At 70.1% G+C, this 54,857-nt stretch carries 54 protein-coding genes (2 of these 54 cut by a window edge); 34 read left to right on the forward strand and 20 right to left on the reverse strand.

The genetic code is table 11. The features are described from left to right. A protein-coding gene (locus VZQ01_RS28725; RefSeq protein WP_426745240.1) for an endo alpha-1,4 polygalactosaminidase crosses the window boundary here: on the reverse strand, positions 1–84 show its start. 1,401 nt of this gene lie to the left of the window's left edge; 84 of the gene's 1,485 nt are visible here — the first part of the coding sequence; its start codon is at positions 82–84; its stop codon lies off the left edge, out of view. Positions 85–248: 164 nt separating this feature from the next. Then, entirely contained in the window at positions 249–1,097 is an 849-nt protein-coding gene (locus VZQ01_RS28730) for a hypothetical protein (RefSeq protein ID WP_426745241.1), read from the reverse strand. A 93-nt stretch (positions 1,098–1,190) separates the two neighbouring features. Here VZQ01_RS28730 and VZQ01_RS28735 point away from each other — a divergent pair, with 93 nt between their 5' ends. Both VZQ01_RS28735 and VZQ01_RS28740 read left to right on the forward strand, forming a co-directional pair. Beyond that, positions 1,191–2,078: an MTAP family purine nucleoside phosphorylase gene (locus VZQ01_RS28735; protein ID WP_426745242.1), complete on the forward strand. Its 888-nt coding sequence runs from the start codon at positions 1,191–1,193 to the stop codon at positions 2,076–2,078. A 90-nt stretch (positions 2,079–2,168) separates the two neighbouring features. Next, positions 2,169–3,215, forward strand: coding sequence for a YihY/virulence factor BrkB family protein (locus VZQ01_RS28740; RefSeq protein WP_426745243.1), 1,047 nt, complete (start codon positions 2,169–2,171; stop codon positions 3,213–3,215). Positions 3,216–3,227: 12 nt separating this feature from the next. Here VZQ01_RS28740 and VZQ01_RS28745 read toward each other — a convergent pair whose 3' ends face one another. After that, on the reverse strand, positions 3,228–4,052 hold the full coding sequence (locus VZQ01_RS28745) for a M48 family metallopeptidase (RefSeq protein ID WP_223748481.1): 825 nt from the start codon (positions 4,050–4,052) through the stop codon (positions 3,228–3,230). A 249-nt stretch (positions 4,053–4,301) separates the two neighbouring features. On the opposite strand from VZQ01_RS28745, the gene ku reads away from it, so the two are divergent. From ku to VZQ01_RS28795, 10 genes are all read left to right on the forward strand, one after another. Further along, positions 4,302–5,279, forward strand: a complete 978-nt coding sequence (ku, locus tag VZQ01_RS28750) for a non-homologous end joining protein Ku (protein WP_267699713.1) — start codon at positions 4,302–4,304, stop codon at positions 5,277–5,279. Between the two features lie 68 nt (positions 5,280–5,347). Beyond that, positions 5,348–6,169, forward strand: coding sequence for a bifunctional DNA-formamidopyrimidine glycosylase/DNA-(apurinic or apyrimidinic site) lyase (mutM, locus tag VZQ01_RS28755; RefSeq protein WP_223781662.1), 822 nt, complete (start codon positions 5,348–5,350; stop codon positions 6,167–6,169). A 128-nt stretch (positions 6,170–6,297) separates the two neighbouring features. Next, entirely contained in the window at positions 6,298–8,133 is a 1,836-nt protein-coding gene (locus VZQ01_RS28760) for a TIGR04551 family protein (protein WP_223748484.1), read from the forward strand. Positions 8,134–8,135: 2 nt separating this feature from the next. Next, entirely contained in the window at positions 8,136–8,381 is a 246-nt protein-coding gene (locus tag VZQ01_RS28765) for a hypothetical protein (RefSeq protein WP_223748485.1), read from the forward strand. Continuing rightward, positions 8,378–9,619, forward strand: a complete 1,242-nt coding sequence (gene lysA / locus VZQ01_RS28770) for a diaminopimelate decarboxylase (RefSeq protein WP_426745244.1) — start codon at positions 8,378–8,380, stop codon at positions 9,617–9,619. The genes VZQ01_RS28765 and lysA overlap by 4 nt, the downstream gene beginning before the upstream one ends. Positions 9,620–9,635: 16 nt before the next feature. After that, on the forward strand, positions 9,636–10,523 hold the full coding sequence (gene dapA, locus VZQ01_RS28775) for a 4-hydroxy-tetrahydrodipicolinate synthase (protein WP_426745245.1): 888 nt from the start codon (positions 9,636–9,638) through the stop codon (positions 10,521–10,523). A 52-nt stretch (positions 10,524–10,575) separates the two neighbouring features. Further along, entirely contained in the window at positions 10,576–11,391 is an 816-nt protein-coding gene (gene dapB / locus VZQ01_RS28780) for a 4-hydroxy-tetrahydrodipicolinate reductase (protein WP_223748488.1), read from the forward strand. Further along, positions 11,388–12,161, forward strand: coding sequence for a fumarylacetoacetate hydrolase family protein (locus tag VZQ01_RS28785; protein WP_223748489.1), 774 nt, complete (start codon positions 11,388–11,390; stop codon positions 12,159–12,161). Before dapB ends, VZQ01_RS28785 begins: the two co-directional genes overlap by 4 nt. After that, the gene (gene folK, locus VZQ01_RS28790; protein ID WP_046715810.1) at positions 12,158–12,682 is read left to right on the forward strand and encodes a 2-amino-4-hydroxy-6-hydroxymethyldihydropteridine diphosphokinase; all 525 of its coding nucleotides are present in this window, start codon (positions 12,158–12,160) and stop codon (positions 12,680–12,682) included. The genes VZQ01_RS28785 and folK overlap by 4 nt, the downstream gene beginning before the upstream one ends. Further along, on the forward strand, positions 12,679–14,034 hold the full coding sequence (locus VZQ01_RS28795) for a tetratricopeptide repeat protein (RefSeq protein ID WP_426745246.1): 1,356 nt from the start codon (positions 12,679–12,681) through the stop codon (positions 14,032–14,034). Before folK ends, VZQ01_RS28795 begins: the two co-directional genes overlap by 4 nt. A gap of 397 nt (positions 14,035–14,431) precedes the next feature. Here the strand turns inward: VZQ01_RS28795 and VZQ01_RS28800 are convergent, their stop codons facing one another. Beyond that, complete coding sequence (locus VZQ01_RS28800) at positions 14,432–15,490, reverse strand: KpsF/GutQ family sugar-phosphate isomerase (protein WP_223748491.1); 1,059 nt, start codon at positions 15,488–15,490, stop codon at positions 14,432–14,434. Between the two features lie 150 nt (positions 15,491–15,640). Here VZQ01_RS28800 and fsa point away from each other — a divergent pair, with 150 nt between their 5' ends. From fsa to VZQ01_RS28820, 4 genes are all read left to right on the forward strand, one after another. Next, positions 15,641–16,294, forward strand: a complete 654-nt coding sequence (fsa, locus tag VZQ01_RS28805; RefSeq protein WP_141327363.1) for a fructose-6-phosphate aldolase — start codon at positions 15,641–15,643, stop codon at positions 16,292–16,294. Positions 16,295–16,456: 162 nt separating this feature from the next. Next, complete coding sequence (locus VZQ01_RS28810) at positions 16,457–17,593, forward strand: acyl-CoA dehydrogenase family protein (RefSeq protein WP_223748492.1); 1,137 nt, start codon at positions 16,457–16,459, stop codon at positions 17,591–17,593. Positions 17,594–17,742: 149 nt separating this feature from the next. Beyond that, the gene (locus VZQ01_RS28815) at positions 17,743–18,540 is read left to right on the forward strand and encodes an electron transfer flavoprotein subunit beta/FixA family protein (protein ID WP_046715805.1); all 798 of its coding nucleotides are present in this window, start codon (positions 17,743–17,745) and stop codon (positions 18,538–18,540) included. Between the two features lie 28 nt (positions 18,541–18,568). Continuing rightward, on the forward strand, positions 18,569–19,534 hold the full coding sequence (locus VZQ01_RS28820; protein WP_223781668.1) for an electron transfer flavoprotein subunit alpha/FixB family protein: 966 nt from the start codon (positions 18,569–18,571) through the stop codon (positions 19,532–19,534). Between the two features lie 244 nt (positions 19,535–19,778). Here the strand turns inward: VZQ01_RS28820 and VZQ01_RS28825 are convergent, their stop codons facing one another. Further along, positions 19,779–20,345: a cytochrome c oxidase assembly factor Coa1 family protein gene (locus VZQ01_RS28825; protein ID WP_426745247.1), complete on the reverse strand. Its 567-nt coding sequence runs from the start codon at positions 20,343–20,345 to the stop codon at positions 19,779–19,781. A gap of 177 nt (positions 20,346–20,522) precedes the next feature. Between VZQ01_RS28825 and VZQ01_RS28830 the strand changes: the two genes are divergently transcribed. The 4 genes from VZQ01_RS28830 to VZQ01_RS28845 all read left to right on the forward strand — a co-directional run bounded on the left by VZQ01_RS28830 (position 20,523) and on the right by VZQ01_RS28845 (position 24,172). Further along, complete coding sequence (locus VZQ01_RS28830) at positions 20,523–21,506, forward strand: GNAT family N-acetyltransferase (protein WP_426745248.1); 984 nt, start codon at positions 20,523–20,525, stop codon at positions 21,504–21,506. Between the two features lie 51 nt (positions 21,507–21,557). Continuing rightward, a complete protein-coding gene (locus VZQ01_RS28835) occupies positions 21,558–22,505 on the forward strand; it encodes a DMT family transporter (protein ID WP_426745249.1) in 948 nt (315 codons plus the stop codon). An 80-nt stretch (positions 22,506–22,585) separates the two neighbouring features. Then, positions 22,586–23,563, forward strand: coding sequence for an MBL fold metallo-hydrolase (locus tag VZQ01_RS28840; RefSeq protein WP_141327351.1), 978 nt, complete (start codon positions 22,586–22,588; stop codon positions 23,561–23,563). A 30-nt stretch (positions 23,564–23,593) separates the two neighbouring features. Beyond that, positions 23,594–24,172 (forward strand): MOSC domain-containing protein, encoded by a 579-nt coding sequence (locus tag VZQ01_RS28845; RefSeq protein ID WP_046715801.1) that lies wholly within the window; start codon positions 23,594–23,596, stop codon positions 24,170–24,172. 3 nt (positions 24,173–24,175) lie between these two features. Here VZQ01_RS28845 and VZQ01_RS28850 read toward each other — a convergent pair whose 3' ends face one another. From VZQ01_RS28850 to VZQ01_RS28860, 3 genes are all read right to left on the reverse strand, one after another. After that, positions 24,176–24,784 (reverse strand): hypothetical protein, encoded by a 609-nt coding sequence (locus tag VZQ01_RS28850; RefSeq protein WP_223748497.1) that lies wholly within the window; start codon positions 24,782–24,784, stop codon positions 24,176–24,178. Positions 24,785–24,971: 187 nt separating this feature from the next. Beyond that, the gene (locus tag VZQ01_RS28855) at positions 24,972–25,868 is read right to left on the reverse strand and encodes an alpha/beta fold hydrolase (protein ID WP_223748498.1); all 897 of its coding nucleotides are present in this window, start codon (positions 25,866–25,868) and stop codon (positions 24,972–24,974) included. A 119-nt stretch (positions 25,869–25,987) separates the two neighbouring features. After that, positions 25,988–26,623: a hypothetical protein gene (locus tag VZQ01_RS28860; RefSeq protein WP_223748499.1), complete on the reverse strand. Its 636-nt coding sequence runs from the start codon at positions 26,621–26,623 to the stop codon at positions 25,988–25,990. A 131-nt stretch (positions 26,624–26,754) separates the two neighbouring features. On the opposite strand from VZQ01_RS28860, the gene VZQ01_RS28865 reads away from it, so the two are divergent. Then, positions 26,755–28,101, forward strand: a complete 1,347-nt coding sequence (locus VZQ01_RS28865; RefSeq protein WP_223748500.1) for an AHH domain-containing protein — start codon at positions 26,755–26,757, stop codon at positions 28,099–28,101. Positions 28,102–28,120: 19 nt separating this feature from the next. Beyond that, positions 28,121–28,696, forward strand: a complete 576-nt coding sequence (locus tag VZQ01_RS28870) for an imm11 family protein (RefSeq protein WP_223748501.1) — start codon at positions 28,121–28,123, stop codon at positions 28,694–28,696. A gap of 85 nt (positions 28,697–28,781) precedes the next feature. Here the strand turns inward: VZQ01_RS28870 and VZQ01_RS28875 are convergent, their stop codons facing one another. Next, the gene (locus VZQ01_RS28875; protein WP_426745250.1) at positions 28,782–30,248 is read right to left on the reverse strand and encodes a pentapeptide repeat-containing protein; all 1,467 of its coding nucleotides are present in this window, start codon (positions 30,246–30,248) and stop codon (positions 28,782–28,784) included. A gap of 44 nt (positions 30,249–30,292) precedes the next feature. Here VZQ01_RS28875 and VZQ01_RS28880 point away from each other — a divergent pair, with 44 nt between their 5' ends. Further along, positions 30,293–31,249: an RluA family pseudouridine synthase gene (locus tag VZQ01_RS28880; protein ID WP_074950880.1), complete on the forward strand. Its 957-nt coding sequence runs from the start codon at positions 30,293–30,295 to the stop codon at positions 31,247–31,249. Between the two features lie 33 nt (positions 31,250–31,282). Further along, on the forward strand, positions 31,283–33,853 hold the full coding sequence (locus VZQ01_RS28885) for a penicillin-binding protein 1A (RefSeq protein WP_426745251.1): 2,571 nt from the start codon (positions 31,283–31,285) through the stop codon (positions 33,851–33,853). A 71-nt stretch (positions 33,854–33,924) separates the two neighbouring features. On the opposite strand, the gene pyrF is transcribed toward VZQ01_RS28885, so the two are convergent. Further along, the gene (gene pyrF, locus VZQ01_RS28890) at positions 33,925–34,785 is read right to left on the reverse strand and encodes an orotidine-5'-phosphate decarboxylase (RefSeq protein WP_267699726.1); all 861 of its coding nucleotides are present in this window, start codon (positions 34,783–34,785) and stop codon (positions 33,925–33,927) included. 6 nt (positions 34,786–34,791) lie between these two features. Further along, entirely contained in the window at positions 34,792–35,553 is a 762-nt protein-coding gene (locus tag VZQ01_RS28895) for an SDR family NAD(P)-dependent oxidoreductase (protein WP_426745252.1), read from the reverse strand. Between the two features lie 256 nt (positions 35,554–35,809). On the opposite strand from VZQ01_RS28895, the gene VZQ01_RS28900 reads away from it, so the two are divergent. Continuing rightward, positions 35,810–36,199, forward strand: a complete 390-nt coding sequence (locus VZQ01_RS28900) for a response regulator (RefSeq protein ID WP_223748506.1) — start codon at positions 35,810–35,812, stop codon at positions 36,197–36,199. An 88-nt stretch (positions 36,200–36,287) separates the two neighbouring features. On the opposite strand, the gene VZQ01_RS28905 is transcribed toward VZQ01_RS28900, so the two are convergent. Next, positions 36,288–36,584, reverse strand: coding sequence for a hypothetical protein (locus VZQ01_RS28905; RefSeq protein WP_223748507.1), 297 nt, complete (start codon positions 36,582–36,584; stop codon positions 36,288–36,290). A gap of 118 nt (positions 36,585–36,702) precedes the next feature. Here VZQ01_RS28905 and VZQ01_RS28910 point away from each other — a divergent pair, with 118 nt between their 5' ends. Further along, positions 36,703–38,040: a threonine/serine exporter family protein gene (locus tag VZQ01_RS28910; RefSeq protein ID WP_223781677.1), complete on the forward strand. Its 1,338-nt coding sequence runs from the start codon at positions 36,703–36,705 to the stop codon at positions 38,038–38,040. Here VZQ01_RS28910 and VZQ01_RS28915 read toward each other — a convergent pair. After that, positions 38,037–39,065 (reverse strand): histone deacetylase family protein, encoded by a 1,029-nt coding sequence (locus tag VZQ01_RS28915; RefSeq protein WP_223781678.1) that lies wholly within the window; start codon positions 39,063–39,065, stop codon positions 38,037–38,039. The genes VZQ01_RS28910 and VZQ01_RS28915 overlap by 4 nt on opposite strands. 122 nt (positions 39,066–39,187) lie before the next feature. On the opposite strand from VZQ01_RS28915, the gene VZQ01_RS28920 reads away from it, so the two are divergent. The 5 genes from VZQ01_RS28920 to VZQ01_RS28940 all read left to right on the forward strand — a co-directional run bounded on the left by VZQ01_RS28920 (position 39,188) and on the right by VZQ01_RS28940 (position 45,597). Continuing rightward, a complete protein-coding gene (locus VZQ01_RS28920; protein ID WP_223781679.1) occupies positions 39,188–41,242 on the forward strand; it encodes a methyl-accepting chemotaxis protein in 2,055 nt (684 codons plus the stop codon). Positions 41,243–41,282: 40 nt separating this feature from the next. After that, entirely contained in the window at positions 41,283–42,566 is a 1,284-nt protein-coding gene (locus VZQ01_RS28925) for an MFS transporter (protein ID WP_223748511.1), read from the forward strand. 132 nt (positions 42,567–42,698) lie between these two features. After that, positions 42,699–43,244 carry a Sec-independent protein translocase protein TatB gene (tatB, locus tag VZQ01_RS28930; protein WP_426745253.1) on the forward strand — a complete coding sequence of 182 codons (546 nt, stop codon included), beginning with the start codon at positions 42,699–42,701 and terminating at the stop codon, positions 43,242–43,244. A 39-nt stretch (positions 43,245–43,283) separates the two neighbouring features. Then, positions 43,284–44,489: a twin-arginine translocase subunit TatC gene (gene tatC, locus VZQ01_RS28935; RefSeq protein WP_223748513.1), complete on the forward strand. Its 1,206-nt coding sequence runs from the start codon at positions 43,284–43,286 to the stop codon at positions 44,487–44,489. A gap of 16 nt (positions 44,490–44,505) precedes the next feature. Then, on the forward strand, positions 44,506–45,597 hold the full coding sequence (locus VZQ01_RS28940; RefSeq protein WP_223748514.1) for a potassium channel family protein: 1,092 nt from the start codon (positions 44,506–44,508) through the stop codon (positions 45,595–45,597). Positions 45,598–45,665: 68 nt separating this feature from the next. Here the strand turns inward: VZQ01_RS28940 and VZQ01_RS28945 are convergent, their stop codons facing one another. Continuing rightward, positions 45,666–46,982, reverse strand: a complete 1,317-nt coding sequence (locus tag VZQ01_RS28945; RefSeq protein ID WP_426745254.1) for an alpha/beta fold hydrolase — start codon at positions 46,980–46,982, stop codon at positions 45,666–45,668. 405 nt (positions 46,983–47,387) lie between these two features. Beyond that, the gene (locus tag VZQ01_RS28950; RefSeq protein ID WP_267699732.1) at positions 47,388–48,023 is read right to left on the reverse strand and encodes a glutathione S-transferase family protein; all 636 of its coding nucleotides are present in this window, start codon (positions 48,021–48,023) and stop codon (positions 47,388–47,390) included. Between the two features lie 142 nt (positions 48,024–48,165). Here VZQ01_RS28950 and VZQ01_RS28955 point away from each other — a divergent pair, with 142 nt between their 5' ends. Beyond that, positions 48,166–49,050, forward strand: a complete 885-nt coding sequence (locus VZQ01_RS28955; RefSeq protein WP_223748517.1) for a bifunctional transcriptional activator/DNA repair enzyme AdaA — start codon at positions 48,166–48,168, stop codon at positions 49,048–49,050. Positions 49,051–49,056: 6 nt separating this feature from the next. Here the strand turns inward: VZQ01_RS28955 and VZQ01_RS28960 are convergent, their stop codons facing one another. Together VZQ01_RS28960 and VZQ01_RS28965 are read right to left on the reverse strand one after the other, a co-directional pair. After that, positions 49,057–50,637 carry a hypothetical protein gene (locus VZQ01_RS28960; RefSeq protein ID WP_426745255.1) on the reverse strand — a complete coding sequence of 527 codons (1,581 nt, stop codon included), beginning with the start codon at positions 50,635–50,637 and terminating at the stop codon, positions 49,057–49,059. 6 nt (positions 50,638–50,643) lie between these two features. Continuing rightward, positions 50,644–51,018 carry a hypothetical protein gene (locus tag VZQ01_RS28965; protein ID WP_223748519.1) on the reverse strand — a complete coding sequence of 125 codons (375 nt, stop codon included), beginning with the start codon at positions 51,016–51,018 and terminating at the stop codon, positions 50,644–50,646. 179 nt (positions 51,019–51,197) lie between these two features. On the opposite strand from VZQ01_RS28965, the gene VZQ01_RS28970 reads away from it, so the two are divergent. Continuing rightward, entirely contained in the window at positions 51,198–52,013 is an 816-nt protein-coding gene (locus VZQ01_RS28970) for a helix-turn-helix domain-containing protein (protein WP_426745256.1), read from the forward strand. Between the two features lie 241 nt (positions 52,014–52,254). Beyond that, positions 52,255–53,010: a dienelactone hydrolase family protein gene (locus VZQ01_RS28975; RefSeq protein ID WP_426745257.1), complete on the forward strand. Its 756-nt coding sequence runs from the start codon at positions 52,255–52,257 to the stop codon at positions 53,008–53,010. A 15-nt stretch (positions 53,011–53,025) separates the two neighbouring features. On the opposite strand, the gene VZQ01_RS28980 is transcribed toward VZQ01_RS28975, so the two are convergent. The 3 genes in view from VZQ01_RS28980 to VZQ01_RS28990 are tightly spaced (at most 12 nt apart) and all read right to left on the reverse strand, a layout consistent with a single transcriptional unit that may run on beyond the window. Continuing rightward, entirely contained in the window at positions 53,026–53,772 is a 747-nt protein-coding gene (locus tag VZQ01_RS28980) for an SDR family oxidoreductase (protein ID WP_426745258.1), read from the reverse strand. A 12-nt stretch (positions 53,773–53,784) separates the two neighbouring features. Then, positions 53,785–54,477, reverse strand: a complete 693-nt coding sequence (locus tag VZQ01_RS28985; protein WP_426745259.1) for a histidine phosphatase family protein — start codon at positions 54,475–54,477, stop codon at positions 53,785–53,787. Next, a protein-coding gene (locus VZQ01_RS28990; RefSeq protein WP_141323568.1) for a phosphotransferase family protein crosses the window boundary here: on the reverse strand, positions 54,477–54,857 show its end. It continues 705 nt past the right edge of the window; the window shows 381 of its 1,086 coding nt (coding positions 706–1,086); the start codon falls outside the window, past its right edge; its stop codon occupies positions 54,477–54,479. The genes VZQ01_RS28985 and VZQ01_RS28990 overlap by 1 nt, the downstream gene beginning before the upstream one ends.

The raw sequence follows: 54,857 nt of genomic DNA on the forward strand, positions 1-54,857 counted from the left end.
ATCATCGTGCGCGGCCTTGTCGCCACACGCGGCCAGCAGGGCCAGCCAGCTCCAAGCCAACAACCACTTCATCGCGACTCGCATGCAACGGCTCCTCAGGGGTGTGGAGTAGCGAGCCGGCCTTAACGCCGCGCGACGTGTGCGAGCAACGTGAAGTCTGTGCGCACGTCGTCGCTGCGCACGGACTCCCCTTCATCGCTGGAACATTCGTCCGAGCCTGGACGCGGACACGAACCCCGAGGCGCGAATCAGTCCCCGTTCGGGTCCCACTCGGAGATGTCGTACTTGGGATCCGGCGGCGGCTTGGGGCGCGGAGGCGCCGCGGGCGCGGGAGGCGGCGCCTTCTTCGCGGTGGGCGCGGGCGTCGGCGCGGGCTCGTCGTCGAGCAGCGGGTCCTTCTTCTCCTCGGTCCGTGGGGCGGCGGGGGCCTCGGTCCGGGCGGGCTCCGAGCGCGGCGACGGCTTCGTCGCGGCGGTGGGCGTGGGCGCGGGCGGCGCGTCCAGCGGCTCCAGGTCATCGGGGATGTCCGCCGAGGGCTCCGGCGCGGGCTTCGGCTCGGAGTCCGACGCGCGATAGACGCCCTGCCGCGACACCGGCGGCGGAGGCGGCGACGTGTCGAGCGGCGCGGGCGTCGGCTCCTTCGGCGGGCTCGTGTCCTCGGCGGGAATCTCGTCGGGCGAGCGGTACGCGCCTCGCGGCCCGGGCGGACGCTCCGGACGCGCGTCGCCGAACGGGTCCTCCTCGCGGTTGGTGGTGCGCCGGGGCTCCGAGCTGGAGTTGGCGTCACCGAACGGGTCCTCCTCTCGGTTCACCGGCTTGCCCGGACGGCGCGACGGGCGACGCGGCTCGTCCGCCACCACGCCCGACGGCAGCCCTCGAATCGCCGAGTGCCGGTCGCTGCACTCCTCGCGGTTCTCCGTGCAGATGGAGAGGCACTGGGTGAGCTTCTTGAGCGTGCGGCCGCTGCCGCCGTACTCGATGGAGCAGTCCTCCTTGCAGGTGGCGTAGTCCTCCTGACAGCCGGAGGGGACGGTGCCGCGCTGGGCGCTGACGGGGCTGGCGGCGAGCACCAGGAGCAGGACGGGAAGGGAACGCATGGCAATTGCGAAAACTACCAGTCTTCGTGCCTCCCGGCGCCAGGGGGGCGCGGTATGGTCCGGGGAGCGCGGCCGGAGCGCCCAAGGAGGAACATGGCTGTCAGGGTGGGCATCATCGGGAGCCATGGTCTGGAACACCTCCTGGGGTTCAATGGTCGTCTGGAGACCCACACCCTCGAAACGCCCTTCGGTCCCCATGCGGGGCCGCTGTTCTCCGGGGAGTTGGACGGCGTCTCCGTCGTCTACGTTCCACGCCACGGCCAGGACCACCTCTTCAACGCCACCCGCGCCCCCTACCGCGCCAACCTGTTCGCGCTGAAGCAGCTGGGCGTCACGCACGTGCTCTCCACCAGCACCGTGGGCAGCCTCCAGGAGCACCTGCCGCCGATGCAGCTCGTCGTGCCGGACCAGGTCATCGACCGGACCTACCGGCGCCCCTGCACCTTCTACGACGACGTGGCCGTGCACGTGGAGCTGGGCCAGCCCTTCTGCGCGACGCTGCGCAAGGCGCTGTCCAACGCCGCCCTCGCCTCCAACGCCGTGGTGGCCACCCAGGCCACGTATGTCTGCATCGAGGGCCCCGCGCTCAGCACCCGCGCGGAGAGCCTGCTGTACCGCACCTGGGGCGCGGACCTGGTGGGCATGACGGCCATGCCCGAGGCGCGCCTCGCCCGGGAAGCGGAGCTGCACTACGCCCTGGTGGCGCTGCCCACCGACTACGACTCCTGGCAGGCCCCACCGGAGGGCCAGGAGCACGAGGCCCTCCTGGCGCGGCTGTCGCACAACGTGCAGGCCGTCACCTCCAAGGGCGCCGCCCTCATCCGCCGCGCGCTCTCGCGCATCGCCGAGACGCCCGTCACCTGCCGGTGTGACTCCGCGCTGGCCATGGCGCTGTGGACCGAGCGCTCCCGCATCCCCGACGAGGTCCGCTCGCGACTTCGTCCACTGTTGGGCAGATACCTCCCGCCGAACGTCGTCTAGCAGGGCGAGGGCTCGGCCGGCCGCCTGCTGCCGAACGGCGTCACGCACCCCACCTTCCGTTACCCGAGAGTGGGGAGCGAGGAGGGAAGGATGCGGCTGCCACGGCTCAAGTACCTCACGTGGCGCGAGTTCGCGCGGCGCTTCGTGAAGGAGTTCCAGGAAGACACCGTCACGGACATCGCGGCGCAGCTCTCCTACTACCTGCTGTTCTCGCTGTTCCCCTTCCTGTTCTTCCTCGTCACGCTGGTGGCGTACCTGCCGTTCGCGCCCGGCGCGGTGGACGCGATGCTGGAGCGCCTCCGCCCGCTGGTGCCTGGCGACGCCCTGGGCCTTGTGACGCAGCACCTGACGGCGCTGGTGGACCAGCCCCGGCCCCGGCTGCTCACCGTGGGTCTCGTGCTCGCCCTGTGGTCGGCGTCACGCGGCGCGGACGCCCTGCGCAAGGCGCTCAATCTGGCCTACGACGTGCCCGAGTCCAGGCCCGTGTGGAAGACGCAGGGCCTGGCGGTGGTGGTGACGCTGGTGGGCACGCTGCTGATTCCGCTGTCCTTCGCAGTGTTCCTCCTGGGCGGGCGGCTGGGGGCGTGGCTCGCGACGCGGCTGCAGGTGGAGGAGGCGTTCTACCTGGTGTGGTCCTGGGCGCGCTGGCCCTTCACCGCGGGCCTGGTGATGCTGGTGGTGTCGCTCTGCTACTACCTGCTGCCGGACGTGAAGCAGCGCTTCAAGTACATCACCCCCGGCTCCACCCTGGGCACGCTGGCGTGGATGGGGAGCACGTGGGGGTTCACGCAGTACGTGGAGCACTTCGGCAAGTACAACGTCACCTACGGCTCCATCGGTGGCGTGGTGGTGCTGCTCTTGTGGCTCTACATCTCCGGGCTGGTGTTCATCCTGGGCGGGGAGATCAACGCCATCCTCGAGCACGCCTCCGCGGAGGGGAAGGAGAAGGGCGCGCGCGACTTCGACGAGCCCGCGCCCGCCGAGCCGCCCCTCAAGACGCCGGGGGCCGCCAAGAGCGCCGCCAGCGCGAAGCGCTCGAGGATGGCCTTCTGGCGCTGGCGTCGGCGCGTGGCCCGGGGGAAGTCCCCCGAGCCCTCCGCGGCGGAGCAGCAGCCTCCGCCCTCCACGCTGCACTGACGACGCCCGGGGCTAGCGCGCGCCCAGCTTCTGCTTGATGGCGGGCAGCTGGCCCGGGCTGTTGTTGGTGCCGCGCAGGTTCTTCTCCTTGATGTACTTCTCCAGGTCGCCGATGCGCTGCCGGTTGGTGGGGTGGGTGCTCAGCCACTTCATGACGCCCGGCGTGTCACCGCCCTGCGCCTGGAGCTTCTGGAAGAAGGTGATGAGGCCCTTGGGGTCGAAGCCGGCGCCGGACGAGTAGCGCGCGCCGAACTCGTCCGCCTCCAGCTCCTCGCTGCGGCTGTGCGCGAGCAGCGCGCCGCCGCCCACCAGCTGCGCGGCCACCTGCGCGGCGGCGCCGGGGTTCTGCCCCAGGGCGAGCTGGGTGACGGTCTGGATGCCCATCTGGTTGACCATGGCGCGCGCCGAGTGGCGGCCGACCACGTGGCCCGCCTCGTGGGCCATGACGCCCGCCAGCTCCGCCTCCGTGTCCGAGGCGAGGATGAGGCCCGTGTAGACGTAGAGGTAGCCGCCGGGCGTCGCGAAGGCGTTGACCGTCTTCGGGTCGTCGATGACGTTGATCTTCCACTTCACCCCAGGCCGGTCCTTGGTGGCCTGCTTGAGGATGGGCGCGGACAGACCCCGCACGTACTCGACGATGGTCGGGTCCTCGACGTATTTGATCTTCTCCTTCTGCTCGAGCTCCTTCTTCACCTGCTGACCGATCTCCTCCTCCTGCTCATCCGAGATGAAGGTCTTCGCGAGAGCCTTCTCCGCCTGGACGCGCTGCGTGGTGCAGCCCGTCGTCACGCCCATGACGAGGGCGAGGCTCCATACCGCCGAGAGAATCCGCTGCATGACCGAATGCGCCTTTCTTGACCGGTTGATGCGTTGAGAGAGCGACTGACTGCCCGGACTCTTGGGCAGCGTCCGCCTCCACGGCAAGCCCCTCGTGACGCTTCCGACCGACAACGGACCCGCGTCGCTCGGGCGTCGCGCGGCTCGCGTGCCCTCCGGTGGTGCGTGCGAGCCTTGCGGCGGTGTCGGAGGCCATCGACGTTTGATGCGTGGGGTGTCGGTCGTGGGTGACACCGCGAGGAGGTCGACATGGCTCGTCCGGTCTGGGTGGGCTCGCTGAGCTTCGGGCTGGTGACGCTCCCGGTACGGCTGCACGGCGCCGTCTCTTCCCGGCAGGCCCGCTTCCACCTGATTCACGACGCGGACGGCGCCCGCATCCAGAACAAGCGGGTGTGCTCCGCCGATGGCGAGGAGGTGCCGCTCGAGCACGTGGTGCGGGGGTACACGCTGGAGGACGGCCGGCAGGTCACCGTGACGAGCGGTGAGCTGGACGCGCTGGACCCGGTGTCGAGCCGGGTCATCGCGCTGGAGGAGTTCGTGGACCCGGTGGAGGTGGACCCCTTGCTGCTGGACACCTCGTACCACCTGGTGCCGGCGCGCGGCGTGGAGCAGGCGTATGCGTTGATGACGGAGGCGCTGCGCGTGTCGGGACGCGTGGGCGTGGGGCGGGTGGTGCTGTATCAGAAGGGCCACCTGTGTCTGGTGCGGCCCCACGCTCGGGGGCTCGTGCTGTCCACCCTGCACGCCGTGGACGAGGTGGTCTCACAGGAGCAGCTCTCCGAGCTGGAGCTGACGGGCGCGAGCGTGGCACCGGCCGAGCTGGATGCCGCGCTCAAGCTCATCGAGTCCCGCTCCACCACGTTCGACCCCCGGCGTCATCCGGATGAGCACCGCGAGCGGGTGATGGCCTTCCTGGAGCGACGGGCTCGCGCGCAGGCGAGGTCGAGGCGTGTGCCCCGGGCGGCGCCGGAGGTGGGTGCTCCAGCAGGCGCCAAGGTACGAGGTCCGGAGGTGACGCCGGTGGAAGGGGCGCTACGGCTGCGTCCACGGCTGGCGGCGCGGGAGGTTCGGGAGGACTCGGGAGGGCTCGGCTCGAAGCCGTTCCGGGTGGAGCCAGGGGTGGGGGGGGCGCCGGATGATCCACGGGAGGCCTCGACGCCCGGGTCGACGACCCCGGAGGGCAGTGGCGGCCTGGGGGCGCCGGATCCGAAGAAGCCTCGCGGCTGAGCGCGTCCGGGGCCCTCCGCAATTAATGCGTGGGCCGGGCTTGGGGCCGGTGCTATGTGCCCGGGCGGATGCCCGAGTTACCCGAAGTGGAGATCGCCCGGCGCAATCTGGTGCGCTGGTTCACGGGCCGTCGACTCGTGCGCGCGGAGGCGGATGACACCCGCGTCTTCCGCGGCGCCGACCGTGCGCGCTTCGCTCAGCTGCAGGGGCGGCTGGAGTCGCTCGTGCGCCGGGGCAAGTACCTGCTCTTCTCCTTCGAGGAAGGCCGGGGCCTGTTGGGCCACCTGGGCATGACGGGCAAGTTCGTGCGCCGCGCCCCCACCGACGTCGTCCCCTACAGCCGCGCCCGCTTCCACCTCGACGACGGCCAGGTGCTGCACTTCGCCGACGCGCGCATGTTCGGGCGCATGGAGCCGACCCCCGCCGCGGGCCTGCGCTCGCTCGACGTGGTGAAGGCCCTGGGGAGGGACCCGCTGGCGGACGGCCTCACCGCCGGCCAGCTGGAGCAGGCCGTGGCGTCCTCGAAGCAGGACCTGAAGGTGGCGCTGATGGACCAGGGGCGCATCGCCGGCCTGGGCAACATCCACGCCGCGGAGGCCCTGTTCCGAGCGGGCCTGCACCCCGCGCGCAAGCCCTCCACCCTCACCCCGGAGGACTGGAAGCGCCTGGTCCAGGCCATCCGGGAGAGCATCGACTTCGGCCTCGAGGAGCAGCAGGGCGAGGAGCCCGTGTACCTGGAGGAGGGTGGCTCGGAGAACCCGTTCCTGGTGTACGGCCGCGGTGAGGGCCCGTGCTCCAGGTGCGGCTCGCCGGTGGAGTCCTTCACCCAGGCGGGACGCACCACCTACGCCTGTCCGAAGTGCCAACCCCGGGGGAGGGCAGGGAAATGACCCCGGGCGTCCTGTCGTCAACGGCGCGAACCGACGTCCCGGTTGGCGTTGACACCCCCCTGTCCCATGGCTTGAATCGCCCGCCTTTCCGACCCGGCCGCCCCGAGCGGCCCTGGAGATCGTTGCCCATGTCTCACGTCCTGCTGGCGGCGCTGCTCGTCGCTTCCTCCACGGCCACCGCCCAGGTGCCCGCCGGGGGCACGCCTCCGCCCGCGCCCGCGGAGGCCGCGCCCGCCCCCGCCCCCGAGGCTCCGGCCACCGCCCCCGAGCAGCCCGCCGCCGCGCAGCCCGCCGCCACCACCGTGCCCGCGGCCGAGGCGGTCACCCAGGACGACCTGGAGGCCACCAAGCAGGAGCTGCGCGGAGAGATTCGCGCCGAGGCCGCCAAGCAGTCCCTCAACGGCGAGGAGTGGAGCGAGGAGTACCCCGAGGAGAAGCGCAAGCTGGAGGTCTTCCAGCTCGACGGCTACTTCCGCCTGCGCCCCACGCTCTTCTACAAGTTCGACCTGGGCCGCGTCCCGGCCACCATCGCGGGCCAGGACCTCTTCCCGCGCTCCTCGCGCACGTCGGCGAACACCCAGTCGTTCGCCACCATGCGCCTGCGCCTGGACCCCACGTTCAACATCTCCGAGCAGGTGAAGATCAAGCTCCAGGTGGACGGCCTGGACAACCTGGTGCTGGGCTCCACGCCGGACACGCTCTACCCGGGTGACGCGCGCAACGTCTTCACCATCTTCTCCGAGGACCAGGAGTCGCTGGGCAACACGCTGTCGGACTCCATCAAGCTGCGCCGCGCCTACGGCGAGGTGAACACGCCGGTGGGCATCCTGCGCTTCGGCCGCATGGGCAGCCACTGGGGCCTGGGCATGCTGCGCAACGACGGCAACTGCTTCGACTGCGACTTCGGCGACACCGTGGACCGCATCCAGTTCGTCACCGAGCCGTTCGCCGGCTGGTACGTCACGCCGATGCTGGACTTCAACTCCGAGGGCTCGGTGTACCGCACGGGCGCCCAGGGCGAGCCGGTGGACCTGACCCAGGCCGATGACGCCCACAGCTGGGTGCTCGCCATCGCCCGCCGGGACACGGACGCGCAGATCCGCTCCAAGCTCGACAACAACCAGGGCGTGCTCCAGTACGGCCTGCACTTCACCTACCGCACGCAGAACTACCAGGACATCACCAACGACACGACGGGGCAGGTGAGCTTCATCCCCCGCGACGCCAAGCTGTACGTCCCGGACTTCTGGCTGCGCTACGAGGAGCGCTCCTGGCGCATCGAGATGGAGCTGGCGGCGGTGCTCGGCAGCATCAACAGCCGCGGCCTCAGCCTGAACGAGGCGATGGCGGACCCCAGCCTGCGCGTGGCCCAGTTCGGTGGCGTGCTCCAGGGTGAGGTGAAGGCGGTGGAGAACAAGCTGACGGTGGGCCTGGAGCTGGGCTTCGCCTCCGGTGACAAGGCGCCGGGCTTCGGCAACTACCCGGGCCGCACCGGCTCGGGCAACCCGAACGGCCCCAACAACTACACCCAGCCGGGCGACGTGGAAGGCCCCCAGTACCGCTGCGACGCGGGCGGCTGCGCGGATGACGCCATCCGCAACTTCCGCTTCAACCGCGACTACCGCGTGGACCTCATCCTGTGGCGCCAGCTCATCGGCGGCATCACCGACGCGTTCTACATCCGCCCGTCCGTGAAGTACGCGGTGGCGCCGGGCATCGACGTGTACGGTCGCCTCATCTACTCGCAGGCGCTCTACGCCGAGTCGACGCCGTCGTTCACCAGCAAGTCGCTGGGCATCGAGCTGAACGCGGGAGTGGACTACACCACCGAGGACGGCTTCATCGCGGGCCTGGCCTACGGCATCCTCTTCCCGATGAGCGGCCTGCAGCAGTACCAGGAGGTGCTGCGTCGGGACCTGGAGACGCCGCACACCATCCGCGGCTGGCTGGGCGTGAAGTTCTAGTCATGAAGCGCGCCCTCTCTTCGCTGAGCATCGCCGCCCTCCTCGTGCTGGGGGTGGTGGCGTGTGGCATCAAGGGCGCGCCCAAGCCGCCGCTGGCGCCGAGCGCGCCCGCGACGGAGACGCCTCCTCCGCCGTCGGACACCGCGCCGACGACGGTGGCGCCCACCGGGCCCTCCGTGTCTCCGACGACGGATGGTGGCGTGGTGACGCCGACCACCACCACCGACGCGGACGCCGGAGTCCCGTGAGCTTCTTCACCTATCGAAAGGGCGTGCTGCACGCGGAAGGCGTGCCGCTGCCCGCCATCGCGGACGCGGTGGGTACGCCCGCCTACGTCTATTCCTCCGCGGCGCTCACCGGCCACTTCAGCGCCGTCGTCGACGCCTTCGGCGAGGCCCGGCCCCTCATCTGCTACTCGGTGAAGGCCAACTCGAACCTCTCCATCCTGCGGCTGTTCGCGGGGCTGGGCGGGGGCTTCGACATCGTCTCCGGCGGGGAGCTGGCCCGCGTGCGGCAGGCGGGCGGCGAGGCCGCGAAGACGGTGTTCGCGGGCGTGGGCAAGACGCCGGAGGAGATGGCGGCCGCGCTGGACGCGGGCCTGCTCCTGTTCAACGTGGAGAGCGCCGAGGAGTTGGAGGCGCTGGACGCGGTGGGCCGGCGGCTCGGGAAGAAGGCGCCGTTCGCCCTGCGTGTGAATCCGGAGGTGGACGCGCGCACGCACCGCTACATCGCCACCGGGCTGAAGACGTCCAAGTTCGGCGTGCCCTTCGAGGAGGCGGTGGCGCTGTACGAGCGCTCCAGGAAGATGCGGGGCCTCAAGGCCTTCGGCCTGGACTGTCACATCGGCTCGCAGCTCACGCAGAGCTCGCCGGTGCGCGCGGCGCTCACCAAGGTGGCGGGCCTGTACCGCGAGCTCAAGGCGCGCAAGCACCCGCTGGAGTACCTGGACGTGGGCGGTGGGCTGGGCATCACGTACACGGACGAGACGCCGCCGTCAGTGGCGGAGTACGCGCGCGTGGTGCTCGCGGCCACGAAGGACACGGGCGCGCGGCTGGTGCTGGAGCCGGGGCGCTCGCTGGTGGGCAACGCGGGCGTGCTGCTCACGCGCGTGCTGTACCGCAAGCTGACCCCGGCCAAGCGCTTCGCCATCGTCGATGCGGGCATGAATGATTTGCTGCGGCCCGCCCTCTACGAGGCCCACCACGGCTTCGTCCCGCTGGTGAAGCGGCGGGGCAAGGAAGTGGAGGTGGATGTGGTGGGGCCGGTGTGTGAGTCCACCGACGTGCTGGCCCAGGCGCGCTCCCTGGTCCTCCCCCAGCCGGGCGAGCTGTATGCCTTCCTCAGCGCCGGGGCTTACGGCATGAGCATGGCTTCCAACTACAACTCCCGCCCCCGTCCGGCGGAGGTGCTGGTGGCCGAGGAGGCCTGGCGGGTGGTGCGGGAGCGCGAGCGCACCGAGGATCTCTGGCGCGGCGAGCGGGCCTGAACATATAAGCGCCGGCATGAAGACCTTCGAAGGCTCCATGACGGCGTTGGCCACCCCGTTCCGCAACGGCGCGCTCGACGAGTCGGCCTACCGGGCGCTGGTGCGGCAGCAGATCGAGGGCGGCACCAGCGTGCTCATCCCCATGGGCACCACGGGTGAGTCCGTCACCATGTCCGCGGACGAGCGCGCCCGCGCGGTGCGCGTGGTGGTGGAGGAGTCGAAGGGCCGGGCCCTGGTGGTCGGCGGCGCGGGCTCCAACAACACCGCCGAGGTCATCGAGGGCGTGGCGCGCGTGCGGGACGCGGGCGCGGACGGCACGCTCATCGTCACGCCGTACTACAACAAGCCCACGCAGGCGGGCCTGGTGGAGCACTTCCGCGCGGTGGCCAGGGCGCACCCGGGCTTCCCCATCATCGCGTACAACGTCCCCGGCCGCACCGGCGTGGACCTGCTGCCGGAGACGGTGCAGCGGCTGTGCGACTTCCCGGAGGTGGTGGCCATCAAGGAGGCCACCGGCAACATGGCCCGGGCCGTGGACATCCTGGAGAAGTGCGGCGAGCGGCTGACGCTCCTGTCCGGTGACGACTTCACGGTGCTGCCCTTCATCGCGTGCGGCGGCAAGGGCGTCATCTCCGTGTCGTCCAACGTGGCGCCCCGGATGATGGCGGACCTGGTGGCGTCCGCGCGGGCCGGCGACATCGCCAAGGCGCGCGAGCTCCAGGTGAAGCTCAACCCCCTCCACCGGCTGCTCTTCGTGGAGTCCAGCCCCATCCCCGTGAAGTGGGGCCTGCACCTGCTGGGCCTCTTCGGGCCGGAGGTGCGGCTGCCGCTGGTGCCCATGACGGAGCCCAACGCGGCGAAGCTCGCCGAGGAGCTGCGTCAGCTGGGCCTGCTGAAGCACTGAAGCCGCTCTGCCGAGCGCCACACGCCACGACACGCCAGGAGCGCGGCCCACCATGATTCGCACCGTCATCACCGGCATCACCGGACGCATGGGCAGCACGCTCCTGCGCCTGTCGCGCGACGCGGAGGACCTCCAGGTCGTCGGCGCCACGGAGCGGCCCGGCAGCGCCTCGGTGGGCCTGGACGCGGGGCTTGCGGCGCGCATCGGCGCGCTCGAGGTGCAGGTGTCCGACGACCTGGGCCGCGCGCTGGATGCGGCCAAGGCGGACGTGGTCATCGACTTCACCAGCGCGGAGGTCAGCGTGGCCCACGCGAAGGCGTGCGCCGAGCGCGGCGTGGCCTTCGTGTGCGGCTCCACCGGCTTCTCTCCGGAGGCGTCGCAGGCGCTGGCCGAGAGCGCGAAGCAGGTGCCCATCGTCGCCGCGCCGAACATGTCGGTGGGCGTCAACCTGGTCATCCGCGTGGCCGCGGAGCTGGCGCGTGTCCTGGGCCCGGGCTTCGACGTGGAGGTGCTGGAGGCGCACCACCGGATGAAGAAGGACGCGCCCAGCGGCACGGCGCTGCGGCTGGCGGAGGTGCTCGCCTCCGCGCTGGGCCGCACGCAGGACGACCTGACGTTCGCGCGCCACGGGCAGACGGGCGCGCGCCCCGCGAAGGAGATTGGCGTGCAGACGCTGCGCGGGGGGGATGTGGTGGGCGAGCACACCGTGTACTTCTTCGGCGAGGGCGAGCGCATCGAGCTGACGCACCGGGCGACCAGCCGCGACCAGTTCGGGCTGGGGGCGCTGCGCGCGGCGCGCTGGGTGGTGGGCCGCCCGCCGGGGCTGTATGACATGGCCGACGTGCTCGGCTTCCAGAGGACTTCATGACGACCGCCCGCTACTGCCGCTTCCTCTACGAGGGCCGCGCGCACCACGGCCGCGTCGAGGGCACCGAGGTGGTGGTGCTCTCCTCGGCGCCCTGGCTGACCGGCGTCAAGGACACGGGCATCCGCCGCTCGCTGTCCGCGGTGACGCTGCTGGTGCCCGCGGACGCGTCGAAGGTCGTCTGCATCGGCCAGAACTACCGCAAGCACGCGGAGGAGATGGGCAAGCCCGTGCCCGTCGAGCCGCTCATCTTCACCAAGCCCTCCACCGCGCTCAACGGCCCCCGCTCCCCCATCCGCATCCCCAAGGCGAGCCAGGAGGTGCACTTCGAGGCGGAGCTGGCGCTCGTCATCGGCGAGAAGCTCAAGAACGCCGACGAGATGACCGCCGCGCGCGCCATCTGGGGCCTGACGTGCTTCAACGACGTCACCGCGCGAGACATCCAGAAGCGCGAGACGCAGCACACGCGCGCCAAGGGCTACGACACCTTCGCGTGCGCGGGGCCGTGGGCGGTGACGGGCCTGTCGCCCGCCGACCTCCAGATTTCCTGCCGGGTGAACGGGCAGGTGCGCCAGGACAGCCGCACCTCCGACATGGTGTTCAGCCCCGCTCGCCTGGTGTCGTTCATCTCCCACATCATGACTCTGCTCCCAGGGGACATGATTTCCACCGGCACGCCCTCGGGAGTGGGGAAGCTTGCGGCCGGTGACTCGGTTGAAGTGGAAATCGAGGGAATCGGGACGCTGCTCAATCCAGTTGAGCTGGAGCCGTGAGCACCATCGTCTACGTCGGGTTGGGCTCGAACGAGGGGGACCGCGAGTCCCACCTGGTCGCCGCCCTCACCGCGCTGTCCCGCATCGATGCGGTGGCGGTGCTTCGTTGTTCCTCTCTTTTCGACAGCGCCCCCGTCGGGCCGCCGCAGCCGCGCTATCTCAACGCGGTGGTGGCCCTGGACTGCGCGCTGTCCCCGCAGCGCCTGTTGGTCATCCTCCAGCAGATTGAGAAGGACCTGGGTCGACGCCGCGAGCAGCACTGGGGCCCGCGCACCATCGACCTGGACATCCTCTTCTGGGAGGGCCAGGTGGTGGCGGATCCGCACCTCCAGGTGCCGCACCTTGAATTGCACAAGCGTCGCTTCGCGCTGGAGCCGTTGGCGGAGCTGGCGCCGGACCTGCTGCACCCCGTGTTGGGGACGACGGTGAAGGAGCTCCTCGGGAAACTCGCCCCGCAGGATGTCCGCAGGAGTGAAGCCACCTGGTGGCCCGAAGCGAGCCTGCCGAGCAACGAGACATGAACCTCTCCCTGGCCCTGGCCACCGCGGCGCTGCTCGCCGCCGAGCCCTCTTCGCTGCCCCCTGGTCACCCGCCCGTCCCCCCGGGGACGCAGGCGTCCCCCACCGCGCCGTCCATGGGTGGAGGGGGCGCGCTGCCGCAAGGGCATCCTCCGCTCGAAGGGCAGACGCCGACGTCTCCGGACGCGCTGCCCTCGGGGCACCCGCCGCTGTCGGGCACGGGCAAGGCGCCTCCGTCCGCGGACGAGCTGCTGCGTCAGCTCGACTCCACGGAGGGGCTGAAGGGGCGCGAGAAGACGTTCGAGATCGCCGCGTCGCTGGGCCGGCTGTACTACGTGAACGGCCGCAACGTGGACGCGGACACGTACCTGCAGCAGGCCGAGGAGCGCGCGAAGCCGGTGCGCGACCTGTTCCTGGCGCAGAAGAAGAAGCTGGGCAAGACGCCGGTGCCGACGGCGGAGGCCGCGAAGTGTGGCTTCACGCCGGGCCAGCCGCTGGAGGCGATGGGGCAGGTGGCGAGCGAGCGCGCGAAGAAGGGTGACGCGGCGGGCGCGGCGGCCTGTGCTCGCGCGGCGCTGGAGCCCGTGCTGGAGACGGGGGTCATGCGCGCCAACGCGCTGTACCTGGGCGGAGATTCGGCGGCGGCGCTGGCGGCGTACGGCGCGGTGCTGGAGGTGGAGCCCCGGCACGAGGAGGCGCTCTACGGGCGCGCCTCGGTGTTGTTCGAGACGAAGGGCGAGGACCTGGCGGCGCTGAAGCAGGCGCACGAGGGCTTCGAGGCGGTGCAGGCCCTCAACCCCAACTCCGCGCGCGCGGCCACGGCGAAGCGGATGTCGGCGCTGGTGGACGAGACGGTGAAGGCGGGTGGGCGCGCGAAGCTGCTCGCGGCGCGCGCCGAGGACCGCCGCATCCGGTTGTCGCAGGCGCTGGCCGCCGCTCCCGCGCAGGACGCGCCGCGTCCGCTGACGCCGGAGATGGTGGACGCGGTGAAGAACACCGAGCGCACGCCGGAGCTGGAGCAGGGCCTGACGAAGCTGGTGGAGGAGGGTGAGGAGCACCTGGCGAAGGGGCGCTTCCAGGAGGCGCTCGGCAACTACACGCGTGTGGTGCCCTTCCAGCCGGAGAACGGCCGCGCGAAGGCGGGCATGGCGTGGGCGCTGGTGGGCCTGGGGCGGCCCATGGCCGCGCGCGTGTGGGGCGTGGCGGTGCAGTCGGACCCGGCGTCGGTGGAGAAGCTGGGCGACATGCTGCTCGAGAAGGGTGACGCCAAGGGCGCCAAGGCCCTGTGGGAGAAGCTGTCCTCGGACGCGCCCGACTACAACAAGGCCGGCCTCCAGGCGAAGCTGTCGCGGTAGGCGTCGGCTGGGCCCGCGCCGCCGAGAGGCGGTGCGATGGCTCGTGGCATCGCGGGGAATCCCGCCCGTCGCGAGATGCCAGGATGTGCACCGTGTGGTCCGCACTGCGTCGGCGGTGCGTTGACGCTGGTGGTGGAGGCACGTCCGTCCGTCCAGGCGAGCGAGATCGATGCTGACGCGGGCGCTGCGTGGGGGCGCTGGCCCTGGCGAACGCAGGGGCGTCCGTACCGTTCAGGGATGCCGGTGCTTGCGCGGGCGCGGCACCACCGAGTTGATGCGATGGCGCCGTGCTTTGAGTCCGCACGCGGCGAGGTGCTCCTTGAGGCGCGCGTGGGTGGCACGAACCCACGGACCCCTCCGGTGGGCACGTCGGCGAGCGCCCGCGCGTCGCGGCCCGTCAGACGAACTTCGCGGCGAGCAGGTCCTGCACGTCGAGCAGGCCCACGGCGCGGCCCTCGACGTCCACCACGGGCAGCTGGTCCACCTTCAGCTCGCGCATCTGCGCGGTGGCCGAGAGCGCCAGCGTCTCCGGCGTCACGCAGCGCGGCTGCTTGCCCATCACGTCGCGCACCTGAATCTTGAAGTCGGTGAGCCCCTGCTCCACGCGGCGGCGCAGGTCGCCGTCCGTGAAGATGCCCACCAGCCGCCCCGTGCGGTCCACCACGCAGGCCGCGCCCGGCCGGCCCGGTGTCTTCGTCATCACCCCCACCACCTCCGACAGCGTGGCGGTGTCGCGCACCAGCGGGTTGGCGGGCCCCGTGCGCATCAGCTCGAACACGCGCTGCACCGAGCGGCCCAGCTTCCCACCCGGGTGGAGCAGCGCGTAGTCATCCGTCCCGAACGGCCGCGAGCGCAGCACCGCCATCGTGAGCGCGTCGCCCAGCGCGTGCAGCGCCGCCGTGGACGCCGTGGGGACCAGCCCCATCGGACACGCCTCCTCGATGTGGCCAATCTCCAGCACCACGTCCGAGCCACGCGCCAGCGCGCTCTGCGTGTCCGCCGTCAACGCGATGACCGGCGTGGCCATGCGCTTGAACGACGGGAGCAGCCGCACCAGCTCCTCCGTGGAGCCGCTGTTCGACAACGCCAGGATGACATCCCCGCGCGCCACCCGGCCCAGGTCCCCGTGCACCGCCTCCGCGGGGTGCAGGAACACCGAGCGGACACCCGTGGACGCGAGCGTGGCGGAGAGCTTCTGGCCGATGTGGCCCGCCTTCCCCATGCCCGTCACGATGACCTGTCCCTGACACTCGCGCACCAGCCGCACCGCGCGCACGAAGGGCGCGCCCAGCCGCGCCGTCACGCCGAGGATGGCGCGCGACTCCGCCTCCAGCACGTCGCGCGCGCACGCGAGCAGGGCCTCGTCGTCCAGCTCGGACGTGGGGGCCGGGGTGGAGCGGCCGGGGAGGGCGCGCAGACGGGGCTTCTTGGCGGCGGAGCGTGGGGAGCGGGCCATGGCGACGGCTTCGCCTTCTACCTCCCACTCCCGCCTGGGGCCACCCTTGACGCGTGGGGGGGCATCGGTTACGCGCCTGCTCGCCCGGCTCCCTCGGAGCCGACCCCATCCCTCGCCCTCATTCGCGGGCCCATCCAGGAGAGTGACCAGATGAAGTTCTTCATCGACAGCGCGGACGTGGAGGAGATTCGCAAGGCCCACGCGATGGGCTGCGTGGACGGCGTGACGACGAACCCCTCGCTCCTGGCCAAGGTCGGCCGCGGCCTCGAGGAGACCATCCGCGAAATCTGCTCCATCGTCGACGGCCCCATCAGCGCCGAGGCCGTCTCCCTGGACGCCGAGGGGCTCATCGCCGAGGGCCGCACCCTGGCGAAGATCCACGACAACGTCGTGGTGAAGATTCCCATGGGCGTCGAGGGCGTGAAGGCCGTCAAGGCGCTCACCGCCGAGGGCATCCGCACCAACGTCACCCTCATCTTCTCCGCCAACCAGGCCCTGCTGTGCGCCAAGGCCGGCGCCACCTACGTGTCGCCCTTCGTCGGCCGGCTGGACGACATCTCCCAGGACGGCATGGAGCTCATCTCCAACATCCTGGAGATCTATCAGAACTATGACTTCGACACGCAGGTGCTCGTCGCCAGCGTGCGCAACCCCGTCCACGTGCTCCAGTCCGCTCGCATGGGCGCCCACGTCGCCACGCTGCCGTACAACGTCATCACCCAGCTGGCCAACCACCCGCTGACCGACGCGGGCATCAAGAAGTTCCTCGCGGATTGGGAAAAGGTCCCCAAGGCCGCGAAGTAATCACGTGCCTCGTCCCCGGGTGCCAGAGGACAGGCCCCCGGGGCGTCGGCCGACCCCCCGCGCACCACTCACTTCCCAGGCGGGTTGGGCTGGAGATTTCTCGTGACGGCATGTATTCGTTGACTCCCGAGTCAACACGTCGACCCCATCACGAGGAATCTCATGGAATTCGAGCTCTCCGAGGACCAGCGCGCGCTGCAGCAGACGGCGCGGAAGTACGCCCGCGAGGTCGTCCGCCCCAAGGCGGCGCACTACGATGAGACGGCGACGTTCCCTCGGGACCTGCTGGCCACCGCGTTCGAGCTGGGCCTGCTGAACATGGCCATCCCGTCCGAGTACGGCGGGGTGGGCCTGTCGCACCTGGACCAGACCATCGTCGCGGAGGAGCTCAGCTGGGGCTGCGCGGGGGTGGCCACGTCCATCATCGCCAACGACCTGGCCAACCTGCCCATCATCCTCGCGGCCACCGAGGAGCAGAAGAAGCGCCTGCTCGGCCACTTCGCCGAGAAGCTGAAGTTCTCCTCGTTCTGCCTCACCGAGCCCGAGGCCGGCAGTGACGTGGCCAACATGCAGACCACGGCGCGCCGCGAGGGTGACGAGTACGTCATCAACGGCGCGAAGTGCTTCATCACCAACGGCGGTCACGCCGAGCAGTACACGGTGTTCGCCACCGTGGACAAGGCGAAGAAGCACAAGGGCATCACCTGCTTCGTCGTCGAGGGCCGCCCCAAGGGGCTGTCCGTCAGCAAGCACGAGAACAAGATGGGCCAGCGCGCCAGCGACACCGTGTCGCTCACGTTCGAGGACGTGCGCGTGCCGGTGGCAAACCGCATCGGGGAGGAGGGCCAGGGCTTCGCCATCGCCATGGCCACGCTGGACAACAGCCGCCCGCTGACCGCCATGTTCTCCGTGGGCATCGCCCGCGCCGCGCTCGAGCACTCCATGGAGTACGCCTCGCAGCGCAAGACGTTCGGCAAGCCCATCATCGAGCACCAGGCCATCCAGTTCATGATTGCCGACATGGCCATGAACACCCACGCGGCCCGCATGCTCACCTACGAGAGCGCGTGGCTGTTGGACCAGGGCAAGCGCAACACCCTCCAGTCCAGCTACGCCAAGTCCTTCGCCGCCGACATGGCCATGAAGGTCGCCACCGACGCGGTCCAGGTCTACGGCGGCTACGGGTACATCAAGGAGTACCCCGTGGAGAAGCTGATGCGCGACGCGAAGCTCATCCAGGTGTACGAGGGGACCAGCCAGGTCCAGCGCCTCGTCATCGCTCGAGAACTGTTCAAGTAGAAAAGCAGAACTGGGCCCGGCGGCCGTTTCCCGTTGCCGCCGTGGTGCCCGGATGCCTATTAACCCAGGCCGTTCGCGCGTCGCGTCAATCCAAGCGCGCCGGACTGTTTTCCAGCCTTCTAAAACGCCTCCCGCAAGGAGAAGCCGCCGTGAAGATCCTCGTCACCGCCAAGCGCGTGGAAGACCCCGAGTCGAAAATCAAGGTGAAGCCCGATGGCTCGGGCATCGTCCAGGAGGGGCTCAAGTACAAGATCAACCCCTTCGATGAGATTGGCGTGGAGGAAGGCCTCCGGCTCGTCGCCAAGCACCAGGGTGAAGTGGTGGTGGTGTCCATCGGCGGCAAGGAGGTGCAGGAGCAGCTGCGCCACGCGCTGGCCATGGGCGCGCACCGCGCCGTGTGGGTGAACCACACCGGCCCGTTGGACCAGCTGGGCATCGCCGGCCTGCTCCAGAAGGTGACCGAGAAGGAGAAGCCGGACCTGGTCATCCTGGGCAAGCAGTCCATCGACGACGACCAGAACCAGGTGGGCCAGTACCTGGCCGAGTTCCTGGGCTGGGGCCAGGCCACGTTCGCCTCCAAGGTGGAGTCGCTGGAGAGCGCCGAGGAGAAGAACAAGGAGCCGGCCGTCAAGCTCACCGCGGACAAGAAGGCCGTCCAGGTGGTGCGCGAGGTCGACAACGGGCTCGCGACGCTGGAGTGCCAGCTGCCCGCCGTCGTCACCACGGACCTGCGCCTGAACCAGCCGCGCTACGCGAGCCTGCCGGGCATCATGAAGGCCAAGAGCAAGCCCATCGAGGAGCTGACGCCGGCGGGGCTTGGCGTGGACGTGGCCCCGAAGATCCAGGTGCTGAAGCTGGCGTCTCCGCCCGCGCGCAAGGCCGGCATCAAGGTGCCGGACGTGGCCACGCTGGTGGACAAGCTGCGCAACGAGGCGAAGGTCGTCTAACCCTCTCGGAAGATACGGAGACACTCCAATGCCAATCGTTCTCATCGTCGCCGAGCAGCAGCCGGACGGGAACCTCCGCAAGGCCTCCCTGAACGCCATCACCGCGGGCAAGCAGCTCGCGGACAAGGCCGGGGCGGAGTTGCACATCGCCATCCTCGGCAAGGACCCGGCCAAGGTGGCCGAGGAGCTCAAGGGCACCGGCGCCAAGGCCGTGCACGTGGGCGCCGCCGCGGAGCTGGAGCACTACCTGGCGGAGACGTACGCCCCCGCGCTCGCCGCGCTCGCCACCGAGCTCAAGGCGGACTTCGTGGGCATGGCGTCCACCGCGCAGGGCAAGGACCTGATGCCCCGCCTCGCCGCGCGTCTGAAGGCCGCCATGGCCACGGACATCACGGGCCTGGGTGGCTCGGGCGCGGACATCACCTTCCACCGCCCGATGTGGGCCGGCAACGTGTTCGCCGAGGTGAAGCTCACCACGCCGGTCAAGGTGTTCACCGTGCGCGCCACGGAGTTCACCGCGGCCGCCGGTGGCCAGGGCGCCGCCGAGGTGAAGACCTTCGCGCCGAAGATTGAAGCCTCCAAGACGAAGTTCGTCGAGTTCAAGGAAGTGAAGAGCGCTCGCCCGGAGCTGACCGAGGCGCGCGTCGTCGTCTCCGGTGGCCGTGGCACCAAGGGCGACTTCAAGGAGATCGAGGCGCTGGCCGATGACCTGGGCGCCGCGGTGGGCGCGTCCCGCGCGGTGTGCGACGCGGGTTGGGTTCCCAACGACCTGCAGGTCGGTCAGACGGGCAAGGTCGTGGCGCCGGCGCTGTACATCGCCGCGGGCATCAGCGGCGCCATCCAGCACCTGGCGGGCATGAAGAGCTCGAAGACCATCGTCGCCATCAACAAGGACGCCGAGGCCCCCATCTTCCAGGTGGCGGACTACGGCATCGTCGCGGACCTGTTCAAGGTCCTCCCCGAGCTGCGCTCGGAGCTGCAGAAGCTGAAGTAGCGCTTCGGGCCCGTTCGGGCTGACGAGGGGCGGGAGTGGGGACCTCAGGGCTCCCACGCTCGCCCCTTCGTCGTTTCCGGGGGCACACCGGACGGCGGGCGAGCACGCCCCCGTGGGCTTGCAGGGGCGCAGGGCGGGCGAGGCCCATGGTCGCGAGGCACTCGCCCCACGCCCCGTGGGCTTCCACGGGTATGGCGCGGGCGGGGCGCATGGCCGCGCAGCGCCCGCGCGCCTTGTCGTGTCGCTACAGCTCGATGTCGCTGTCGCGGCCACCGCGGGCCGGGACGTTCTCGTCGGCGCCGGGGGGCTCCGGGGGAGGCGGCAGCGGCTCGTCGTCCTCGGGAGTCTCCTCGCTGGGGAACGCGTCGGGGGCATCGGGCGCGTCGTCACGCAGGTCGATGCGGCTGCCGTCCTCCAGCTCCACGGCGAGCGTGTCGTAGCGCCACTCGCCCTCGCCCTGCTTCGTCGCGTCGATGAAGAGCGTGCCGTCGGCCTGCGGGCCATCCAGGGGGATGGTGAACTTCGCGTGTGTCTGGCCGTTGATGGACTGGACCGCCGACTGCTTCGGCAGGCCCGTCTGGATGGGAGTGCCGAGCGCGCGTCGCACCTGCGCGTCGGACTGGGCGATGGCCACCGCGTCCGTGTACGCGCCCATGTTGCTCAGCGACTTCATGCCGAGCCCCACCATCGCGAAGCCCAGGCAGCCGCACGAGGCCAGCAGGCCCAGGCAGCCCACGGGCACCACCCACTTCCAGTTCCGACTCCACCAACCCCGCTGCGGCACCAGCGAGCCCTCGGGCGTCGCGTCCATGACCTCACTCCTCCTTGCGCCGCCCTCCGGCCGGTGGGTGGCGTCCTCCTCTTAGCGGGACCCAGGGGCGGTTGATAGGGCCGGGTCCGGGTCGGTTGGTGTGGGAGAGCGAAGGGGCTACATTCCGGCGGACGAGGGGAAGGCACGAGCAGGGCCGGACTTCCCCGGAGGTGGCGTGTGCCGCCGCGGAAGACGCCTTCCACCGAGGTGCTGCTGGACGTGCTGAGGGCGCTGCCACCCGGGCAGAAGCTCTGGGTGCGCGGTGTGGGCGGGGGCCTGTTCCCGCTGCTGCGCGCCGGTGACTCCGTGCGGGTGCTGCGCTGCGGGCCGGACGCGACGGCGCGCGGTGACGTGGTGCTGGTGCGCCAGGGGCGGATGCTGACGGCCCAGGTGGTGGTGGCCACCCAGCCGTGGAGCACGGCGCCGCTGCTGGGCGCCGAGGAGCGGTCGGACGGGGAGCTGCTGGGGCGCGCCGTCGCGCTGCGGCGTGGACGGTGGCTGCTCCCGCTGCCCCGGCCCTTGGGTCCGGCGCTGTGGGTGACGCAGTGGACGCTGGCGACCGCGTGGGCACAGCCCCGGACCCGGCTAGTCTATCGGGGCGTGCGGGACTTCTTCTTCTCCAACTGGTCCAGGCCCCTGCGGCGCCACCTGGTGGGGCCGCTGGAGATACGCCTGCTACGGGCCGAGGATTTGGACGCGCTCGTCACCTTCGCGAGCGAGCGCCTGGTCGTCTCCGCCAGCTTCCTGCGCCGGCAGCTCCAAGAGCGCTGGGGCCTGGAGCCGACCCAGCGGCGGGGCGCGGCGGCGGGCGCGCTGGACTCGAAGGGGCGGCTGCACGGCTTCGCGTGGGTGGACTCGTATCGCCAGGAGGGGTTGCCCCTGGACGGCGTCTGGGTGCGCTCGCTGGTGGTGGCGCCGCAGGCCCGGCGGATGGGTGTGGCGACGCAACTGCTGGAGTGCCTGCTGGAGGAGTCCCACCGACAGGGCGAGCCGAGCGTGCAGGCGGACGTGGACGAGGACAACGCCGCGTCGCTGAAGACCTTCGAGGGCCTGGGCTTCCGCCTCGCCACGGAGGCGCTGACCCGGCGCACGAACGAGGCGTGGGACGCGGCGGGTCGCTCCAAGCGCCTGGTCGTCCTGGAGCGGGCCTCCGCGCCCTGACGCGACGGGGGTTGCGCGGCACGCCGGGGTAGGCGAAACGTCGTGCCCTCCGTGAGCGCCTCGACTCCCGACAGCCTGGGCCGTGAGCCATCCTTCCTGGCGAGACTCCGGGGTCTCCAGGCGGACGGCGCGCTCGTCTTCATCACCCTCATCTGGGGTGTCACCTTCGTGGTGGTGAAGGACGCGCTGAGCTACGCGGACCCGTTCACCTTCCTGTCGCTGCGCTTCGGGGTGGGCGCGGTGGCGCTGAGCGCGCTCGCGGGCCGGCAGGTGTTGAACCCGAGGAACCTGCGCCACGGCGCGCTGCTGGCGACGTTCCTGTTCCTGGGCTTCGCGCTCCAGACGTGGGGGCTGACGTTCACCACGCCGTCGCGCTCGGCGTTCATCACCGGGATGTGCGTGCTGTTCGTCCCGCTGCTGACGCTGCTGGTGTTCCGGCGGGCGCCGAAGCCCGCGGCGCTGGTGGGCGTGGCGCTGTCGGCGGCGGGGCTCTACCTGCTCACCAGGCCCGCGCCGGGGGAGGGTGGCGGGTGGTTGAACCTGGGGGAGATGTTGTCGCTCGGCTGCGCGGTGGCGTACGCGGCGCACATCACCTTCACGGAGCGGTACGCGTCGAAGGAGGGCGTGCTGGGGATGGTGGCGGTGCAGCTGTGGGGCGTGGCGCTGATGTCCGCGGCGTGCCTGCCCTTCGTCACGCGCAGGGTGGAGTGGCAGCCCTCGCTGGTGATGGCGGTGCTGGTGTGTGGGCTGTTGCCCAGCGCCTTCGCCATCAGCGTGCAGACGTGGGCGCAGGCGCGCACGTCCGCGGTGCGCGCGGCGGTCATCTACGCGCTGGAGCCGGTGTTCGCGTCCATCTACTCGGTGGTGCTGGGCTACGAGCGGCTGGGCGCGCCGGAGGCGATGGGCGGCGGGCTCATCCTCCTGGGTGTGCTGGTGGCGGAGCTGGGCTCACCGGCCTGGGCGTGGTGGAAGTCACGCACAGTCCAGGGGCCGGGCTGACGCCCTCCGAGCGGGCATGGGGCGGGCCGAAGAGAAGCGGCGCGCCGGGCCCGTGACGCGCTATATCCGCGAGCCTTCCCATGAGCGTGGAGCTGCGTCGAAACGGGATGCACCTGACGGGCACCCTCCTGTCCCTGGACGCGAAGCGCAAGTCGCCGTTGTGCTTCGTGAGCCATGGGCATTCGGACCACATCGCCCGGCATGAGCGCACCATCGCCACGGCGGCGACGCTGCGCTTCATGGAGCACCGGCTGGGGCCGGTGAGCGCGCCCCTGGCCGCGCCGTACCGTCGGCCGTTCGAGCTGGGGCCGTTGGTGTTGGAGCTGCTGCCAGCGGGGCACATCCTGGGCAGCGCGCAGCTGCGGGTCATCCGCTCGGATGGTCGGCGCGTGGTCTACACGGGGGACTTGAACGTGGTGCCATCGCTGACGGCCGAGGCGACCGAGGTGGCCGAGTGCGACACGCTGGTCATCGAGTCGACCTTCGGGCATCCGCGCTATCGCTTCCCGCCGCGTGACGAGGTGATGGGGCAGGTGGAGGCGTGGGTGCGTCGGCAGCTCGAGCGGGGTGCGGTGCCGGTGGTGCTCGGGTATCCGCTGGGCAAGAGCCAGGAGTCGATGAAGTTCCTCGCGGGCCGCGGGTTCTCGCTGGTGGCGCACCCGTCCATCTACGAGGTGGCCCGGCTCTACGGGGAGCTGGGGGTGCCGATCGAGAACCTGCGCTGCTACACGGGGACGGTGGAGCCGGGCGAGGTGCTGTTCTTCCCGCCGCACCAGGCGCGAGGTGGGGCGCTGGCGCACCTGTGGCCTCGGGGGACGGCGGTGTTGACGGGGTGGGCGATGGACCCGGGGGCGGCGCGGCGCTACGGCGCGGACGTGGCGTTCCCGGTGTCGGACCACGCGGACTTCCCGTCGTTGAAGGCGTACGTGAAGGCGACGGGGGCGAGCGAGGTGATTACGTGCTTCGGCTTCGCGGAGGAACTGGCGCAGGCGCTGCGGGACGACGGGGTGGATGCCCGGCCACTCGGGGGCAAGCCGCAGCAGCTCGCGTTGCTGTGAAGCGGTAGGGGAGCGGAGTAGAAGAGGGGCATGCCTCCGTCTCCGCAGCTCTTCGGCCGCGCGGTCCGAGTCCTGGTGTGCACCGAGAAGAAGACCTTCGTCACGCGCGAGCTGGCGGAAGTGCGCGTGACGTTCGAGGGCATCGACGGGGACAGGCACGCGGGACACACGCGGCCGGCGGACGTGCGTACGCCGTGGTACCCGAAGGGGACGCCCATCCGGAACACGCGGCAGCTGTCGCTGGTGTCGACGGAGGAGCTGGCGGTGGTGGCCCAGACGCTCGGCATCCCGAAGGTCCTGGCGTCATGGCTGGGAGCCAACCTGGAGCTGGTGGGCATCCCCCGGCTGACGTTCCTGCCACCGGGCTCGCGCATCTTCTTCCCGGAGGACGCGGTGCTGGCGGTGGAGGGGGAGAACGAGCCCTGCATCGGGCCGGGCAAGGTGATTGGCGAGCACCATCCAGACAAGGAGAAGCTCGCGAGCCGCTTCGTGAAGGCCGCGTGGGAGAAGCGGGGGCTCGTGGCCTGGGTGGACCGGCCCGGCGTCATCCGCGCGGGGGATGAAGTCCGCGTGATGCTGCCGAAGCCGGTGACGTACGTGTTGCCGTGAGGCTCAGCGCGCCTCGCGCGACAGGTGTCGGAGCAGGGCGTTCATGCCGGTCTCACGCGTGCGCGGCTGTGCGGGTGCGCCCAGGAGCGCGGAGGCAGGGAGGCGAGGGCCCGACAGCCGCGTGACGACGTCGATCTCCACCGGCCCCTCGCCACATTCTCCCGTGAGCAGTGAGCGGAGCGAGATGTCCAGGTCGCCCTCGCGGTTGATGTAGCCCCAGCCTCCATGGAAGGCCATGACGAGGGTGCAGCCCGGCGCGGGACTGGCCGTGCACGTCTTCGGGAAGACGAGGAAGGAGCGGGGGCTCGTCTGGAGGGAGGGCATCTCGCAACCCTCGAACGAGAGGATGGAGACCCCCAGTCCAGGGGCCGCGCCGCGAGGGGTGACGTTGACGACGTCGAAGGTCTCCACCGCCTCCGTCACGCCATCCTCGGTGAAGTACATCGTGCCGGTGGTGTCGAAGCTGCCGGTCACCGCGTCCCGGAGGTCCAGGGACTGGGTCTGCTGGCTGAGCTGCCCATCGGGCCGAGGGGTCTCGGGGCTCGCGGTGACGTCCTCCGCTCCGCAGGCACCGAGCAACATCGCGCCCACAATCCATCCTGCTCCACGCATGGTTGTTTCCTCTCGAGGCTGGTTCATCGCCGTGCTGCGTGTGGAGAGAACCTTGCGGCCTCGAGATTGCGCACGCCTTTGTCAGTGGAGTCGCGCGGCACGGGAGCGTGCGAGCAACGAACGCTCGTACTCGTGGCGCCCACGTGAGGTCGCTCGAGCAAGACGTGTTGTCGTGCGGGGACGCGAGTCAGGTGACCCAGGTGCTCGCCGCGTGGGACAGATGCACGCGCTGGAGGAAGCGTCGCAGGTGGAAGGCGATGTCGTTCAGGTGCGTCTCCAGCGCCCAGTGTCCCGCGTCGAGCATGTGCAGCTCCGCGTCCGGCACGTCGCGCAGGTACGCGCGTCCAGCGCCCTCGGGCATGTAGCCGTCGTGGGGCCCCCATAGAATCAGCGTGGGTGGACGGTGCTCACGCAGATACGCCTGATAGCGCGGCATCCACGCGAGCGTCGTGCGTTGGTCCTCCAGCAGGTGGACCAGGTTCATGCGCCGGTCGAAGCGCTGCACCAGCGCCCAGTGGAGCGTCCACAGGTCCGGGCTGATGCGGTCGACGAGGTGCTCGGGAATCTCGCCGATGAACTCGTCCTTGAATCCCTCCTCGCTCACCGCGGCCACCAGCTTCCTGCGGCCCTCCGGTGTGGGGTTCGCCCACTGCTCCTTCAGCATCCGGTACTTGGGGCCGAACTGGTCCTCGTAGATGTCGCCGTTCTGGATGATGAGCGCGGCCACGCGCTCCGGTGCACGCAGCGCGAGGCGGAAGCCGAACTGTGAGCCGTAGTCATGCAGGTACAGCGCGTAGCGCGTGAGTCCCAGTGTCTCCACGAAGCGCTCGAGGAAGCGCGCGTATCCATCGAACGTGTAGCTGAACCTGCGGGGTGACGGTGTCGCGCTGTAGCCGAAGCCCGGAGCGTCCGGCGCAATCAGCCGCCACGAGTCCGAGAGAGCGGGCAGCAGGTTGCGGAACTGGAAGGACGAGCACGGATAGCCATGGGGCAGCAGCACCAGGGGCGCGTCCTCGGGGCCCGCCTCACGGTAGAAAATCTCGAGGCCATCCACGTCCACCGTCTTGTGCTGGACCGCCGGCATGCTGGCTCCTCCCCGGATGTCGCGGACAAGCTGAGCATCACTCCGCCCTCTCGTGAGCACCTCGCGGAGAGCTTCCGCTTGGTCGCCTGGGGCCCCTGGGGACTGGCGTGGGAGGCTGCTCAGTCCAAGAACCAGTCGATGAATCGCGGTGTGCTGAAGAACGCGAACACCGTCGTGGCGAGGCACAGCGCCGTGCCCAGGATGAGCGCGCGAGAGATTCGATGTCGCTCCTGGAAGAGGCGATAGCCGATGCGAGGCACGGCGACCAGCGCGATGGGATAGAGCATCAGGGCTTCGCAGCCGGGGACATACCCGACCGAGCCGTAGGGATGCATCAGCCCCGCGGGGTCGAAGTCCCAGGTGCGCGCCTCACCCATGTAGGCGCGATAGATGCCCAGCGCGTAATACGGGAAGTTCCTCAACCCGATGACGCAGATGCACAGCAGCAGGCTCACTTGAAACAACGCGAGCCCGAGGTGCATGTGTCTCCTCTTCCATGCGAGGAGCGCGAAGGGCATCGAGAAGAGTGGAACCCAGGCCCCGAGCGCGATGAGCCGCCACCGCACGGGGAACATCGGGTCCTCCCTGTGCGGAGCGTTGTAGGGGCCGTCGACGTAGATGCGCTCGAAGGGCACCATCGACATCGCATACGGAACCGCCGCGAACAGGACGACGGCGAGCAGCAACTGCGCCATCAGCCCCCACCTGGACCAACCATCCAGGGGCACCGCCGCCACCCGAGCGTCGTCGACCATCCCCCGAGCGTGCGCGAGCACCGCGCGCACAGTCAATCCATACGGCTCAGTCCCTCAGGTACTCTTCACGGAAGCGGTGGTCCGGCGTTCCCACGACTGCCATGGGGCGGTCACTTCTCCGAGGACAGGCCATGAAGCTTCGCGGGGCAATGCTGTTGCTGCTGTTGGTGGCTGTCTCGGGTTGCTCGAAGACTCGAGTGGTGCGCCTGGACACCGGTCAGGATTCCGCCGTCGTCACGCCTCGTGAGGCGCCGGGTGCTGAAACGGCGGAGGCCGAGCTCGATGAGGACGAGTTCGAGCAGGCCATGGTGGAACTCGCCCAGGACGTACGTCCCGTCCACAACCCCATGAAGGAAGCGCGAGCCCTCTTTGGCGTTCCCTCCCGCGCCGGGGTGTACCGCTTCGAGCAGCGTCCATCGCGGCTCATCCCCCAGCAGCAGTCGGACGGGGATGGCTCTTTCCTTCTGGCGTCCTACGCAGACGAGGAACTGACGCGCGCCTATGGCCAGTGGTGCGAGCGGAAGGACCAGCCTGGGGATTGCCTGCGCTTGCTGGACGAGGGTCCCCTGTTGGCCAGCGATGGCAAGTACACGTTGGCTCTGGCCATCGCGATGGACTCCGTGTGGGACGAGACCGCCGAAGCGCTGGTGGACATGACGGACCCCGGTGCGGTCATGGCCAGCGTCACCTCCGCGGCGACGATGTACCTTCTGCTCTGGGCGTTACCCGAGCCCTTCTCGAAAGGAGCCGCCGCGACGCTGACAGCTCTCGCCATTGCCTACCTGGGAGTGGACACGGTGTGGCGCCTCCTGGATGGATGGTTGACCCTGGTGCGAGACGCGAACGAAGCGACCACCTTCGCGCAACTCCGTGCGGCGGGGGAGTTGTACGGCGAAGTCCTCGGGGAGAACGCGGCCCGCGTCTTCGTGATGCTGTCCACGGCGGCCATTGGAAACACGGCAGGGCTCGTCGCCAAGTCAGGAGGACTCCCTGGCTCGGCTCAGGCGGCGCTGGCCGTGGAATCCCAAGCCGGCTTCCAGTACGCCGCAGTGGGTGGCGTCCGGTCCGTCGCCTTGACGGCCGAGGGCTTCACCATCGCGCTCGCGCCCAACGCCCTCGCCATGGCCAGCCAGGAGATGGGCTCTGGCAGTCGGGGACACCGTCATCACCTCGCGACGAACAAGAATGAGAAATCCTTCGCGAGAGGTGGTCCCTGGACGCCACGTTTCCAGGAACTCTTCACGAAGGCTGGGATGACACTCAAAGACCCGGACAACATCGTCGAAGTCGTGGGCCACAAGGGGCCCCATCCCGAGGCGTACCACTCGTTCGTCTTCAAGCGCCTGTCGGATGCATTGAGAGGCTGCCGGAAGGTGGTCGATTGTCAGGGGGCCCTCACGCTGGAGCTTCGCGCGCTCGCCAATGAAGCGCAGACGCGGGGCACGAAGGTCCACAGGCTTTTGACTGAGCGACGGTGACGTGGCTAGGACCTCCACCATGGCGAACCGGGTTCGATACTTCAGCCTCAACGAGGACGTGAAGGGAGGGAGTTGGTACCTCGGAGACCCGTTGGATGACGCGGGCCACGAGCTCGAGGACATCTGGGAGTTCACTGAGGGACGGCCTGTCCGCAGCACAGGCCACCTGAAGTTTCCCATCCGAGAGTCGGGACGACGGTTGGACTACAGCGCCGCGGGCGTCGCCATGACGCCTGTCCTCCACATCAGGGTGGCCACCCTGTTCGCGGAGTTGGCCCCCGATGACGTGCAGCTCCTCCCCGCTGACATCACGGACTGCCCGGAGCAGTATGTCGTGCTCGTGGCCACGAAGCTCATCCGCTGCATCGATGACGAAGCCTCGGAGGAGATACTGCGCTGGAAGCCAGAGGACGGGCGACCGGAGCGGGTCGGTCAATACCGGAGCGTGGCGGGGCTGCGAATCGACCCCGCGAAGGTGGGCGACGCCAAGGTGTTCCGCACCTGGGGATGGAAAGGTGCCCTCATCGTCTCGGAGGACATCAAGACCGCCGTCGAGCGCGCGAACGCCACGGGCGCGCAGTTCGAGGAGGTCTAGGCTCAGCCCCCAAACACCACGGGGCCGCCAGGTCCCGAAAAGGGAACCCCAGCGGCCCCGAGGGCTCACACCGTGCAACGCGCCGTCACTCCTCCGGCGATTGGACGATGAGCTTCTCCTTGCCACACACGTCACAGCGCAGGTGGATGAACAGGTCCCCGTCGCTCTCCTCGGGCACCTCGCCCTCGGGCACGCCGAGCTCCGCCTTCGCCAGCGCCGCCACCTTGACCGGGATGTCCTCGGCCTTCAGCGACTGCACGTACGTCATCTCCCGGTTGTCGCACTCGCGCGTCTCCGGGCCGTTCAGCCACGACGGCTCCATCCCCTCCGGCAGCCGGCTCACCAGCTCCAGGTTGGTCACCGACTCGGCCAGGTACGCCAGCCGGCGCAGCCGCGCCTCCTCGGGCAGCGCCGAGAAGACCTGGAAGCCCTCGAACAGCGCGTCACGGTCCTCGCCCGTCGCCTCACGCGCCAGCTGCATCGAGAACTCGCTCGACTCCAGCGCCTCGTCCCAGTTGTTCTCCGGGTTGAAGCCCGCCTCCAGGAGCGCCGTGTACAGCTGCGTCGCCGCCAGCCGCTGCCGCGCCACCGGCAGGTGCTCCACCACCTCGTGCGTCAGCCGCAGCTCCAGGAGCGCGCCTGTCGTCCGCGGGTCGATGGAGCCCGTCAGGTCATCCACCTCCACCTCCTCGCGCAGCGCCTTCTTCAGCACCTGCGCCGCGGAGAAGCGGAACAGCGGCACCACGCCCACCTCGCGCAGGTACATGGCGCCCACCGCCGCGTCCTTCGCGCCCAGGTGCAGCGCCTTCTGCGCCTTCTCCACCACCGAGCTGTCCGCCAGCGGCTTCTTGTTCTCCAGCCGCGTCTTCACCGCCTCGCGGTAGAGCGTCTCCAGCGAGCTGCCCGGCGGCATCCGCTGCGGCACCAGCGGCCTCAGCCCCGGCACGTCCAACACCCACAACGGCGGCATCGCCAGGCGCTTCAGGCCCCGGAAGAACAACGAGCCGGGCGGGTCCTGCGGCTTGAACGGCGGCAGCTCCTCCTGCGCGGGCTCACCCTGGAGCAGCGCCGAGGCCTGCACCCCGAGCGCCTTCTCCCGCTGTTCGCGGGTGAACGCCGTGATTCCCTGGGCCGGCGGAGGCGGCGGAGGCGGGGCCTCCTCACCGTCCAGACCGACGACGCGGTCCATGTCCACGTCGTCCATCTCCAGGTCATCCAGACCCTTGGCGCCCGTGAAGTCACAGCGCAAGAGCTTCAGCTTCTCGAAGGTCGCGCCCTCGAGGTTCGCACCCCGGAAGTCACAGTCCTGCAGCCGTCCGCCGTGGAAATAGGCGTTCGACAGGTCCGAGTCCCGGAAGTTGATTTTGGACAGATCGCACCGCTCCCACTCGGAGCCCACGAGCCCGAGGCCCGACAGGTCCGCGTTCGCGGAGAAAAGTTGCGTGAAGGTGGCGCCAGTGTGCTCGGTCGGGACCTGACCGCCCTTGCGCAGTCGGTTCCACTCGGCCGACCCGTTCTGGAGGAGCTTCTCGATACTGGGGGCTTTCGGCATGGACCGGGGATTATTCGTATGGTCTGGTCCGCGCGCCAGCACAAATGATCGAGTACCGAATCGAGACCGACACCGCCGGGATGCGCCTGGACAAGCACCTGCGCAAGCGCCTCCCCACCGTTCCCGTCAGCCACCTGTTCAAGATGATTCGCACCAAGAAGGTGCGGGTGAACGGGAAGCGCGCCCAGCCCGAGCAGTTGCTCGCCGAAGGAGACGTGCTCACCATCCGGGGCGACGAGCAGACGCTCAAGGGGGAGGACCGTCCGAAAGTGGACCGTCCGCCCCCGCCGGTGGACCCCAGCCGGCTGGTGATTCTCAGAGAGGACGATTGGCTGATGGCGGTGGACAAGCCCAGCGGGATGGCCGTCCATACCGGCTCCGGAATCACCGGGGGCACGCTGGTGGACTACGTGCGCGCCTACCTGGGGCCCAAGGCCGTCCGCAACGACTTCACCGCCTCCCCCGCCCACCGGCTGGACCGGGAGACCTCCGGCGTCATCCTGGTCGCCAAGCGGCGCCCGGCGATGGTGCACTTCACGGAGGTCTTCACCCACGGGCTCTCCAAGAAGCGCTACCTCACCCTGGTGAAGGGGAAGATGCCCAAGGAGTCCGGCGTCATCGACCTGCCCCTGTCGGAGCACCAGCAGACGGCCGAGTCCAAGGCCCGCCGCGGGGTGAACATGCAGGAGGCCCTCACCCGGTGGAAGGTCGTCAAGCAGTCTGGCGAGGTGGCGCTCCTGTCCTGCGCCATCGAGACCGGGCGCACCCATCAGATAAGAAGGCACCTGGCGGCCATCGGACACCCCGTGGTCGGCGACAAGAAATACGGTGACTTCGCCTTCAACCGCGACGTGCAGGCGCGCTGGGGGCTCAAGCGGTTGTTCCTGCACGCCGAGCGCATCGAATTTCCCCACCCGGAGGGCGGTGGCAAGGTGGCCGTGGAGGCCCCCCTCCCACCCGAGCTCCGAGACGTGCTCAAGCGGGCCGCACTGCTGCCCTGAGGCATTGGAAGCCCGCGAGGTTTCGAAACACGTATGTCCGACTCCAAGACGACTGACCGCAGCCGCTCGAAGCTGGTGCTGAAGGGGGTCCCCCCGGGCCGCTGGTGGAAGGTGCTGCTGAAGCTGGGTGGGTGGCTGGCGCTGACGGGCGCGACGGCGGGCGCGGTGGGCCTGGTCGCCATCTACTACGTGTACGCGGACGGGCTGCCCGCCATCCCCAAGGTGGACGAGTACTGGCCGCCCATCGTCACGGAGGTCTACACCGACGACGCGGTGCTGGCCGGCGAGTTCTACAACGAGCGGCGCAAGGTGGTGCCCTACGAGCGCATCCCGAAGCGCCTGGTCCAGGCCTTCATCGCCAGCGAGGACTCCAGCTTCTTCGACCACTTCGGCGTGGACGTGCTGGGCACCTCGCGCGCGGCGTTCAAGACCATCGGCTCCAAGCTGGGCCTGCGCTCCGGCGGCATCCAGGGTGGCTCCACCCTGACGCAGCAGACCGCGAAGGCGGTGCTCATCTCCGCCGAGGGCTACAAGTCCGCCACGGCCAAGACGCTCACCCGCAAGATTCGCGAGGCCATCCTCGCGCTCCGGCTGGAGCAGTCGCTGACCAAGGAGGAGATCCTCTACCTCTACCTGAACAACGTCTTCCTCGGGCACCACAGCTACGGCGTGCAGAGCGCGGCGGAGAACTACTACCGCAAGGACGTGCGGGATTTGACGCTCGGGGAGATGACGCTCATCGCGGGCCTGCCCCAGGCGCCCAGCCGCTACTCGCCGTTCCTGCGTCCGGAGGCGGCCAGGAAGCGCCGCGCCTACGTGCTGCGCCGCATGCTGAACGAGGGCATGATTTCGCAGGCCGAGCACGACACGGCCAACGCGGAGGCGGTGAAGGTGTTCCCCGTGGAGGACGTCTTCCACGAGTTCGCCCCGTACTTCGTCGAGCAGGTCCGCAAGGACGTGGTGGACCGCTACGGCAACCCGGTGCTCCTCAAGGAGGGCCTGAAGATCTTCACCACCATGGACAGCGAGCGTCAGCGCGCCGCGCAGGACGCGGTGATGGAGGGCCTGTTGTCCGTCGACAAGCGCCAGGGCTGGCGCGGGCCGGTGAAGCAGCTGACGGCCGACGAGCTCAAGGTCTTCCTCGACAAGTCGCGCAAGGCCATGGGCCAGGACGAGCTCGTGGAGGGGCGGCTGTACGTGGCGGCCGTCACGAAGATTGATGACGACGGCAAGGGCGCGGACATCCAGGTGGGGCCGCACACGGCGCGGCTGCCGCTGTTGGGCATGCGCTGGGCGCGCAAGGTGAACCCGGAGGGCTACTACCCGGCGATGATGATTTCGTCGGTGAAGAAGGCCATCGCGGTGGGCGACCTGGTCGTGGTGCGCCACGTGACGAAGAAGGACCTCACCGACGACAAGGAGCAGTGGGACAAGAAGCTGGCCGAGGACATCCCCGCCGAGGGCGTGAAGCTCTTCCGGCTGGAGCAGACGCCCGAGGCCCAGAGCGCGCTCGTGTCCGTGGACCCCCACCGCCAGTACCTCACGGCGATGGTGGGCGGCTACGACTTCGACGACAACGAGTTCAACCGCGCCTTCCAGGCGTGCCGTCAGCCGGGCTCCTCGTTCAAGCCGTTCGTGTACTCGGCGGCGCTCGAGCAGCTCAACTGGTCGGAGGCCACCGTCATCGTCGACTCGCCCATCGTCGAGCACGACCCGGACAACAAGGTGTCCTGGAAGCCGGCCAACTACAGCGAGGAGTTCGTGGGCGACGTGACGCTGCGCACGGCGCTGGTGAACTCCATGAACATCCCCGCGGTGAAGACCTTCGGCGCGGTGGGCGTGAAGAACATGGCGGCGTGGAGCACGAAGCTCGGCATCACCACGCCCATGAACATGGACTTCTCCGCGGCGCTCGGCTCGTCGTGCGTGTATCCGGTGGACCTGGCCAACGCGTACGCGACGTTCAACCGCTACGGCCGCAAGAAGCCCACGTACTTCGTGCGCAAGGTGGAGGACCGCTGGGGCCGCACGCTGGAGGACCACACCGCGTTCGACGACGCGTGGGCGCCCCTGCAGGACCGCGTGGCCGCCGGCTACGCGCGCCTGTTCGAGCCCGGTGAGCAGGTGATGAGCCCGGAGGTGGGCTTCATCCTGACGCACCTCCTGCGTGGCGTGGTGCTCCAGGGCACCGGTGGCCCGGCGACGCGGCTGGGCAAGCCCGCGGCCGGCAAGACGGGCACGACGAACGACTCGTTCGACGCGTGGTTCGCGGCGTACACCCGCGACCTCGTGACGGTGGCGTGGGTGGGGTACGACTTGAACCCGCATCCGCTGGGCCGCTACGAGACGGGTGGTCGCGCGGCGCTGCCCATCTGGCTCAACTACATGAAGCGCGCGCTGGAGGGCCGGCCGCAGTCGGAGTTCTACCCGTGGCAGTCCATGGACCTGGTCCGGCTGCACATCGACAAGAAGACGGGGAAGATTGCCCCCGCGGGCTCGAAGAACTCCGAGCTGATGTTCTTCAAGAAGGGCACCGAGCCGAAGGACGCCGTGCCCGACAAGAACACCGTCGACGTGGACCAGTTCATGATGGGCGCGCAGTAGCGCCCGTCCCCGCCGCGCGAGTCTTTGGGCCCCGTGCGCCTCCTCCGGGAGGACGCGGGGCCCGAGTCGTTTCAGGCGCCCTGGCGGAAGCGGCGCGCGGGCTCCACGTGGCGGAGAATCGCGGCGCGCAGCGCACCGACCTCCGGCCCCGCCTCGAGCACCGAGCGCGTGGCGGTGGGGATGACCTGCGCCTCGCGACCCGCGAACAGCCGCTTCAGGTCGTCGAAGCCCGCGCCCTGCGCGCCGATGCCCGGCGTCAACAGGAGCGCGCCGCCCAGCCGCTCGATGACGCTCCGGTCCGAGTCGGGCAGGGTGGCGCCCATCACCGCGCCCGCGGGCAGCACGCCCGGGCCCGCCTTCTCGTTCAGCTCGCGCAGGCCGTCCGCCAGCGCCTCGGCCACCGTGCGTCCATCCTCGCCCTTCGACTTCTGGAGCGAGGTGCCCTCCGGGTTCGACGAGCGCACGACGAGGAACGCGCAGGCGCCGGACGCCCGCGCCCGCTCAATCGTCTTCACCAGCGCGCCCAGCCCCAGGTACGCGGTGAACGTCGCCGCGTCCGCCTGGTAGGCGCTGTCCGGGCCGAACACCGACTCGGCATACGCATCCATCGTGGAGCCGATGTCGCCGCGCTTCACGTCCAGCAGCGCGAGCGAGCCCGCGGCCTGGAAGCGCTTCATCAGCTTCTGGAGCACCTGGAGGCCCGCGGGGCCGTGGCGCTCGAAGAAGGCGCTCTGCGGCTTCACCACCGCCACGCTGTCACCGGCGGCCTCCGCGATGCGCTCGCAGAAGTCGGACAGCCCCTGCGCGGTGTCGGGCAGTCCCCAGCGGTTGAGCAGGTCCCGCGACGGGTCGACCCCGAGGCAGAACGGCGAGCGCTCGTCGGCGAGCCGGGCGAAGCGCTGGGCGAAGGACGGGGGAGTCGTCGAGGACATGGGACCTCAGCGCAGCCGGCGGGCGGCCGCGTCGAAGAGGGGGTTGGGCAGCACCTTCGCCAGCCTGGACGGGATGGCCAACTGCCACGGGAAGGAGACCTCCGTCTCACCGCGGAGGATGGCCGAGCCCATCAGCTCCACGGCCGCGTCCGTCTCCATCAGGAAGGGCATGGGGAAGTGGTTGGCGGCGGTCATCTCGCTCTTCACGAAGCCCGGGAAGATGCAGGTGACGCACACGCCGGTGCCCGCCAGGTCCACGCGCAGGCTCTCCATGAAGGTGCCGAGGAACGCCTTCGACGCCGAGTACGCCGCGTGTCCCGCCAGCCCCCGGTGCGCCGCGAGGCTGGAGATGCCCACCACGTGACCGCGCCGGCGCTCCACCATGCTCGGCAACACCGCTGTCAGCGTGGCGACCGCACCGGTGACGTTGGTGTCGATGATGGAGCGGACCTTGTCCCACTCCAGCCGCTTGCCGTGCGTGACGCCGCCGACGCCCGCGTTGGCGATGACCAGGTCCAGCCCGCCGCACTCCGAGTCGAGCTCGCGCAGCTTCTCCATGAGCGGCTCCGCGCGCGAGACGTCCAGCTCCACGGGCTCCACGGTGGCGCCTGCGGCCTGGGCCTCGGCGGCCAGGGCCTGCAACTGGGGGACGCGCCGGCCCGCCGCGAAGACGCGCAGGCCCCGCCGGGCCAGCCAGAGCGCCAGTCCGCGTCCCAATCCGCTCGAGGCGCCCGTCACCAGCGCCGTCCGGTAGCTCATCTCCGCCATGGTGTCTCCTCGTGAGGTGGCCGCGAGGGTGCTTCTCGCATGGTTGAAGAGGAAGGGGGGACACAAATCCAAGTCGCCCGGTGGAACCGCCAGAAGTCCACGGACGCTGGAGCGCCGCCTCGCCCGGCTGGTGGGAATGGCGGGCGCGAGGTGTCGTCACGCCGACGCGCGGCGGCCTTTGGGGGAGGCCCGGGCGTGGGGGTGATGACGTGTGCGCCGCGCGTCCTCACCTTGAGTCAGGAGGAGGGGCTCGACCATGCTCAACTGCGTGCTGGCGGTCGATGACGACCCGGACATCCTGATGGCCTTCAAGGACGTGCTCGAGCTGGAGGGGCACCGCGTGCTCCTGGCCCGAGGAGGCCGCGAGGCGCTGGAGCTGCTCGGGCGAGGCGAGCGACCGGACGTGATCCTGTTGGACCTGATGATGCCTGACGGCAACGGCTGGGAGTTCCGGGACCGGCAGCTCGCCGATGCCTCGCTCGCCTCCATCCCCGTGGTGGTCATCTCCGGCCAGGGCGTGAGCGCGCGCGAGGTGATTGCGCTCGGCGTGGACGACTACCTGCGCAAGCCCGTGGACGTGGAGCGCCTGCTGGGGGCCGTGTCCCGCTTCGCGGCCTCTGCCGAAGGGGACTCGCCGCACGCATGAGGAACCGGGCCCGCGCCAGGTCGAGCGCGCGGGCCCTTCTCGTCACTTCCTCAGTGCAGGCCGGACGGGGCCTGCTCCAGCTTCTCCATCACCTGGTCCACGGAGAAGCTCGACGGGCGCTGGCGCGGGGGAACTCGCGGAACGTCGAGAGGAAGCGGGCCACGGCCTGCTGCGCGGGCACGAAGTAGAACGCGTGGTCGATGAGCCAGGCCTGGTAGCCGACGGCGTCCTCGGAGCGCACCAGCGGGTCGGCGCGCAGGTCGAACGCGAGCGGGGCCCGGCGGACGGTGAAGGGCTCGCCCCAGGCGTCGATGCCCTTGGACTCAGGCCGTCGCGAGTCCTCCGCCTGCCCGAGGGCGTCGCGGCGAGCGAGCCGTCGAGTCACCCTGGAGGGCGGGGTGTGCGTCCAGCGCGAGGGCGCTCACCTCGAGTGGCAGGTGTCGGAGTCCTCGCACGCGTGCGCTCCGCGACGATGGTTCGATGCCAGGGGAGGCCGTGCCCGCATGACTGACGCTCGAACCGACGACATGCCCTCGAGCGAGGACGCCACGGTGGCGGTGCTCCTGGACCTCGCGCGGGCGCTGCACCTGTCGTACGTGCCGGCCTTCGGCGTGGAGCAGCGCGTGCGTCGCGCGGCGAGGGCGTGGGGGCTGGAGGTGGAGGTCTTCACGCTGCAGACGCTCGCGGTGACGGAGGTGCGCTCCGGCGCGGCCCGCCGTGTCGACATCCAGCGGCTGCCCTTCAATCCCCACTGGAACCTGCGCCGGGCCGCCGGGCTCCTGCTCCTGTCGGAGTCGATTGCCCGCGGGCGGCTCGACGTGCCGGGCGCGCGCGCCGAACTGGACCGCATCATGACGCCGCATCCCGCCCACCCCGAGTGGCTCGTGCTGCTCGCCTATGGCGTGTACGGCGGCGCCGTGGCCGTGCGCGTGGGAGGCGGCCTCTGGGAGCTGGTGGCGGGGCTCGTCGTGGGCGTGCTCGCGGGAGCCATCCACTTCGGCACGCTGCGCTCCATGCGTGTGGACCTGCAGAAGAGCTTCCTCGGCGCGTTCCTCGGCACGCTGCTCGCGTTCGGGCTGACGTTCGTCCTGCCGTCGTTCGACGCGGCGCGGGCGCTCTTCGGGGGCATCACGCTGCTGGTGCCCGCGATGGTGGTGACGCTGGGCTCGGCGGAGCTGGTGGGAGAGTCCGTGGAGGCGGGACTGTCACGGCTCACCTATGGCCTGTTGCGCTTCTTGATGCTGGCGGTGGGAATCATGGCCGCGGCCACGCTGTGGCGCTTCTTCGGGCCGCTGCCACTCCAGCTCCGCGCGCAGTCACTGCCACACACGGCGGTGCTGCCCATCATCGCGGTGGGCGGCCTGGCCCTCACGGTGTGCATGTCCGCGCGCCGTCGCGACACGCCGTGGATTGTGGGCGCGGTGCTGCTCGCGTGGGGCATCCAGGAGCTCACCAAGGGCGTGCTGGGAGACCGGGGCAGCCCACTCGTCTCCGCGTTCATCCTGGGCATCGCGGGTCAGCTCTACGGACGGATGCCCGAGCGGCTCTCATCCACGCTCATCATGCCCGGCCTGTTGCAGCTCGCGCCCGGGTTCATCGGGACGCGGGCCATCCTCGCGCTGCTCGGCGTGCCGGGGCAGGGGGACGACGCGCGCGTGTTCGACATCCTCCTGGTCGCGCTGCAGCTGGTGCTGGGCCTGATGTTCGCCTTCATGCTCGGCCTGTCCCACGACGCCCGCGCTTCGGCGGAGGAGCGGGGTGAGCGTCCGGCGCGGACGAAGCCGCCGGAGCCCTCGGGGCCGCGAGGCGGAGGACTCCGGAGACCCGCCGAGGCGAACTAGGACAGCGCGCTCCAGTACGGCTTGAGCGCCTGTCGGCTCTCACGCAGCGCCTCCCGCGCGTCGGTGTGCGTGTCGCCGGTGGGGAAGCTGTCGGAGCGGCCGGCGAGCACCTCGACGCAGGCGTGCACGGACTGCGACAGCCCCTCCAGCGAGTAGCCGCCCTCGAGCAGCAGCACGAGCCTGCCATCGCAGACCTGCTCGGCGAGCGAGCGCAGCGAGGAGCACATGGCCGCGAAGCCACGCTCGGTGACGTCCATGCCGCCAATCGGGTCGTGCTGATGCGGGTCGAACCCCGCGGATACCACCACCAGCTGGGGACGGAAGGCCTCGGCCACGGGGAGCAGCAGCTCCTCGAAGAGCATCCCGTAGTCCGCGTCCGAGTTGCCGCCCGGCAGGCCCACGTTGACGGTGTAGCCCTCGCCGGCGCCCTGGCCCACCTCGGGGGAAGCGCCGGTGCCCGGGTAGTAGGGGAACTGGTGCACCGACTGGTACATCACGTCACGCCGGCCCCAGAAGGCCGCCTGGGTGCCGTTGCCGTGGTGCACGTCCCAGTCGAGCACCAGCACCCGCTCGGCGCCCAGCCGCCGCCCGGCCTCCGCGGCGATGGCCGCGTTGTTGAAGAGGCAGAAGCCCATGGCGCGGTCCGGCTCCGCGTGGTGCCCCGGCGGACGCACCAGCGCGAAGGCGTTGCGCGCCTGGCCCGCCATCACCGCCTCCACGGACTGCACCGCCGCGCCCGCCGCCAGCCTCGCCGCGTCCACGCTGTCCGGGGACACGACGGTGTCCGCGTCGATGCGCGCGGTGTGTCCGTTGAGCTGGCGCAGGCGCTCGAGCAGGGCGGGGGTGTGCACCGCCAACAGCTCCTCGTTCGTCGCGGAGCGCGGCGAGCCCATCACCGTGCCCCGCACGGGGGTGCTCGCGAGCACCCCGAGGATGCGCTGCAGGCGCGCGGGGGACTCGGGGTGGCCCTCTCCCGGGTCGTGCTTGAGGAAGAGGGGGTCGGTCAGCAGCAGGGTGGGCTTCATCAGGGTAGGACCTTACGCATCCAGGCGCGGGGATGTCAGGCTCCCGCCGGGCGGAGGGGCGGCCGAGGGGCCTGACCCCGGTTCTTGCCCTGCCGGTGTTTCCATTCCTACAGTGGCCCGCCTTGGCTCCGCGCTTCAAGAAACCCGGCCTGCGCAGCATCCTGCTCGGCTCCTTCGCCGTGGTGCTCGCCCTCATCCTCGGGACGCTCTACTTCGTCGTCCCGTCCCGGGTGGAGGACTTCCTGGAGACGCGCCTGACGAAGCACGGCGACGACAAGGCGCTCCAGGCGTCGCGTGACCTGGCCAACCTCTCCCTCACCATCCTGCCGCCCCTCCTGGAGACGCTCCACGGCGGCGACGACGACTTCGCGCTCATCGCCCTCATCACCCCGGATGGCCGCGTGCAGGCCGTGCATCCCCCCAGCGCGGAGGGGTGGCTGCTCAACAACCTGCGCGAGCAGCCGTCGAAGGACCCCGCCACGCTGGACGGCGCCGTCTTCGAGAACGGCAACAAGGCCAGCGTCCGTCCGGTGTCCCTGCACGAGGGGCCGGCCCACGTGCTGGTGGCGGTGAACTTCAGTTCGCTGGAGGAGGTCGTCACCTCGCTGCGGCACGTGGTGCTGCTGGCGTTCGGCATCGGCCTGGCGCTCTTCCTGGTGGTGGCCTTCTTCATCTCGCGCGCGTTCATCCTGGTGCCGCTGGACGCGATGATGACCATGGCGCGGAGGCTCGCGGAGGCGGACCTGACGGGCCGCGTGGACGTGGGCTCGCGCGACGAGCTGGGCCTGCTCGCCGAGGCGCTCAACCGCATCGCCCAGAGCTGGCGCGACACGCTGGGCCGGGTGCGCGGCGTGTCGGACGTGGTGGCCGGTGTCATCGAGCAGATCCACCGCACCGGCACCACCGTGTCCTCGGGCGCCAGCACCGTCCAGGCCCGCGTGGAGGAGACGTCCTCCTCCATGGTGGAGATGATGGCGTCCTTGCGCGGCATCGCGGAGAACGTGGAGGTCCTCTACCAGAGCGCCGAGGAGAGCAGCTCCTCCATCATGGAGATGGCCGCCACCAACGACGAGGTGGCGGAGAACGTCACCGCCATGGCCGCCAGCGTGGAGGAGACCACCAGCGCGATTGAAGAGATGACCTTCTCCATCAAGGAGGTCGCCAAGAACATCCAGGAGCTGTCCGCCTCCACGGAGGAGACGTCCTCGGCCATCAGCCAGATGGACGCGGCCATCGGTCAGGTGGAGGCCAACGCCAAGGAGACCGCGCGCCTGTCCGAGCAGGTCTTCGACGACGCGCAGACGGGCGTGGAGGCGCTGCGCAAGACGCTCACCGGCATCGACCGCATCAAGGGCTCCAGCCGCGCCGCCGCGGACGTCATCGACAGCCTGGGCCGGCGCATCTCCGAGATTGGCAACATCCTCAACGTCATCGACGACGTGGCCGAGCAGACCAACCTGCTCGCCCTCAACGCGGCCATCATCGCCGCGCAGGCCGGCGACCACGGCAAGGGCTTCGCGGTGGTGGCGGAGGAGATCAAGGACCTGGCCGAGCGCACCGGCGCGTCCACCAAGGAGATCGCCGAGCTCATCCGCAGCATCCAGGAGGAGAGCCGCAACGCCGTGGTGGTGATGAACCAGGGCGCGCGCAACGTGGAGGAGGGCGTGCAGCTGGGCCGCGAGGCGGAAGGGGCGCTGCGGAAGATCAACGACAGCACCCAGAAGTCCACGCAGATGGTGAAGGCCATCGCCCGTGCCACCGTGGAGCAGGCCCGCGGCAGCAAGCAGGTCACGGCCTCCATCCACCGCATCAGCGAGACGGTGCAGCAGATTTCGAAGGCATCCAACGAGCAGGCCAAGGGCGGCGAGCAGATCATGAAGAGCGCGGAGAAGATGAAGACGCTCACCGCCCACGTGCAGCGCAGCAGCCAGGAGCAGGCGCACGGCAGCAAGCAGATCACCCGCTCCATCGAGAGCATCAACGAGATGGTGACCCACCTGAACCGCGCCCAGAAGGAGCAGACCAAGGGCAGCGAGCAGGTGCTCAAGGCGGTGGAGACCATCAAGGGCGTCTCCGAGCACCAGACGCGCTCCGTCAAGCAGCTGGAGGAGGCCATCGACAACCTCCAGCGGCAGGCGGAGATCCTCCGGGGCGAGGTGCGCCGTTTCCGTGTCTAGCCGTGCGCGCGGCCCGCGAATGGCTTAAGGACAGGAGGACATGCCGACAGAGCGACAGGTGTCCGAGCGCTGGGTGGTCTTCCTGATTGGCGCGGTCCAGTTCGTCAACATCCTGGACTTCGTGATGGTGATGCCGCTGGGGCCCGACTTCGCCAAGGGCCTGGGCATCGCCTCGTCGCATATCGGCACCATCGGCGGCGCGTACACGGCGGCGGCCAGCGTCGCGGGGCTGTTGGGCGGCTACTTCCTGGACCGGTATGACCGGCGCCGGGCGCTGGCGGTGTCCATGCTGGGGCTGGTGGTGGCCACGGCGGCGGGAGGGCTGGCCACGGGGCTGTCCACGCTGATGCTCGCTCGGGTGGCCGCGGGCATCTTCGGCGGGCCCGCCACGTCGCTGTCCTTGTCCATCATCGCGGACCTGATTCCGGTGGAGCGGCGCGGACGCGCGCTGGGCGCGGTGATGGGCGCGTTCTCCGTGGCCTCCGTCGCGGGCGTGCCCATGGCGCTGAAGCTGGCGGAGCACGGCGGCTGGCGCCTGCCGTTCTTCGTCGTCGCGGCGCTGGGCCTGCTCGTGGTGGTGGGCGCCATCTTCTTCCTGCCGCCGATGCGCGGACACCTGACGGGTGCCACCGGACGGGCCCCGAGCGTGGGCGTGCTGGAGCTGCTCGGCCGCCGCGAGGTGCAGCTGTCCTACCTCATGACGGCGGTGGTGATGATGGCGGGCTTCGTGCTCATCCCCAACATCTCCGCCTACCTCCAGCAGAACCTGGGCTACCCGCGTGACCTGCTCTGGTTCCCGTACTTCGTGGGCGGCATCGTCAGCTTCGTCACGCTGCGGCTGGCGGGGCCGCTGGTGGACCGCTATGGCGCCTTCAGGCTGGGGACGGCGGGCTCGGTGCTGCTGCTGGTGGCGACCTACGTGGGCTTCGTGGACTACCCGCGCTGGCTGCCGATTCCGCTGCTCTTCGTGCTCTTCATGACGGCCATGGGCGTGCGCAACGTGTCCTACAACACGCTGACCTCGCGCGTGCCGGACAACCCGGTGCGCGCGCGCTTCATGTCGCTCCAGTCCGCCATCCAGCACATGGCCTCCGCGGTGGGGGCCTTCCTCAGCGCGCAGCTCCTGACGGACCTGCCGGACGGCACCCTGGGCGGCATGACGCGCGTGGCCTGGGTGTGCATGGGCCTGACGGTGGCGCTGCCGCCGATGTTGTGGGTGGTGGAGCGGCAGGTGCGCTCCCGGGAGCAGGCGCGCGCCCTGGCGGTGCCTGCTTCCCAGGGGCTGGCCGTCCCCCTGTCTCCCCAGGCGCACCCACACCAGTAGTCTCAGGCCCTTGGAAAGGGCCCGGCCGTCCCCCGGCCACGGTGTCGGGCGGACGTCCGGAAGCGTCGAGCGGTTGCGCCAGGGGGCCTGGGGCGCGATAAACCGGGCTGCTTCGGGGAGAGCCGTCAGGACATGTTCAACATCGGCGCAGGCGAAATGGTGCTCATCGCGGTGGCCGCGCTGCTCATCCTCGGGCCGCAGCGGTTGCCCGAGCTGGCGCGTGCCATCGGCAAGTTCATGCGGGAGTTCCGTCGCCAGACGGACGAGGTCCGCAACGTGGTGGAGCGCGAGTTCTACACGATGGACCAGGACCTGAACCGCGAGCCTCCGCCTCCGGTGCGTCCCACGCCCGTCTTCCCGCCCTCGCCCGCGCCCCAGGCGCTGCCGCCCGAAGGGGCACAGCATCTCGGCGCGCCCGTGGAGCCGGGCGCCGAGCCGTCCTCCGTGGAGGCGCCTCGCTCCCGCGCCCCGCTGGGGCTGGACGGTGACGAGCCCCCAGGGCTCCCCGAGCCCGTCGCCGAGGCCCAGCCGGGCCTCCAGCCGCCCGAGCCGCAGCCCGCCGAGCCGGCTTCTTCTTCCTCCCCGTCCGCCGCCACCGAGAGCGTGGGCGCGGATGGCCTGCCTCGACTCGCGCCGCTGCCTGGAACGGTGGCGCGCAACGCGCCGAAACGGAGCTGACCCCTGAGTCCCCAGCCTCTCGCCGACTCCGAGCTGCGGATGAGCTTGATGGAGCACCTGTCGGAGCTCCGCTCGCGGCTGCTCAAGTGCACCCTGGCCGTGCTCGGGCTGGGCCTGGTGTCGCTGCTGTTCGCCAAGCCCATCTTCGGCGTGCTGATGCGGCCCGTGCTGGACGCGCTGCCGGAGGGCAACCGCGCCCTCATCTACACGTCCGGCATCGAGGAGCTGAACGTCCTCATGAAGGTGGGCGTGTACTGCGGCGTGTTCCTCACCACGCCCGTCATCCTCTGGCAGATCTGGGGCTTCGTCTCGCCGGGGCTCTTCCCGGAGGAGCGCAAGTACGCGGCGCCGTTCGTCCTGTTCGGCTCGCTCGCGTTCATCCTGGGCGCGTGCTTCTGCTACTTCGCGGTGCTGCCCTCCATGTTCAAGTTCCTCCTCAACGAGGAGGAGACGCTCGCGCTGGAGCAGCGGCTGGACACGGCGCGGTTGCGCGCGGATGACGCCCTGCGCTTCCTGCGCGTGGGCGACGCGGAGCGGGCGGGGGTGCTCGCGAAGGAGACCAGCGCGTCGCTGCGCGCGGAAGGTGAGGGGCAGCTGACCGAGCCCGCGCGCTCGCCGTCGCAGGCGGTGGAGCTGAAGTCGCGGCTGGATGGCCTGGGCAAGCTGTTGGACGCGGCGGCGGACGGCTACGGTGTCCAGTCGCGCGCGGTGTTGCGGCAGGCGGTGGAGAAGAAGGTCGCGGCGGTGACGGCCTACGGCAAGCAGGACTACGTGGCGGCGTCGGTGGCCATGGACGAGGCGGCGAGCCTCTTGGCGGGCGTGGCGCCCACGCGCAGCGAGGAGCTGTCGGGGCTGTGGAAGCTGGAGAAGGAGCTGTCGGCGGGCGAGGCGCGGCACGAGGCGGAGCGGTGGACGCGGCCCATGCTGACGATGCACGAGCAGTTGTCGCTGGTGCTGCTGCTCATCCTGGCCTTCGGCATCATCTTCGAGCTGCCGCTGGTGATGGCGCTGTTGGGCATCGTGGGCGTGGTGCAGTCGCGCTGGCTGTTCAAGTATCAGCGGCACGCGTTCGTCTTCTGCCTCATCGCCGCGGCCATCATCACGCCCACCGGTGACGTGGTGAACCTGTCGCTGATGGCTGGCCCCATGCTGATGTGCTACGAGCTGGGCGTCTTCCTGGTGTGGCTGGTGGAGCGGCGCCGGGCGCGCAACGCGGCGGAGACGGGCATCACCCCGGTGTCCTGAGGAGGGGCGGCAGGCCATGTTCGGCTCCCGAAGACACCTGAGAGCCAACCTGCGCTACCTGCGCGCGTTGCTGCGCCGCTTCCGCACCACGCTGGTGCTGGCGGCGGGGCTGTTCGTGCTGGGGCCGCTCTTGTTCCACTGGCGCTACATCGGCCCGGACGGGGTGCCCATCTCCTTCGGGGAGGCGCTGCACCACGTCTACTTCCTGCTCTACGGGCAGCCGTCGCTGCCGTACGTGCATGACTGGGCCATCGAGGCGCTCAACGTGGTGATTCCGCCGGCGGGCATCGCCCTGGTGGCGGACGGCGTGGTGCGCTTCGCCTACCTCTACTTCGCCCGACACAAGAACGACAAGGAGTGGATCGAAGTGGTCACCGAGACGATGAAGGGCCACGTCGTGGTGTGCGGGGCGGGGCGGGTGGGCTACCGCGTGGTGACGCAGTTGAAGGAGATGGACAAGGACGTGGTGGTCGTGGAGAAGCGCGAGGACGCGGCCTTCGTCTCCGCGCTGCGGGACGAGAACGTGCCGTTGCTCATCGACGACACGCGCAGCCCGCTGTGCCTGCCGCGCACCAACGTGAAGCACGCCTCCGCGATTGTGTGCGCCACGGACGACGACCTGGCGAACCTCAACATCGCGCTGGATGCGCGGAAGTTGAACCCGAACATCCGCGTGGTCATCCGCCTGTTCGACGAGGACTTGAGCGGCAAGGTGCGCGACACGTTCAAGGCGGAGGCCCTGTCCAGTTCGTCGCTCGCCGCGCCCGCCATGGCGCTGGCGGCGATGGACCCGCGCATCATCCACTCGTTCCATCTGGGAAAGCACCTGATGGTGGTGTCGCTCTTCGAGGCGCGCGAGGGCCTGCCGGGGCTGAACATCTCCGCCATTCGAGATCGCTTCGGTGGGCTGGCGTTGTCGCTCCTGCGCGACGGCCACGAGCAGCTCCACCCGGTGGGGGACGAGGTCATGCGCGCGGGGGACGTGCTGACGGTGCAGGCGTCGTATCCGGAGTACTGCCGCCTGCGCGCCTTCACCAACGAGGCGGACCCGCCCATCTTCGCGCACCAGGACCAGATTGGCCCGGTGTGGCCGCGCAAGGCGGGCTGAGTCCGCGGGGCCCGCGAATCACCCGGGCGCGGACGGCGTCCCTGACACGGCGCGCGAGGCCGCTCGATTCATGACGCGCGAGTACATCGAGTGTCCTCATCCGCGACTCGAGCCATGAGCGCGGAGCGCGCGAGCGCGAGCCCCGAGGGCAGTGTGAGGGCCCGGGCAAGCAGTTCCGCAAGGGGCGCCCATTCGATGAGGAAGCCATCGTGGCCGTGTGGGCTGGACAGCTCCGCGTGCTCGGCGTGGACGCCCTGGGCACGCAGTCGCCGGGCCAGCGTCTCCATGTGCTGCGGGAAGAAGAGCAGGTCCTGGTCGATGCCCACGCACAGGGCGCTCGCGCGGATGCGCTCCAGTCCTCCGTGTGGCGCTCTCGAAAGGTCGTGGTGGTCCATGGCCCCCAGCTGCGCCAGGTACGCGCGCCCGTCGAAGCGCGCCTCCAGCTTGCGGCCCTGGTGCTCCAGGTAGCTCTGCACCGGGTGCAGCGCGCGCGAGGACCACGTCGCGGGACGCGGCTGGTTCGTGTCCAATCCCGGCTCCGCGCGATACGTCAGCATGGCGAGCTGCCGCGCCAGCTCGAGGCCCCGGTGTGACGACTCGGGGAACCCCGGGTCCAGCAGCAACGCCTGCCGGGCCACGTGGTTGAGTCCCACCACCCACGCGGAGGCCGACTCCGCGGCGGCGATGGGGGCCATGCGAGCGAAGCGCTCGGGCGCGAGCGCGGCGAGGCAGAGCACAATCATCCCGCCCAGCGAGCCACCGGTGACGAGCTCCACCTCCTGGATGCCCAAGGCGTCGAGCGCGAGGAGGATGCTTCGCGCCTGGTCCCACGGCGTGAGCGTGGCGGGCAGGTGTTGCTCGTCCTGGCGCAGGTCGCCCTTGGCCAGCACGGGCGCGGGGCCAAAGCGCGAGTCGTCGGTGCGTCGGGGGAACCCCTCATCCGCGGGACCGACGGTGCCGTAGCAGGAGCCCAGATTGTTGAAGCACAGCAGCCGCATGCGCGTCGGGTCCAGCACCCGGCCCGCGCCGATGAGAGGTTCCCACCAGCCGCCCTCGCCACCCGCGCGCATGTCGCCGGTGAGCGCGTGCACCAGCAGCACGGTGGGGACGCGCGTCGAGGGCCGCGCTCCGCCGTGACGACGGGCACGCTCGGCGGCGTGGCGCAGCTCCTCGCGCGTGCGGCGCACGAGTCGCGGCGTGGTGGCCTGGGACTCCTTCTCCGAGAGGAGGTGCGCGTGGGACTGGAGCCAGGACAGGTCGTCCTCCGGGCCCCACCACCAACCACGCACCAGGTGCGGAGTGATGCGAGCGCCGGCTTCCAACGTCAGCTCGGGCGCGGTGACTTCGAAGAGGCGCGGCGAGGTCGCGCGAGTGAGGGGAGCCAAGGGATGTCTCCGGACAGACGGGTGGCTGCGCGGGCGCGAGCGTGCGCCCGTGAGGGAAGTGGAAGTGGGGTGTGAAGTGAACGGACGGCGGGACTGGCTTCGCTGCGCTCCTGCGGGTGATGCGAGGGCGCTACGGGAGGGCCAGGAACGACGAAGCCCACCGACCCTCGCGGGTGGGTGGGCTCGGTGGCTCGCCAGGGTCGGACGCGACGTCAGCCGACACAGGCGGGCGAGAGCCCACCGGTCATCGACATTCGACGCATGGCGAAGAAGGACGTCATGGCCCCAACGGATAAACGCTCACCCCTCGCGAGTCAAGTCGACCCATGGAACTGGCACCCCATGCGGCGGACATCCGACATGGGATTCCGTGAGGACACGTGATTCTCCGTGCGGGCTCGCACGTCACGGCGCGGTGACCATCGCGTTCGCCGGATACGGGGCGAGCGCACCGATGTGCCCGGGCTGGGCCTTCACCCGCGCGAGCCACCGGGACACCGCGGGGAAGTCCTCCAGGGACAGGCCCACGTCGGGCGCGAGATGCGCATAGGCATACAGCCCGATGTCGGCGACGGTGGGACGCCCGCCGACGAGGAAGTCCTCATGTTGGAGATGCCGCTCCAACGTGGCGAGCGCGGCGCGGCCGGCCTCGACGCGCACGCGGAGGACCTCGGGAGGGTGCAGGCGAGCGCGCCCGGTGAGCACCCAGAAGCGCGCGGTGCCGATGTTGGGCTCGACGCAGTTCTGTTCGAAGAAGAGCCACTGGTGGACCTGGGCGCGCTCGAAGGCGTCGCGCGGCAGCAGCGGTGTGTCCTCGGCGAGGAACAGGAGGATGGCGTTGGACTCGGCGAGGAATCGTCCGGGCTCCGGCTCCAGCACGGGGATGCGTCCGGCGGGGTTCTTGTGGCGAAGGAAGTCGGGCGTGTGGCTCTCGCCCGCGAAGATGTCCACGGGGACGAGCTCATAGGGCCGGCCGAGCCAGGACAACACGTGGCGCAGCTTGTAGCCATTGGCGGAGGCCGCGCAGTCGTAGAGGCGCATGAGGACACTGTAAGCGCCCGCCAGCGGGCGGACGACCCGGTCCTTGCTGTGAGCCGGAGGGGGATGGCCGCAAGAACCGGGTTGAAGGGCGCGGGCCCTGGGGCCATACCCAGGGATGGACACACCTATTGGGAGCCGGGACATGGCCAACAGCGACTACGCCCGAATCGAGCAGGCGATTCTCTACCTCGATGCGCACGCGCGCGAGCAGCCCTCGCTGGACGACGTCGCCGCGCACGTGGGCCTGAGCCCCTTCCACTTCCAGCGCCTGTTCACCCGCTGGGCGGGAATCAGCCCCAAGCGCTTCCTCCAGATTCACACGCTCAGCTCGGCGCGCCGGCTGCTGGCCGAGCGGCGCAGCGTGCTCGACACGTCCTTCGCCGTGGGGCTGTCCGGAGGTGGTCGGCTGCACGAGCTGTTCGTGACGCTGACGGCGATGACGCCCGGGGAGTTCAAGCTCGCGGGGGACGGCCTGACGATTCACCATGGCGTGCACGCGTCGCCCTTCGGGGACTGCCTCATCGCCGTCTGCGAGCGAGGCATCTGCGGACTGCACTTCCTGACGGGCGAGTCGGAGGTCGAGGCGCTGGAGTCCCTGCGCGAGCAGTGGCCGAAGGCGAGCTTCATCGAATCCACGAAGCTGACGGCGCCGTGGGCCGGACGCATCTTCCCCCAGACGCCGCCGCGTGAGCGCACGCCGCTGTCGGTGCTGGTGAAGGGGACGCCGTTCCAGGTGCAGGTGTGGCAGGCGCTGCTGCGCGTGGCGCCGGGCGACGTGGCGACCTACGAGGACCTGGCGAAGGCCATCGGCAGACCCAAGGCGGTGCGTGCCGTGGGCTCCGCGGTGGGGGACAACTCGGTGGCATTGCTGATTCCCTGCCACCGCGTGCTGCGCAAGACGGGCGTCATCGGCGACTACCGTTGGGGCAGCTCGCGCAAGCAGGTGATGCTCGCGTGGGAGACGCTGCGCCGCGAGGCCGACAACGAGGACGGGGACGGCGAGGCCCTCCAGTCCGGACTGGCGTGACGCGGCTCAGCCCAGCGCCGCGAGCGCCGACACCTTGGCGATGATTTCCGGGGCGGACTGCACCAGGGTGGCGATCAGCAGCAGCCAACCGATGACCCCCGAGACGGCCCGACTGACCAGCCGGATGACGAGTGACAGCACGGCCCCGGCGAGCCCGATGGCCGCCGACACCCGCTCCAGGCGCCCGAGCAGCTGCCGCGCGTCCGCCACCGATGCCTGCGCGTCGATGAACAGCACCGTGTCGCAGTCCATGTTGAGCCGGCAGCCCATGTCCAGCCGGGGCGCGGGAGGCAGCAGCTGTCCGCTCAGGAAGATGCCCACGCCATCCGCGAACGCGGTGGCCGCGCGGCCAATCGCGCCCAGCACGTCGTTGGCGACCTGGAAGAGGGAGCGGAACACGTTGCGCGCCAGCGTCTTGAAGAACTCCCCCACGGACCGGAAGATGCTCACCACCGTCTCACCGAGCCGCTGCACCTGGCGCTTGAGCCACTTGAAGGTGCGCTTGATGCCGTCCCAGAGGAAGAAGTCCGAGTTGTCGACCTCGCTCGTCCAGTAGTCCTGGAGCTCGGCCTGGTTGTTCTCGACGAACTTCACGAGGTCGTCGGAGGACACGTCCTCCTCGCGCTGCTGGCGCACGAAGTCCTCGAAGAGCGCGGGCGTCACCTGCGTGGTGTGCAGCAGCACCAGCGCCTCGAACGTGGGCCGCGCCGGGCTGTTCCTCCAGTACTGGTCCAGCGCCTTGCGCAGCTTCGACGCGATGACGGGCTCGCGGATGTCTCCCAGCGGGTAGCCGTTCAGCCACAGCTCGTTGCGCGCGAGCCGCAGGAGGAAGCGCCGCGACGCGGTGGGCAGCTTCTTCTCCTCCAGCTCCCGCTCGGGGAGGAAGCTGCGCAGCTCGGGCGTGCCCTGGGCCACCTTCTCCAGCAGCTCATCGTGAGACATCAGCAGCCGCAGCGTCTCCCGCTCGGTGATGCTCGAGGACGCGGTCAGGCCCAGCTCGAACATCACGGCCCGGAAGCGCGCCAACTGGATGCGCAGGTTGTTCGCGTCGCTCGGGTCGACCTTGACGTTGTCGCGCAGGCCCAGCGTCGTCAGCCGCAGCTGCGCGGCGCGCAGGAGCACGGGCTTCGCCACGCCATGGGCGGGGTACCACCGGTCGATGTCGAGCGGGTCCTCCAACGTGACGAGCTCCTGGAGCGCATCCCACGTCGCCTGCTCGATGGTGGCGCCGCTGGGCGCGAGCCCGATGTCCACGCGGAATGGGTTGAGGCCCTTGAGCAGCGCCGCGTCCATCTTGTCGCTGGTGGGGTCCCCCACGTCGTAGCCCAGGTGACTCAGGCGCAGGCGGACGGCGCGCACCACCAGCTTGTAGCGCTCGTAGTTTGCGCCCTGCGACGAGGGCGTCAGCTCCGACAGGGGCACCAGCCCCGCGTGCTGCTCCAGGACCTGGAGGTTCTCCTCCAGGTTCATGGCGGTCTCCAACGGGTCGAGCCCACGGCCCTTCAGCGGCACGCCTCGCGCCGCGGGGAGCCGTGTCGGCGCGTCGAACAGCGCCGCGATGCGGACCGACTCGGGAGAGGACGGCATCGTCGCTCAGCCCTTCTTGACGATGTCCTTGAGCAGGTCGCCGAAGAAGTCCACGACGGACTTGCGCGCGGCGATGCTGGTCTCCACTGACTTGCGATGCAGGTCGAGCAGCTCCTGCAGCCGGGGGATGTCCTGCTCATCGGTCTGGAAGAGCTTCATGTCGCCGTCGAACTTCACCTGCGTCGCGGCGACGAGCTTGATGGTGGCCTGGGTCGTCGCGCTTCCCACGGAGCTCGTCGTCAGGTTGTCCCAGTCGATGGTGGGCTTGCCGCCGGTGGTGTTGATGATGTGCTTCACCTGACCGGTGTAGGTGATGACCTCCAACGTGACGAGGTCGTCGACCGCCGTGTTGAGCTTCTCGATGGCTTGCTTGAGTCCCATGTGGTGTTCCCCCTCGAAAAGGCTCGCGGAGTCACGCGAAGCCCGTAAGCCGGGGAGTCTAGCGTGGGCTCGAACGCCGGCGTCAACGTCGGCGGTGCGTAGGGTGGAGTCCACACGGGTCGTCGACGACCTTCGAGACGCGTCTGCCATTGTGTAGGGTCGTCCCGGGATTCCGTCACATGGCCTTCCTCGCCCTGGCTCCGCACACCACGCTCTCGCCGCAGGTCCTCGGTTATTGGTTCATCGAGGACCTGGAGGGTTCGTACGAGGGCAAGCCCATCCGCACCACGCCCACCGCGGCGGCGGTGCTGACGCTCAACTTCGGCCGACCGTGTGGGAGTGAGTTCTCGGCCGGAGCGCCGCGCGCCTCGTTGCTGGGCGTCCAGAGTCGTCCGCGCAGCTGGAGCTCCGGGGAGGGGTGCTCCTTCGTCATGGTGATGTTGCGGCCGCCAGGACTGGCGCGGCTGTTTCCCTCGACGGGGTTGGAGAGCCGTGACGACCTCATCGAGCTGGGCGGGCTGCTGGGGGACGGGCCCGCGCGACGTCTCTGTGACGACCTCGCGGCGGCGGGGACTCCCAGGCGGGTCGCGGACCGGCTGGATGCGTGGCTGCTCCAGCGGATGCGGATGGGCGGTGAACTGGAGCGGCTCGAAAGGGCCTGGGCGACGTTGGCGAGGACCTCTCGCGTGAGCACGACGGCGCGAGGAATGGGGGTGTCGACGCGACAGCTGGAGAGGTGGTTCCGGGCGCACGTGGGTTGTACGCCCAAGCAACTGCTCGGGCTCGACCGCGTCCAGGCGAGCCTCCATGCGACGCAGACGGGGCAGGGTGACCCGCTGCAGGGGTTCAGCGACCAGGCCCACCAGATTCGCCAGTGGCGTCGCTACCTCGGCGTGACGCCGGGACGGTACGAGCGGAGGAAGTGGTCCATCCTCGCCGAGTACTTCGCCCAGGCGCGAGACGCCGCGCCCGACGGACTCGCGCACTTCTTCTGAAGGGCGGGCTCGCGTGCCTGCGCCCTGAAGAACGTCGACCCCATGCGTCGCCGGCGGGCACGGCGCCGCACCAGCGCGCCTCCCCGCGACGGCAGGGCCGCGGCGAGGAATGGAGGCGAATCATCGCGACAAGGGCGCCGCTCGCGTGAGCGGAGGGCCCACGGGCATGTCGCATTCGTTCAAGACCCGCGCCGCGCCCGGCTCCAGATTGTCGCTTCGCAGGCAGCGAGGAGACACGGTGATGTCGGGACGGCAGGAGGCAGTCATCCACGGAGAGCCCGTGGAGTATCGCGAGGGAGAGACCCTCTGTGAGGGATACGTGGCCTGGGACCGTCGGGAGGACCGCCGACGTCCCTGCGTGCTCCTGGCGCATGCCTGGGATGGACTCAACGCGCCCATCCGCGCGAAGGCGGAGGAGTTCGCCGCGTTGGGCTACCTGTGCTTCGCGGTGGATGTGTACGGCAAGGGCGTGCGAGGCGGCGTCGCGGACGACAACTCGCGCCTGATGGGTCCCTTCATGGAGGACCGAGCGATGCTGCGTCGCCGGATGGTCGCTGGCTTCGAGGCCGCGCTGCGCCATCCGCGGGTCGACCCGGAGCGCATCGTCGTCATCGGCTACTGCTTCGGTGGCCTCTGCGCATTGGACCTCGCGCGCAGCGCCGTGCCGGGCCTGAAGGCCGCCGTGAGCTTCCACGGAGTCCTCGTGCCGCCGAGGCTCGGGCCTCAGCCCTCCATCACGGCCAAGGTCCTCATCCTGCACGGCTGGGAGGACCCCACCAGCTCGAAGGAGGACGTGCTCGCGGTGGCGCGCGAGCTGACGGAGGCGGGCGCGGACTGGCAGCTCCACGCGCACGGCCACGCGATGCATGCCTTCACCTATCCAGGGCTCCACAACCCCGAGGCCGGGCTCCAGTACCACCCCGACGCGGCCCGGCGGACCTGGGCCGCGATGCGCGCGTTCCTCGACGAGGTCTTCGTGGACGCCGGGCCCCGGTGAGCCGCCTGCTCGGACTCAGGACATCTTCGCGACGAGCTTCAGCGGCAGGTTGCGCAGGAAGAAGCCGACGACGCCCCACGGCCATCCGGGAACGTAGGCGCTCGCCGGCTCCTTCTCGATGGCCTTCACGAGCGCGCGCGAGCCCCGCTCGGAGTCCACCGCGAAGGGCAGGTTCTTCGCCCCCGCGTTCAGCTCCGTGTGGATGTAGCCGGGATAAATCGTGGAGACCTTGATGGGCGTGCCGAGCAGCTCCGCGCGGATGCCCTCGGTCAGCGTGGCCAGCCCGGCCTTCGTCGCCGCGTACACGGTGAGGTGACGGGGCAGCCCGCGCATGGCGCTCATCGAGGAGATGGTGACCAGGTGTCCGTGGCCCTGCTTGCGGAGGATGCCGACGGCCGCTTCGCACTGAGCCACGGCGGCCACGAAGTTCGTCTGGGCCGTCTTCGCGTTGGTGGCGAAGTGACCCGTGCCGATGCGCTTCCCCACGCCGATGCCCGCGTTGATGATGACGCGGTCCAGCCCGCCGAGGTCCTGGGCGAACGCCTCGAAGACCTCGAACACCCGCTCGTGCTCGTTCACATCCAGCTCCCGCACGGAGACCTGGATGCCGGGGTGCTTCGAGAGCAGCTCCGTGCGCAGCGCCTCCAGCCGGTCCGTCCGTCGAGCGCACAGCGCGAGATTGCGTCCCCGCGCCGCGAACTCGCGGGCCATGCCCTCACCCAGTCCGGAGCTCGCGCCCGTAATCAGGATGTTCCTTCGCATGGCCGGACTCCTTCAGCGGTAGGTGATGAGGGCCTGGTTCGCCCCCTCGAAGTGCGTGTGCTCGTTGAGCGAGGACAGGTAGCGCCCGCGCTCACTGTAGATGACCTTCGTCACGCCGCAGTTGGCCAGCGTCCAGTTGAGCCGGAAGGCGTGCTCGTCGGGAATCTGGAGCAGCTGCTGACAGATGGCGGTGACGGGGCCGCCCGAGGTGAACACCAGCGCCGTCTTGGACGGCCCCAGTCCCTGGATGAGCGCGTCGAGCGCGCGCAGGCAGCGCTCGCGGAACACGGGCCAGGGCTCGGTGTACTCGGCGTCGTGCTTGCCGGCGACCCAGCGGGCCACGGCCTCGGTGAAGAGCGCCTGGAACGCGCGGCGCGGCTCCGGCGTGGAGGCGAGGTCCTCGGCCAGCGCGGCGTGGTTGGCGTAGCGGGGGGTGTGGCGGACGACCAGCTCGTCGTGGTCGAACTCGTTGAAGCCGGGGCTGCGGGTGGGCAGCAGGTCCACGCCCATGGCGGCGAGGCACGTCTCCGCCGTCTGCCGGTGGCGGGTGAGCGTGCCGGCCACCACCGCGTCGAGGCGGGGCAGCCGCGTCTTGATCGCCTCGCCGAGCACGCGCGCCTGCACGAAGCCCGTCTCGGAGAGCTGGTCGTAGTCCTCCGCGCCGAAGGACGCCTGTCCATGGCGGATGAGGTACACCACGCCCATCACCGCCCTCCCTTCTTGATGAGCCGCTTGCAGCGCCAGTCGTAGTACGTCACCAGCGTCCAGAAGTTCTTGAACGCCGGGTTGCGCGTCTGCTTGTGGTGATAGCGGTAGTAGATCTGCTGGATGATGCCGGCGAGCCGGAAGATTCCGAAGACCTCGTAGAAGGTCCAGCTGGCGGGCTTCAGGCCGGAGCGCTGGAGGTAGTAGTCGACGACCTCCCGGCGGCTCATCATGCCCGGCATGTGCGTGGGCTGACGGCGCGTGGCGCGCATGAAGAAGTCGTCATCCGACTCGACCCAGTACGCGAGCGCGCTGCCCAGGTCCATCAGCGGGTCGCCCAGCGTGGCCATCTCCCAGTCGAGCACGCCGATGACCTGCGT

This window comes from Myxococcus faecalis, from assembly GCF_050039385.1.
Taxonomy (GTDB): Bacteria; Myxococcota; Myxococcia; order Myxococcales; family Myxococcaceae; genus Myxococcus; species Myxococcus fulvus.

What these genes read in the sequence shown, in the direction of transcription:
- VZQ01_RS28730 (WP_426745241.1), bottom strand. Translation starts at nt 1,097, where the DNA reads ATGCGTTCCCTTCCCGTCCTGCTCCTGGTGCTCGCCGCCAGCCCCGTC.
- VZQ01_RS28735 (WP_426745242.1), top strand. Translation starts at nt 1,191, where the DNA reads ATGGCTGTCAGGGTGGGCATCATCGGGAGCCATGGTCTGGAACACCTC.
- VZQ01_RS28740 (WP_426745243.1), top strand. Translation starts at nt 2,169, where the DNA reads ATGCGGCTGCCACGGCTCAAGTACCTCACGTGGCGCGAGTTCGCGCGG.
- VZQ01_RS28745 (WP_223748481.1), bottom strand. Translation starts at nt 4,052, where the DNA reads ATGCAGCGGATTCTCTCGGCGGTATGGAGCCTCGCCCTCGTCATGGGC.
- ku (WP_267699713.1), top strand. Translation starts at nt 4,302, where the DNA reads ATGGCTCGTCCGGTCTGGGTGGGCTCGCTGAGCTTCGGGCTGGTGACG.
- mutM (WP_223781662.1), top strand. Translation starts at nt 5,348, where the DNA reads ATGCCCGAGTTACCCGAAGTGGAGATCGCCCGGCGCAATCTGGTGCGC.
- VZQ01_RS28760 (WP_223748484.1), top strand. Translation starts at nt 6,298, where the DNA reads ATGTCTCACGTCCTGCTGGCGGCGCTGCTCGTCGCTTCCTCCACGGCC.
- VZQ01_RS28765 (WP_223748485.1), top strand. Translation starts at nt 8,136, where the DNA reads ATGAAGCGCGCCCTCTCTTCGCTGAGCATCGCCGCCCTCCTCGTGCTG.
- dapA (WP_426745245.1), top strand. Translation starts at nt 9,636, where the DNA reads ATGAAGACCTTCGAAGGCTCCATGACGGCGTTGGCCACCCCGTTCCGC.
- dapB (WP_223748488.1), top strand. Translation starts at nt 10,576, where the DNA reads ATGATTCGCACCGTCATCACCGGCATCACCGGACGCATGGGCAGCACG.
- VZQ01_RS28785 (WP_223748489.1), top strand. Translation starts at nt 11,388, where the DNA reads ATGACGACCGCCCGCTACTGCCGCTTCCTCTACGAGGGCCGCGCGCAC.
- VZQ01_RS28795 (WP_426745246.1), top strand. Translation starts at nt 12,679, where the DNA reads ATGAACCTCTCCCTGGCCCTGGCCACCGCGGCGCTGCTCGCCGCCGAG.
- VZQ01_RS28800 (WP_223748491.1), bottom strand. Translation starts at nt 15,490, where the DNA reads ATGGCCCGCTCCCCACGCTCCGCCGCCAAGAAGCCCCGTCTGCGCGCC.
- fsa (WP_141327363.1), top strand. Translation starts at nt 15,641, where the DNA reads ATGAAGTTCTTCATCGACAGCGCGGACGTGGAGGAGATTCGCAAGGCC.
- VZQ01_RS28810 (WP_223748492.1), top strand. Translation starts at nt 16,457, where the DNA reads ATGGAATTCGAGCTCTCCGAGGACCAGCGCGCGCTGCAGCAGACGGCG.
- VZQ01_RS28820 (WP_223781668.1), top strand. Translation starts at nt 18,569, where the DNA reads ATGCCAATCGTTCTCATCGTCGCCGAGCAGCAGCCGGACGGGAACCTC.
- VZQ01_RS28825 (WP_426745247.1), bottom strand. Translation starts at nt 20,345, where the DNA reads ATGGACGCGACGCCCGAGGGCTCGCTGGTGCCGCAGCGGGGTTGGTGG.
- VZQ01_RS28840 (WP_141327351.1), top strand. Translation starts at nt 22,586, where the DNA reads ATGAGCGTGGAGCTGCGTCGAAACGGGATGCACCTGACGGGCACCCTC.
- VZQ01_RS28845 (WP_046715801.1), top strand. Translation starts at nt 23,594, where the DNA reads ATGCCTCCGTCTCCGCAGCTCTTCGGCCGCGCGGTCCGAGTCCTGGTG.
- VZQ01_RS28850 (WP_223748497.1), bottom strand. Translation starts at nt 24,784, where the DNA reads ATGCGTGGAGCAGGATGGATTGTGGGCGCGATGTTGCTCGGTGCCTGC.
- VZQ01_RS28855 (WP_223748498.1), bottom strand. Translation starts at nt 25,868, where the DNA reads ATGCCGGCGGTCCAGCACAAGACGGTGGACGTGGATGGCCTCGAGATT.
- VZQ01_RS28860 (WP_223748499.1), bottom strand. Translation starts at nt 26,623, where the DNA reads ATGGTCGACGACGCTCGGGTGGCGGCGGTGCCCCTGGATGGTTGGTCC.
- VZQ01_RS28865 (WP_223748500.1), top strand. Translation starts at nt 26,755, where the DNA reads ATGAAGCTTCGCGGGGCAATGCTGTTGCTGCTGTTGGTGGCTGTCTCG.
- VZQ01_RS28870 (WP_223748501.1), top strand. Translation starts at nt 28,121, where the DNA reads ATGGCGAACCGGGTTCGATACTTCAGCCTCAACGAGGACGTGAAGGGA.
- VZQ01_RS28875 (WP_426745250.1), bottom strand. Translation starts at nt 30,248, where the DNA reads ATGCCGAAAGCCCCCAGTATCGAGAAGCTCCTCCAGAACGGGTCGGCC.
- VZQ01_RS28880 (WP_074950880.1), top strand. Translation starts at nt 30,293, where the DNA reads ATGATCGAGTACCGAATCGAGACCGACACCGCCGGGATGCGCCTGGAC.
- VZQ01_RS28885 (WP_426745251.1), top strand. Translation starts at nt 31,283, where the DNA reads ATGTCCGACTCCAAGACGACTGACCGCAGCCGCTCGAAGCTGGTGCTG.
- pyrF (WP_267699726.1), bottom strand. Translation starts at nt 34,785, where the DNA reads ATGTCCTCGACGACTCCCCCGTCCTTCGCCCAGCGCTTCGCCCGGCTC.
- VZQ01_RS28895 (WP_426745252.1), bottom strand. Translation starts at nt 35,553, where the DNA reads ATGGCGGAGATGAGCTACCGGACGGCGCTGGTGACGGGCGCCTCGAGC.
- VZQ01_RS28900 (WP_223748506.1), top strand. Translation starts at nt 35,810, where the DNA reads ATGCTCAACTGCGTGCTGGCGGTCGATGACGACCCGGACATCCTGATG.
- VZQ01_RS28910 (WP_223781677.1), top strand. Translation starts at nt 36,703, where the DNA reads ATGACTGACGCTCGAACCGACGACATGCCCTCGAGCGAGGACGCCACG.
- VZQ01_RS28915 (WP_223781678.1), bottom strand. Translation starts at nt 39,065, where the DNA reads ATGAAGCCCACCCTGCTGCTGACCGACCCCCTCTTCCTCAAGCACGAC.
- VZQ01_RS28925 (WP_223748511.1), top strand. Translation starts at nt 41,283, where the DNA reads ATGCCGACAGAGCGACAGGTGTCCGAGCGCTGGGTGGTCTTCCTGATT.
- tatB (WP_426745253.1), top strand. Translation starts at nt 42,699, where the DNA reads ATGTTCAACATCGGCGCAGGCGAAATGGTGCTCATCGCGGTGGCCGCG.
- tatC (WP_223748513.1), top strand. Translation starts at nt 43,284, where the DNA reads ATGAGCTTGATGGAGCACCTGTCGGAGCTCCGCTCGCGGCTGCTCAAG.
- VZQ01_RS28940 (WP_223748514.1), top strand. Translation starts at nt 44,506, where the DNA reads ATGTTCGGCTCCCGAAGACACCTGAGAGCCAACCTGCGCTACCTGCGC.
- VZQ01_RS28950 (WP_267699732.1), bottom strand. Translation starts at nt 48,023, where the DNA reads ATGCGCCTCTACGACTGCGCGGCCTCCGCCAATGGCTACAAGCTGCGC.
- VZQ01_RS28955 (WP_223748517.1), top strand. Translation starts at nt 48,166, where the DNA reads ATGGCCAACAGCGACTACGCCCGAATCGAGCAGGCGATTCTCTACCTC.
- VZQ01_RS28960 (WP_426745255.1), bottom strand. Translation starts at nt 50,637, where the DNA reads ATGCCGTCCTCTCCCGAGTCGGTCCGCATCGCGGCGCTGTTCGACGCG.
- VZQ01_RS28965 (WP_223748519.1), bottom strand. Translation starts at nt 51,018, where the DNA reads ATGGGACTCAAGCAAGCCATCGAGAAGCTCAACACGGCGGTCGACGAC.
- VZQ01_RS28970 (WP_426745256.1), top strand. Translation starts at nt 51,198, where the DNA reads ATGGCCTTCCTCGCCCTGGCTCCGCACACCACGCTCTCGCCGCAGGTC.
- VZQ01_RS28975 (WP_426745257.1), top strand. Translation starts at nt 52,255, where the DNA reads ATGTCGGGACGGCAGGAGGCAGTCATCCACGGAGAGCCCGTGGAGTAT.
- VZQ01_RS28980 (WP_426745258.1), bottom strand. Translation starts at nt 53,772, where the DNA reads ATGCGAAGGAACATCCTGATTACGGGCGCGAGCTCCGGACTGGGTGAG.
- VZQ01_RS28985 (WP_426745259.1), bottom strand. Translation starts at nt 54,477, where the DNA reads ATGGGCGTGGTGTACCTCATCCGCCATGGACAGGCGTCCTTCGGCGCG.